The 54,869-nt window shown below is 71.0% G+C and carries 59 protein-coding genes (1 of these 59 running past the window's edge); 39 read left to right on the top strand and 20 right to left on the bottom strand.

Annotated elements, in window-relative coordinates; all coding sequences use genetic code 11:
• A protein-coding gene (locus ACZ7L0_RS40615; protein ID WP_471247615.1) for an ABC transporter ATP-binding protein crosses the window boundary here: on the top strand, positions 1–1,547 show its 3' portion. The gene continues 238 nt to the left of window position 1, outside the view; only the last 1,547 of its 1,785 coding nucleotides appear in the window; its start codon lies off the left edge, out of view; the stop codon is at positions 1,545–1,547.
• 27 nt (positions 1,548–1,574) lie between these two features.
• Here the strand turns inward: ACZ7L0_RS40615 and ACZ7L0_RS40610 are convergent, their stop codons facing one another.
• The 7 genes from ACZ7L0_RS40610 to ACZ7L0_RS40580 all read right to left on the bottom strand — a co-directional run bounded on the left by ACZ7L0_RS40610 (position 1,575) and on the right by ACZ7L0_RS40580 (position 9,450).
• Entirely contained in the window at positions 1,575–3,638 is a 2,064-nt protein-coding gene (locus ACZ7L0_RS40610) for a pectinesterase family protein (RefSeq protein WP_471247614.1), read from the bottom strand.
• Positions 3,639–3,713: 75 nt separating this feature from the next.
• Entirely contained in the window at positions 3,714–5,180 is a 1,467-nt protein-coding gene (locus tag ACZ7L0_RS40605) for a sensor histidine kinase (protein WP_471247613.1), read from the bottom strand.
• On the bottom strand, positions 5,177–5,914 hold the full coding sequence (locus ACZ7L0_RS40600; RefSeq protein ID WP_471247612.1) for a response regulator transcription factor: 738 nt from the start codon (positions 5,912–5,914) through the stop codon (positions 5,177–5,179). Before ACZ7L0_RS40600 ends, ACZ7L0_RS40605 begins: the two co-directional genes overlap by 4 nt.
• Before the next feature lie 83 nt (positions 5,915–5,997).
• Complete coding sequence (locus ACZ7L0_RS40595) at positions 5,998–6,216, bottom strand: hypothetical protein (protein WP_471247611.1); 219 nt, start codon at positions 6,214–6,216, stop codon at positions 5,998–6,000.
• A gap of 31 nt (positions 6,217–6,247) precedes the next feature.
• On the bottom strand, positions 6,248–7,420 hold the full coding sequence (locus tag ACZ7L0_RS40590) for a S1C family serine protease (protein WP_471247610.1): 1,173 nt from the start codon (positions 7,418–7,420) through the stop codon (positions 6,248–6,250).
• A 141-nt stretch (positions 7,421–7,561) separates the two neighbouring features.
• Entirely contained in the window at positions 7,562–8,584 is a 1,023-nt protein-coding gene (locus ACZ7L0_RS40585; protein WP_471247609.1) for a LacI family DNA-binding transcriptional regulator, read from the bottom strand.
• Between the two features lie 86 nt (positions 8,585–8,670).
• On the bottom strand, positions 8,671–9,450 hold the full coding sequence (locus ACZ7L0_RS40580; RefSeq protein ID WP_471247608.1) for a response regulator transcription factor: 780 nt from the start codon (positions 9,448–9,450) through the stop codon (positions 8,671–8,673).
• 171 nt (positions 9,451–9,621) lie between these two features.
• Between ACZ7L0_RS40580 and ACZ7L0_RS40575 the strand changes: the two genes are divergently transcribed.
• The 8 genes from ACZ7L0_RS40575 (at position 9,622) to ACZ7L0_RS40540 (ending at position 14,780) form a co-directional block, all read left to right on the top strand.
• A complete protein-coding gene (locus tag ACZ7L0_RS40575) occupies positions 9,622–10,458 on the top strand; it encodes an alpha/beta hydrolase (RefSeq protein WP_471247607.1) in 837 nt (278 codons plus the stop codon).
• A 49-nt stretch (positions 10,459–10,507) separates the two neighbouring features.
• Complete coding sequence (locus ACZ7L0_RS40570; RefSeq protein ID WP_471247606.1) at positions 10,508–10,762, top strand: MoaD/ThiS family protein; 255 nt, start codon at positions 10,508–10,510, stop codon at positions 10,760–10,762.
• Positions 10,763–10,765: 3 nt separating this feature from the next.
• Positions 10,766–11,938, top strand: coding sequence for a hypothetical protein (locus ACZ7L0_RS40565; protein WP_471247605.1), 1,173 nt, complete (start codon positions 10,766–10,768; stop codon positions 11,936–11,938).
• A gap of 145 nt (positions 11,939–12,083) precedes the next feature.
• The gene (locus ACZ7L0_RS40560) at positions 12,084–12,821 is read left to right on the top strand and encodes an LmeA family phospholipid-binding protein (RefSeq protein WP_471247604.1); all 738 of its coding nucleotides are present in this window, start codon (positions 12,084–12,086) and stop codon (positions 12,819–12,821) included.
• 197 nt (positions 12,822–13,018) lie between these two features.
• On the top strand, positions 13,019–13,126 hold the full coding sequence (locus ACZ7L0_RS40555; protein ID WP_351714517.1) for an Ms5788A family Cys-rich leader peptide: 108 nt from the start codon (positions 13,019–13,021) through the stop codon (positions 13,124–13,126).
• A gap of 124 nt (positions 13,127–13,250) precedes the next feature.
• On the top strand, positions 13,251–14,096 hold the full coding sequence (locus tag ACZ7L0_RS40550; protein ID WP_471247603.1) for a sulfurtransferase: 846 nt from the start codon (positions 13,251–13,253) through the stop codon (positions 14,094–14,096).
• A 51-nt stretch (positions 14,097–14,147) separates the two neighbouring features.
• Entirely contained in the window at positions 14,148–14,435 is a 288-nt protein-coding gene (locus ACZ7L0_RS40545; protein WP_020122955.1) for a DUF1416 domain-containing protein, read from the top strand.
• A gap of 87 nt (positions 14,436–14,522) precedes the next feature.
• Positions 14,523–14,780, top strand: a complete 258-nt coding sequence (locus ACZ7L0_RS40540; RefSeq protein ID WP_471247602.1) for a DUF3099 domain-containing protein — start codon at positions 14,523–14,525, stop codon at positions 14,778–14,780.
• Between the two features lie 10 nt (positions 14,781–14,790).
• Here ACZ7L0_RS40540 and ACZ7L0_RS40535 read toward each other — a convergent pair whose 3' ends face one another.
• Positions 14,791–15,153 carry a DsrE family protein gene (locus ACZ7L0_RS40535; RefSeq protein ID WP_471247601.1) on the bottom strand — a complete coding sequence of 121 codons (363 nt, stop codon included), beginning with the start codon at positions 15,151–15,153 and terminating at the stop codon, positions 14,791–14,793.
• Positions 15,154–15,416: 263 nt separating this feature from the next.
• Here ACZ7L0_RS40535 and ACZ7L0_RS40530 point away from each other — a divergent pair, with 263 nt between their 5' ends.
• From ACZ7L0_RS40530 to ygfZ, 6 genes are all read left to right on the top strand, one after another.
• Positions 15,417–16,034: a hypothetical protein gene (locus ACZ7L0_RS40530; protein ID WP_471247600.1), complete on the top strand. Its 618-nt coding sequence runs from the start codon at positions 15,417–15,419 to the stop codon at positions 16,032–16,034.
• Positions 16,031–16,789, top strand: a complete 759-nt coding sequence (locus tag ACZ7L0_RS40525) for a hypothetical protein (RefSeq protein ID WP_471247599.1) — start codon at positions 16,031–16,033, stop codon at positions 16,787–16,789. The genes ACZ7L0_RS40530 and ACZ7L0_RS40525 overlap by 4 nt, the downstream gene beginning before the upstream one ends.
• Entirely contained in the window at positions 16,786–17,661 is an 876-nt protein-coding gene (locus tag ACZ7L0_RS40520; protein WP_471247598.1) for a hypothetical protein, read from the top strand. Before ACZ7L0_RS40525 ends, ACZ7L0_RS40520 begins: the two co-directional genes overlap by 4 nt.
• 220 nt (positions 17,662–17,881) lie before the next feature.
• Positions 17,882–18,457, top strand: coding sequence for a heme-binding beta-barrel domain-containing protein (locus ACZ7L0_RS40515; RefSeq protein ID WP_471247597.1), 576 nt, complete (start codon positions 17,882–17,884; stop codon positions 18,455–18,457).
• 16 nt (positions 18,458–18,473) lie between these two features.
• Complete coding sequence (locus ACZ7L0_RS40510; RefSeq protein ID WP_471247596.1) at positions 18,474–18,911, top strand: Fur family transcriptional regulator; 438 nt, start codon at positions 18,474–18,476, stop codon at positions 18,909–18,911.
• Positions 18,912–18,921: 10 nt separating this feature from the next.
• Complete coding sequence (ygfZ, locus tag ACZ7L0_RS40505) at positions 18,922–19,887, top strand: CAF17-like 4Fe-4S cluster assembly/insertion protein YgfZ (RefSeq protein ID WP_471247595.1); 966 nt, start codon at positions 18,922–18,924, stop codon at positions 19,885–19,887.
• Positions 19,888–19,905: 18 nt separating this feature from the next.
• Here ygfZ and dtd read toward each other — a convergent pair whose 3' ends face one another.
• Positions 19,906–20,331: a D-aminoacyl-tRNA deacylase gene (dtd, locus tag ACZ7L0_RS40500; protein ID WP_471247594.1), complete on the bottom strand. Its 426-nt coding sequence runs from the start codon at positions 20,329–20,331 to the stop codon at positions 19,906–19,908.
• A gap of 159 nt (positions 20,332–20,490) precedes the next feature.
• On the opposite strand from dtd, the gene ACZ7L0_RS40495 reads away from it, so the two are divergent.
• The 3 genes from ACZ7L0_RS40495 to ACZ7L0_RS40485 all read left to right on the top strand — a co-directional run bounded on the left by ACZ7L0_RS40495 (position 20,491) and on the right by ACZ7L0_RS40485 (position 23,645).
• Complete coding sequence (locus ACZ7L0_RS40495; protein WP_471247593.1) at positions 20,491–21,102, top strand: RsiG family protein; 612 nt, start codon at positions 20,491–20,493, stop codon at positions 21,100–21,102.
• A gap of 112 nt (positions 21,103–21,214) precedes the next feature.
• A complete protein-coding gene (locus ACZ7L0_RS40490) occupies positions 21,215–22,453 on the top strand; it encodes a GNAT family N-acetyltransferase (protein WP_471247592.1) in 1,239 nt (412 codons plus the stop codon).
• A gap of 283 nt (positions 22,454–22,736) precedes the next feature.
• Positions 22,737–23,645, top strand: coding sequence for a winged helix-turn-helix domain-containing protein (locus tag ACZ7L0_RS40485; RefSeq protein WP_471247591.1), 909 nt, complete (start codon positions 22,737–22,739; stop codon positions 23,643–23,645).
• 16 nt (positions 23,646–23,661) lie between these two features.
• Here the strand turns inward: ACZ7L0_RS40485 and ACZ7L0_RS40480 are convergent, their stop codons facing one another.
• Positions 23,662–23,853, bottom strand: coding sequence for a hypothetical protein (locus tag ACZ7L0_RS40480; protein ID WP_471247590.1), 192 nt, complete (start codon positions 23,851–23,853; stop codon positions 23,662–23,664).
• A gap of 131 nt (positions 23,854–23,984) precedes the next feature.
• Here ACZ7L0_RS40480 and ACZ7L0_RS40475 point away from each other — a divergent pair, with 131 nt between their 5' ends.
• Positions 23,985–24,836: a winged helix-turn-helix domain-containing protein gene (locus ACZ7L0_RS40475; protein WP_471247589.1), complete on the top strand. Its 852-nt coding sequence runs from the start codon at positions 23,985–23,987 to the stop codon at positions 24,834–24,836.
• Positions 24,836–25,579, top strand: a complete 744-nt coding sequence (locus ACZ7L0_RS40470) for an HAD family hydrolase (protein WP_471247588.1) — start codon at positions 24,836–24,838, stop codon at positions 25,577–25,579. Before ACZ7L0_RS40475 ends, ACZ7L0_RS40470 begins: the two co-directional genes overlap by 1 nt.
• Positions 25,580–25,647: 68 nt before the next feature.
• On the opposite strand, the gene ACZ7L0_RS40465 is transcribed toward ACZ7L0_RS40470, so the two are convergent.
• Positions 25,648–25,830, bottom strand: a complete 183-nt coding sequence (locus tag ACZ7L0_RS40465) for a hypothetical protein (protein WP_471247587.1) — start codon at positions 25,828–25,830, stop codon at positions 25,648–25,650.
• Between the two features lie 244 nt (positions 25,831–26,074).
• On the opposite strand from ACZ7L0_RS40465, the gene ACZ7L0_RS40460 reads away from it, so the two are divergent.
• The 8 genes from ACZ7L0_RS40460 to ACZ7L0_RS40425 all read left to right on the top strand — a co-directional run bounded on the left by ACZ7L0_RS40460 (position 26,075) and on the right by ACZ7L0_RS40425 (position 34,191).
• On the top strand, positions 26,075–26,953 hold the full coding sequence (locus tag ACZ7L0_RS40460; protein WP_471247586.1) for a winged helix-turn-helix domain-containing protein: 879 nt from the start codon (positions 26,075–26,077) through the stop codon (positions 26,951–26,953).
• Positions 26,902–27,687 carry an HAD family hydrolase gene (locus tag ACZ7L0_RS40455; protein WP_471247585.1) on the top strand — a complete coding sequence of 262 codons (786 nt, stop codon included), beginning with the start codon at positions 26,902–26,904 and terminating at the stop codon, positions 27,685–27,687. Before ACZ7L0_RS40460 ends, ACZ7L0_RS40455 begins: the two co-directional genes overlap by 52 nt.
• A gap of 159 nt (positions 27,688–27,846) precedes the next feature.
• Complete coding sequence (locus ACZ7L0_RS40450; RefSeq protein WP_471247584.1) at positions 27,847–28,677, top strand: winged helix-turn-helix domain-containing protein; 831 nt, start codon at positions 27,847–27,849, stop codon at positions 28,675–28,677.
• A 60-nt stretch (positions 28,678–28,737) separates the two neighbouring features.
• A complete protein-coding gene (locus ACZ7L0_RS40445; RefSeq protein WP_471247583.1) occupies positions 28,738–29,847 on the top strand; it encodes a phosphotransferase family protein in 1,110 nt (369 codons plus the stop codon).
• Positions 29,848–29,867: 20 nt separating this feature from the next.
• The gene (locus tag ACZ7L0_RS40440; RefSeq protein ID WP_471247582.1) at positions 29,868–30,953 is read left to right on the top strand and encodes a phosphotransferase family protein; all 1,086 of its coding nucleotides are present in this window, start codon (positions 29,868–29,870) and stop codon (positions 30,951–30,953) included.
• Positions 30,946–31,569: a TetR/AcrR family transcriptional regulator gene (locus ACZ7L0_RS40435; protein ID WP_471247581.1), complete on the top strand. Its 624-nt coding sequence runs from the start codon at positions 30,946–30,948 to the stop codon at positions 31,567–31,569. Before ACZ7L0_RS40440 ends, ACZ7L0_RS40435 begins: the two co-directional genes overlap by 8 nt.
• A 51-nt stretch (positions 31,570–31,620) precedes the next feature.
• Complete coding sequence (locus ACZ7L0_RS40430; protein ID WP_471247580.1) at positions 31,621–33,651, top strand: HelD family protein; 2,031 nt, start codon at positions 31,621–31,623, stop codon at positions 33,649–33,651.
• Positions 33,652–33,693: 42 nt separating this feature from the next.
• Entirely contained in the window at positions 33,694–34,191 is a 498-nt protein-coding gene (locus tag ACZ7L0_RS40425; RefSeq protein WP_471247579.1) for an HAD domain-containing protein, read from the top strand.
• Here the strand turns inward: ACZ7L0_RS40425 and ACZ7L0_RS40420 are convergent.
• Complete coding sequence (locus ACZ7L0_RS40420; RefSeq protein WP_471247578.1) at positions 34,142–35,488, bottom strand: MFS transporter; 1,347 nt, start codon at positions 35,486–35,488, stop codon at positions 34,142–34,144. The two genes, ACZ7L0_RS40425 and ACZ7L0_RS40420, sit on opposite strands and share 50 nt — an antisense overlap.
• 111 nt (positions 35,489–35,599) lie before the next feature.
• Between ACZ7L0_RS40420 and ACZ7L0_RS40415 the strand changes: the two genes are divergently transcribed.
• The 4 genes from ACZ7L0_RS40415 to ACZ7L0_RS40400 all read left to right on the top strand — a co-directional run bounded on the left by ACZ7L0_RS40415 (position 35,600) and on the right by ACZ7L0_RS40400 (position 38,155).
• Positions 35,600–36,469 carry a LysR family transcriptional regulator gene (locus tag ACZ7L0_RS40415; protein ID WP_471247577.1) on the top strand — a complete coding sequence of 290 codons (870 nt, stop codon included), beginning with the start codon at positions 35,600–35,602 and terminating at the stop codon, positions 36,467–36,469.
• 72 nt (positions 36,470–36,541) lie between these two features.
• Positions 36,542–37,009: a helix-turn-helix domain-containing protein gene (locus ACZ7L0_RS40410; RefSeq protein ID WP_471247576.1), complete on the top strand. Its 468-nt coding sequence runs from the start codon at positions 36,542–36,544 to the stop codon at positions 37,007–37,009.
• Between the two features lie 77 nt (positions 37,010–37,086).
• Positions 37,087–37,710, top strand: coding sequence for a hypothetical protein (locus ACZ7L0_RS40405; protein WP_471247575.1), 624 nt, complete (start codon positions 37,087–37,089; stop codon positions 37,708–37,710).
• A gap of 100 nt (positions 37,711–37,810) precedes the next feature.
• A complete protein-coding gene (locus ACZ7L0_RS40400; protein ID WP_471247645.1) occupies positions 37,811–38,155 on the top strand; it encodes a DUF2516 family protein in 345 nt (114 codons plus the stop codon).
• A gap of 21 nt (positions 38,156–38,176) precedes the next feature.
• On the opposite strand, the gene ACZ7L0_RS40395 is transcribed toward ACZ7L0_RS40400, so the two are convergent.
• The 3 genes from ACZ7L0_RS40395 to ACZ7L0_RS40385 form a co-directional block, all read right to left on the bottom strand.
• The gene (locus ACZ7L0_RS40395; RefSeq protein ID WP_471247574.1) at positions 38,177–39,484 is read right to left on the bottom strand and encodes a PP2C family protein-serine/threonine phosphatase; all 1,308 of its coding nucleotides are present in this window, start codon (positions 39,482–39,484) and stop codon (positions 38,177–38,179) included.
• A 296-nt stretch (positions 39,485–39,780) separates the two neighbouring features.
• Complete coding sequence (locus tag ACZ7L0_RS40390) at positions 39,781–40,860, bottom strand: C40 family peptidase (protein WP_471247573.1); 1,080 nt, start codon at positions 40,858–40,860, stop codon at positions 39,781–39,783.
• A 276-nt stretch (positions 40,861–41,136) separates the two neighbouring features.
• Positions 41,137–41,949: a class I SAM-dependent methyltransferase gene (locus tag ACZ7L0_RS40385; RefSeq protein ID WP_471247572.1), complete on the bottom strand. Its 813-nt coding sequence runs from the start codon at positions 41,947–41,949 to the stop codon at positions 41,137–41,139.
• Between the two features lie 214 nt (positions 41,950–42,163).
• Here ACZ7L0_RS40385 and mshA point away from each other — a divergent pair, with 214 nt between their 5' ends.
• The 3 genes from mshA (at position 42,164) to ACZ7L0_RS40370 (ending at position 45,772) form a co-directional block, all read left to right on the top strand.
• A complete protein-coding gene (mshA, locus tag ACZ7L0_RS40380; RefSeq protein ID WP_471247571.1) occupies positions 42,164–43,501 on the top strand; it encodes a D-inositol-3-phosphate glycosyltransferase in 1,338 nt (445 codons plus the stop codon).
• Positions 43,494–44,003 (top strand): type III secretion system chaperone family protein, encoded by a 510-nt coding sequence (locus ACZ7L0_RS40375; protein ID WP_471247570.1) that lies wholly within the window; start codon positions 43,494–43,496, stop codon positions 44,001–44,003. The genes mshA and ACZ7L0_RS40375 overlap by 8 nt, the downstream gene beginning before the upstream one ends.
• Before the next feature lie 92 nt (positions 44,004–44,095).
• On the top strand, positions 44,096–45,772 hold the full coding sequence (locus ACZ7L0_RS40370; RefSeq protein WP_471247569.1) for a glycosyl hydrolase family 28-related protein: 1,677 nt from the start codon (positions 44,096–44,098) through the stop codon (positions 45,770–45,772).
• On the opposite strand, the gene ACZ7L0_RS40365 is transcribed toward ACZ7L0_RS40370, so the two are convergent.
• A complete protein-coding gene (locus ACZ7L0_RS40365; protein WP_471247568.1) occupies positions 45,751–46,575 on the bottom strand; it encodes a helix-turn-helix transcriptional regulator in 825 nt (274 codons plus the stop codon). The genes ACZ7L0_RS40370 and ACZ7L0_RS40365 overlap by 22 nt on opposite strands.
• Before the next feature lie 49 nt (positions 46,576–46,624).
• On the opposite strand from ACZ7L0_RS40365, the gene ACZ7L0_RS40360 reads away from it, so the two are divergent.
• The gene (locus tag ACZ7L0_RS40360; RefSeq protein WP_471247567.1) at positions 46,625–47,050 is read left to right on the top strand and encodes a DUF2000 family protein; all 426 of its coding nucleotides are present in this window, start codon (positions 46,625–46,627) and stop codon (positions 47,048–47,050) included.
• Positions 47,051–47,068: 18 nt separating this feature from the next.
• Here the strand turns inward: ACZ7L0_RS40360 and ACZ7L0_RS40355 are convergent, their stop codons facing one another.
• Positions 47,069–47,593, bottom strand: a complete 525-nt coding sequence (locus ACZ7L0_RS40355; RefSeq protein ID WP_471247566.1) for a hypothetical protein — start codon at positions 47,591–47,593, stop codon at positions 47,069–47,071.
• A gap of 19 nt (positions 47,594–47,612) precedes the next feature.
• A complete protein-coding gene (locus ACZ7L0_RS40350; protein ID WP_471247565.1) occupies positions 47,613–48,875 on the bottom strand; it encodes an MDR family MFS transporter in 1,263 nt (420 codons plus the stop codon).
• Positions 48,876–49,048: 173 nt separating this feature from the next.
• Between ACZ7L0_RS40350 and ACZ7L0_RS40345 the strand changes: the two genes are divergently transcribed.
• On the top strand, positions 49,049–49,810 hold the full coding sequence (locus ACZ7L0_RS40345) for a phosphoglyceromutase (protein ID WP_471247564.1): 762 nt from the start codon (positions 49,049–49,051) through the stop codon (positions 49,808–49,810).
• Between the two features lie 139 nt (positions 49,811–49,949).
• On the opposite strand, the gene ACZ7L0_RS40340 is transcribed toward ACZ7L0_RS40345, so the two are convergent.
• A complete protein-coding gene (locus tag ACZ7L0_RS40340; RefSeq protein ID WP_471247563.1) occupies positions 49,950–50,156 on the bottom strand; it encodes a hypothetical protein in 207 nt (68 codons plus the stop codon).
• Between the two features lie 192 nt (positions 50,157–50,348).
• Here ACZ7L0_RS40340 and ACZ7L0_RS40335 point away from each other — a divergent pair, with 192 nt between their 5' ends.
• Complete coding sequence (locus tag ACZ7L0_RS40335) at positions 50,349–51,707, top strand: variant leucine-rich repeat-containing protein (protein ID WP_471247562.1); 1,359 nt, start codon at positions 50,349–50,351, stop codon at positions 51,705–51,707.
• Positions 51,708–51,848: 141 nt separating this feature from the next.
• Here ACZ7L0_RS40335 and ACZ7L0_RS40330 read toward each other — a convergent pair whose 3' ends face one another.
• Positions 51,849–52,397, bottom strand: a complete 549-nt coding sequence (locus tag ACZ7L0_RS40330) for a DUF1062 domain-containing protein (protein WP_471247561.1) — start codon at positions 52,395–52,397, stop codon at positions 51,849–51,851.
• 344 nt (positions 52,398–52,741) lie between these two features.
• Here ACZ7L0_RS40330 and ACZ7L0_RS40325 point away from each other — a divergent pair.
• Positions 52,742–54,869, top strand: a 2,128-nt coding sequence (locus tag ACZ7L0_RS40325; protein ID WP_471247560.1) for a TIR domain-containing protein, incomplete at its 3' end; no start/stop codon positions are given.

Genomic DNA, 54,869 nt, shown 5'->3' with positions numbered 1-54,869 from the left:
GCAACTCGCTGGCCACCTGGACCGCCGAGAGATTCGTCCTTAGCCTGCGCGCCGGAGTCTTCCGGCACATCCAGCAGCTGCCCCCGCACTTCTTCCAGAAGCACCGCCGGGGCGACCTGGTCGAACGCCTCACCGGTGACGTGGAGGCCATCGAGCAGATGGTGGTCTCCGGTGTCGTCGGCACGGTCTCCGCCGCCTTCTCCGCCGTCTTCTACGCCTGCGCCGCCTGCTGGCTGCGCTGGGACCTGGCCCTGGCCACCTTCGTCCTCGCCCCCCTGTTCCTGCTGGCCGCCCGCCGCTTCTCCGGCCGTATCAAGCAGACCTCCCAGGACGAGCGGACCGCCGACGGCGCGATCACCTCGGTGGTGGAGGAGTCGCTGGGCAACGTCGTCCTCACCCAGGCCTACAACCGCCACCGCGAGGAGGAGAAGCGGCTCGACACCGAGGCCCGCGCCTGGCTGCGGGCCAGTGTGCGCGGGGCCCGGCTGAGCGAGATGTACGAGCAGTTCGTCGAGGTCGTCGAGACGCTGTGCGTGCTCGCGGTGATCGGCCTCGGCGTATGGGAGATATCGGCCGGCCGCATGACCCTCGGCCAGCTCCTGGCCTTCGCCGCCTTCCTCGGCTACCTCTACCCGCCGATCCGCGACCTCGGCCGGCTCGGCCTCACCGTGACCGCGGCCACCGCGGGCGCCGAGCGCATCGCCGAGATCCTGGACGCCGAGCCGGCCGTCACCGACCCCGCCGAACCGGTCGCCGCCTGGCCGGTACGCGGCTGGGTCAGCTTCCACGGCGTGTCCTTCCGCTACCCCCGCTCCCGCCATGCGCCCCTGCGCGACGTCACCTTCACGGCCGGACCAGGGGAACTGGTGGTGGTGACGGGCGCGAGCGGCGCGGGCAAGTCGACGATGGCCAAGCTCCTGACCCGCTTCTACGACCCCTCCACCGGCGCCCTCTGCCTGGACGGCGTCCCGCTGACGGACGTACCCCTGGAGTTCCTGCGCGAGAACGTCGCCCTGCTCCCCCAGGAGACGCTTCTCCTCAACGGCACCATCCGCGAGAACATCGGCTGCGGTCGCCCCGGCGCCACCGACACCGAGATCGAGCAGGCGGCCCGGGACGCCGCGGCGCACGACTTCATCGCCGCGCTGCCCGAGGGCTACGGCACCCCGCTCGCCCCCGGCACGTCCGCCCTCTCCGGCGGCCAGCTCAAGCGCGTCGCCATCGCCCGCGCGATGCTGCGCGCCGCGCCGGTCCTGGTACTGGACGAGCCCACGGCCGGCCTGGACGCGGTGGCCGCCCGCCAGGTGGTCCAGCCCCTGCGCCGCCTCATGGCCGGCCGTACGACGATCATGATCACCCACGATCTGAGCCTCGCCCCGGACGCGGACCGCGTGCTGGTCATGGACCGGGGACGGCTGGTGGAGGCGGGCACCCACGCCGAACTGGCCGCACACGGCGGCGTCTACGCACGGCTGGCGTCGCCGCTGCCGGAGGCGGTCGGACAGCCGGCGCCCCCGGCGGACGAGACGATGATCCTGAGGTGGTAGCCAGGGGGCGCGACCCCCGACGGCGGGTCAGGCGGTCGGCGTCCAGTCGCCCAGCCAGTCGATGACCTCCTGGCCCGTCGCCTGGGCGTCGGTCAGCTGGGGGCGGTCGCCGCTCGCGGCGCCCGCGCCGGCTCCGGTGTTCTTGTACTCGGCGAAGCGGTCGTCCTTCCAGGAGTAGCCGCCCATGTCGGACCAGGGGGTGGTCTTGACGGCCGCGCTGAGGGTGGTGTTGCGGACCGTGGTCTGGGGGTCGAGCGTGGCGTCGCCTCCGGCGTGCCAGTTCCGGCCCAGGTAGAAGCTGCGGTCGGACACGTCCCCGTTCACCGTGGAGTTGGCGATCAGGATGCCCCTGCGGTCGGCGGCCGTGCTCGGGGCTGTGACATAGCCGGCCGAGGTGCCGTTCCAGCGCTTCTTCAGCGTGATGACGGACTTGTCGATCACGGTGGTCGCGCGGCCGAAGATGAAGTCGACGTTGCCGATCACATAGGAGTTGGTCATGTAGACGCGGCCGAGCTTCTCCTTGGCCGCGGTGTCCACCAACAGGGTGTCCTGGTCGCCGCTGACGATCACACCGTCGAGGAACACCTTGTCGGCGGCGGTGCGCAGGGCGACGGCCTGCTGGGCGATGTCCTGGTGCGCGGCCTCGTCGAAGTCGTTGGAGATGGTCAGGTTACGGGCCTGGAAGTCGTCGGCGTCCACGGCGACCGTGGCGCTGCCCCCGGTGCCGTACGTCCCCGAACCGTCGGGCTTCCGCGTTCCCGACGCGTTGTTGTAGACGATCACCGTGTCCTTCCGGCTGCCGCCGGTGCCCTGGATGGTGACGTGCGGCTTGTTGGACGGCACCTTGACCAGCTCGCGGTACGTGCCCGGCTTCACCGCGATCACCACGCGGGAGGGGTTGTTCACCGGTACGGCGTTCACCGCGGCCTGCACGGTCGAGTACTGGCCGCTGCCGTCCTTGGCGACGATGAGCGTGGTGGCGGACGCCGACTTGGTGGAGGCGGTGGCCGTCGTCGTACCGATCGAACCGCGGGGGCCCGCACCCGACTTGAGGAGTGACGGGACGTCGGCCGCCTTGTCGAGGGTGTAGCCGTAGTAGCTCTCGGGGTCCCAGGCCGCGCCGCTGCCGCCGCTCTCGTTCTTGCCGCTGGTGCCCGAGAAGTGGTTGCCGCTCTGCACGAGGGTGGCGGTGCTGTCCCGGACGACGGGGTTGGTCATGCCCTGGAAGTAGGAGTTCTGCAGGACCATGTTCGTCCTGCCGCGCGCGTAGTTGCCGTACGACGACTTGATGGTGGTGCCCGCCTCGTCCTCCAGGTAGTTGTTGTACAGGTGCGCGTGGGCCACGTTGTCCGTGGAAGGGTTGCGCTGCTCCGTCTCGCGGATCCAGTTGTGGTGGATCGTGAGGTCCGCCGTGACGTTGTCGGTCCAGCCGATGCCGAAGGCCTTGTTCTCCTGGCTGAGTTTGTTCCAGGAGACGGTGAGGTAGGTCGTGTCCTTGCGGCTGTCGATCAGGCCGTCGGCCATGTGGCGGATGTCGTTGTGGTCGATCCAGACGTGGTGGGCGCCGTCCATCTGGATGCCGTCGTAGTCGTGTTCCTTGTCGTTCCAGACGCCCTGGTACGCGTCCCGGATGGTGAGGTTCCGGATGATCACGTTGTGGACGCCCTGGCCGAGGAAGAAACCGCCGCCGACGATCTGGCCGGAGGTGCCGGAGCCGACGATCGTCTTGTTCGACTGGACCTTGATCTCCTTGCCGACCGGGTCCATGGTGATCGTCGCCGCGACGACGATGACATAGGGGTCGGTGGCGGTCGCGTACTTCTCCAGGTCCGCCAGGGACTTGACGGTGACGATCTTGCCGTCCCGGCCGCCGTACGTCCCGTTCTGGCCCAGCGCGTCGACGGAGGCGAAGCCGTCCGCGGTGGCGGTGGCCCAGGCGGGGACGGCGGTCGCGGCCGACGCCTGGTGCTGGGCGCCCGCGCCGAAGAGACCGAGGTCCGTGCCGTAGGCGAGAGTCCCGGCGGCGGTCAGGGCGAGGGGGACACCGACGGTGAGCGCGGTGCGGCGCCTGCGGTGGCGGGGGGTGGCCATGGGGCGGCTCCATTTCGGGACGTTCCGTGTGGGTGTCCTGGAGTCGCCGCGGGGAGGGGAATGGTTGCCCTCCTTCTACTCGCCCTCGTCCGGGCCATGATCCGGCGGCGGCGTCGGTGCCCCCGGCAGCCGTACCGTCGCCACCGTGCCGCCCCCTTCCGCCGGTGCCAGGCGGACGTCACCGCCCGCCTGCTGGACCGTGCGGGCCACTATCGACAGGCCGAGGCCGGAGCCGGGCAGGGCGCGGGCCGACGGGGAGCGCCAGAAGCGGTCGAAGACATGGGGGAGTTCGTCGCCGGGGATGCCGGGGCCGTGGTCGCGGACCGTCAGCACACCCTTGCTCAGCTGCACGTCGATCGAGCCGCCCTCGGGGCTGAACTTCACCGCGTTGTCGAGGATGTTGACCACCGCCCGCTCCAGCGCGGCCGGCTCCGCCCGGGTGTACCAGGGCTCCAGTTCCGCCGTGATGGTCAGTTCCGGCCCGCGCAGACGGGCGCGGCGCAGGGCGGTCTCCACGGTGTCCTCCAGGGCGACCACCCGCACGCGTTCGCCGCGCTGGGCCTCCGAGCGGGACAGCTCTTGCAGGTCCCCGATGAGGGAGGCCAGCTCCGTCATCTGCGCCTTGACGGAGGCCAGTAGGGCTTTGCGGTCCGCGGCGGGGATGGGGCGGCCCGTTTCCTCGCTGCGGGTGAGGAGTTCGATGTTCGTACGGAGGGAGGTGAGAGGCGTGCGGAGTTCGTGGCCCGCGTCCGCGATGAGCTGCTGCTGGAGCTCGCGGGAGTTGGCCAGGGACGACGTCATCGAGTTGAAGGAGCGGGAGAGGCGGGCCACCTCGTCGTCGCTGTCCTCCTCGACCGGGATGCGGATGCTCAGGTCCTCCGTGCGGGCCACGTGCTCCACGGCCTCGGTGAGTTTGTCCACGGGGCGCAGGCCCGCGCGGGCCACGGCGAGGCCGGCTGCTCCGGCGCCGACGACTCCGATGCCGGAGACGACGAGAAGCACCAGGGCCAGGTCGTTGAGGGTGTTCTGGGTGCCCTTCAGGGGGACGGCGACGACGAGTCCGACGTTGGGCCCGGTCGCCCCGGTGACGCGGTTGTGGGTGGCGCCCAGCGGTTTGGTCATCACACGCACCGCGTTGCCGTCCGCGTCGGTGCCGTTGCGGAAGTAGATCCGGTTGTCCGCCTTCTTGATCTCGTCCTTGTCGTCCTGGGTGACCTTGACCCGGTCGGTGGCGCCCGGGAAGAGGCAGACCGTTCCGTCCTCCTTGACCACCTGGGAGTAGGAGGTCCGGTAGTAGTTGTCCGACTGCGGAGTGTCCGAGCAGCTGGCGAGGGCGAGGTTGACCGGCGAGTCGCTCTGGTCGACGGGCCCCCTCATCTGTTTCATCAGATCGTCGTTGAGCTGCCCGTACAGCTTTCCCTGCACGAGGAACCAGCACGTCACCGAAACCGCGGCCACCGCGAACGCCACCGCCGCCGCCACCAGCAGCGCCAGCCGGGAGCGGATGGGGAGGGAACGGTAGCGGCGAACGACCCTTCTCACTCCGCGCCGCCCTGTCGCAGGACGTACCCCACACCCCGGACCGTGTGCACGAGGCGCGGTTCGCCGCCCGCCTCGGTCTTGCGGCGGAGGTACATGACGTAGACGTCGAGGGAATTGGAGCTGGGCTCGAAGTCGAAGCCCCACACCGCCTTCAGGATCTGCTCACGCGTGAGGACCTGGCGCGGGTGGGCCATGAACATCTCCAGCAGCGTGAACTCCGTGCGGGTCAGTTCGACCTGGCGGCCGCCGCGCGTGACCTCGCGGGTGGCGAGGTCCATGCGCAGGTCGGCGAAGGTGAGGGCCTCGTCCTCGTCGGCGGGGCCGGTGCCGGCCGCCGTCGCGTAGGAACTGCGGCGCAGCAGGGCGCGGACGCGGGCGAAGAGCTCGTCCAGTTCGAAGGGCTTGACCAGGTAGTCGTCGGCCCCGGCGTCCAGGCCGGTCACCCGGTCGCCGACCGTGTCGCGGGCGGTGAGCATGAGGATCGGGGTCGTGTCGCCCGCGCCCCGGATGCGGCGGGCGGCGGTCAGGCCGTCCATGCGGGGCATCTGGATGTCGAGGACGACCAGGTCGGGCCGGTAGGCGGTGGCCTTCTCCAGGGCATCGGCGCCGTCGACCGCGACCTCGGTGTCGTATCCCTCGAAGGCGAGGCTGCGCTGGAGTGCTTCGCGCACGGCCGGCTCGTCGTCGACGATCAGGATGCGCTGGGGTTCACGGTCACCTTCGGCGGGGCTCATCGCTCGCGATTCCTCGGGGTGCGGTGGGTCGTGGACGGATCGCTCTCAGCCTATTCCGGGCTGGGCGCTGTGGCCGGGTGGCGTCAGCCGCGGAACGCGGCCAGTCGCTTCAGCGGCACCTTGTGGCGGTGCGGGTGGCCCGCGGGTACCCGCAGGCCCATCAGCTCGGGGGCCACCTCGGGCGCCCGCAGGGCCGGCGCCGGGGCCGGCGCGTGGAGTTCGTACGCCACCTCGAGGGCCAGGGTGAACCCGGCCGGGTCGCGGTCGGCCACGATGTGCGAAACCTGCTTGATGCCGGTCATGACGTACTCCTTACTTCCCCCGTGCCGGGGTTCAGCTGGTGGAGCCCGCCCGCAGCTTGGCGAGGTCGGACTTGACGGTGTTGACGGGGATGGCGAAGCCGAGGCCGATGCTGCCCGCGTCGGAGGACGAGGAGGCCTGCTGACTCGACGAGTACATCGCGGAGTTGATGCCGACTATGTTGCCGCCGGCGTCGATCAGGGCGCCGCCGGAGTTGCCGGGGTTCAGGGAGGCGTCGGTCTGGATCGCCTTGTAGGTGGTGGTCGAGGAGCCGGTGTCGCCGTTGAACTGCCGGCCGCCGAACTGGAACGGCCACTGCCCTTCGCCGCTCTGGTCCTGGCCCTGGCTCTCGTCGGTGGAGACGGTCACGTCACGGTTGAGCGCGGAGACGATGCCGCTGGTGACGGTGCCGGTCAGACCCTCGGGCGAGCCGATCGCCACGACCGTGTCGCCGACCTGGACCCCCGAGGAGTCGCCGAGCGTCGCGGCCGTCAGGCCGGAGGCGTTCTTCAGCTTGATGAGGGCGAGGTCCTTGGAGCTGTCGGTGCCGACGACCTCGGCCGTGTAGGACTTGCCGTCGCTGGTCGTCACCTTGATCGACGAGGCGCCGGAGACGACGTGGTTGTTGGTGACGATCTCGCCGCCGGAGGTGATGATCACGCCGGAGCCGGTGGAGGAGCCGTTGCTCAGGGTCGCGCTGATCTCGACCACGCTCGGGCTGACCGCGGCGGCGATCGCGGCGACGTCGCCCTTCTTGCTGGAGGGCACCACGTTGGTGGTGGTGCTGGAGGTGGCGGCGGTGTCCTTGCCGGTCAGCTCCTGGAAGGCGTACGCCGTGCCGCCGCCCACGGCCGCGGCGACCATCGCCACGGCGGCCAGCAGGGCGATCGGGCCCCGGGTGCGCTTCTTCCTGGGCGCCGGGTCGGGGTCGGCGGAGACCGAGGGCAGGACGGCGGTTCCGCCGCCGTGGCCGCCGTAGCCGCCGTGACCGTGGCCGCCGTCCGCGCCGTCGGTGGCGGGCTGCGGGCCCGGCCACACGGTGGTGCCCGGCTCGACCGTGACGGGCTGCGCGGGCTGGTACGCCGGCGGGGCGGGCCACTGCGGGTCGACGGGGGAGGAGGCGTGCTGCTGCTGGGGGTACGCGCCCTGGTAGGCGTCGCCCTGGGGGTTCTCGTACGCGCCGCTGCGGCGGAAGCTCTCGGTCATGACAAGAAGCTTCGCCCGTGACCATGAGAGTCGGCTGAGTGCTCGCTGAGAAGCCCGGCAGAACCTCGTATGCCCGATATAAATGCCGTCTTCGCAGCTGAGGGCGGGTTCTCAGACGGCCCTCATCCTCGCTGGTACAGGTCACTCACAGCCGCAGGAGCCGCGCACCACCAGCCGCGACGGGAACGTCTTCAGCCGCTCCCGGCGGGAGCCCGCCACCCGCAGACCGTCGTCCAGTACGAGGTCCACGGCGGCCCGGGCCATCGCCGGACGGTCCGATGCGATCGTTGTCAGCGGAGGATCGGCCAGCGCCGCCTCCTTGATGTCGTCGAAGCCGGCCACCGCCAGCTCACCGGGCACGTCGATGCGCAGTTCGCGCGCGGCGCGCAGCAGGCCGATCGCCTGGTCGTCGGTGGAGCAGAAGATCGCGGGCGGCCGGTTCGGGCCGGAGAGCACCTCCAGGCCGACCCGGTAGGCGTCGTAGCGGTTGTACGGCGCCTCGAACAGGCGGTTCTCGGTGGAGAGGCCGGCCTCGGCCATCGCGCGCCGCCAGCCCTCGACGTGGTCGGAGACCGGGTCGCCGACGGCGGGCGTCTCGGCGGTGCCGCCCATACAGGCCACGTACTCGTAGCCGTGCTCCAGCAGATGGCGTACGGCGAGCTGGGCGCCCCCCAGGTCGTCGGTGACCACGGCGACGTCGTCGATGGCCTCGGGCCGCTCGTGCAGCAGCACCACCCGGGCGTCCCAGGCCTCGATCTCGGCGGCGGCCAGGTCGTTCAGCGCGTGGGAGACGAGGATCAGGCCGGAGACGCGCATGCCGAGGAAGGCACGCAGGTAGTGGACCTCGCGTTCGGCGATGTAGTCGGTGTTGCCGACGAGGACCATCTTTCCGCGCTCGGAGGCGGCCTGCTCGACCGCGTGCGCCATCTCCCCGAAGAAGGGCTGGCGGGCGTCCGGGATGATCAGGCCTATGAGGTCGGTGCGCCGCGAGGCCATCGCCTGGGCGACGCGGTCCGGCCGGTACCCCAGCTCTTTGATCGCGGCGAGGACACGCTCGCGCGTGGCCGGGGCGACCGGCCGGGGTCCGTTGTTGATGACATAGCTGACCACGGCGGTGGAAGTCCCCGCCAGCCGCGCCACATCATCCCGAGTCACCTTGGCCACGCGCGGAGTCTACGCGGAGAGACCCGCTCTGGGCAGGGCGTATCGAAGCTTCCCTGTGCGGAAGCAATGCCCTGTCCGAGCGTCCGCTAGGCCTCTGCCACGACCTCGGTGGTGTCCAGGGCGGCCGAGGTGTCCGCATCCTCCGGCTTTGGCTGGCCCGCCTTGGCCTTCGCCTCGTCCGAGGAGCGGTCGCCCTTCTCAGGAGTAACGAATCGATAACCGACGTTCCGGACGGTTCCGATCAGCGACTCGTGCTCCGGGCCGAGCTTGGCCCGCAGCCGTCGTACGTGCACATCGACCGTGCGCGTGCCGCCGAAGTAGTCGTAGCCCCACACCTCCTGCAGCAGCTGGGCGCGCGTGAACACGCGGCCCGGGTGCTGGGCGAGGTACTTCAGCAGCTCGAACTCCTTGAAGGTGAGGTCGAGCACCCGGCCCTTGAGTTTGGCGGAGTACGTCGCCTCGTCCACGGACAGGTCGCCGTTGCGGATCTCCATCGGGGAGTCGTCGTTGACGATCTGCTGCCGGCCCATGGCCAGCCGCAGGCGTGCCTCGACCTCGGCGGGGCCGGCGGTGTCCAGGAGCACGTCGTCGATGCCCCAGTCGGCGGTGACGGCGGCCAGGCCGCCCTCGGTCACGACGAGGATGAGCGGGCAGCCGGGGCCCGTGGAGCGCAGCAGCTGGCACAGGCTGCGCACCTGCGGAAGGTCGCGGCGGCCGTCGATCAGGATGACGTCGGCACCGGGGGTGTCGACGAGCGCGGGTCCCTCGGCCGGAGCCACGCGCACGTTGTGCAGCAGCAGGCCGAGAGCGGGGAGCACCTCCGTCGACGGCTGGAGGGCGTTGGTCAGGAGCAGCAGAGAACTCATACGTCTGGTTCCTCCTCGGTCCCTGCGAGGACGTGTGCGGTGCGGCACTGCTCTGCGATCCCGAAGGCCCCGTACACCTGCGGTTTCCCGCTTCGTATACAACGCTTCCGAAAGCACAAAAGGACCCGGGGGCTTCACTGCCCGAGTCCTCTGCCCAGCAGAATAGCCCACATGAGCAACGGTCCGGCAGGTCATGTGGCAGGTTCCACCGTTCGTCCGAACTGCGAGACGAGCAGACGCACGCCTTTGCGGACGTTTCTGCACACGGCCGACGGAATTTCCCTCGATTCCGTATACAACCCGGGGCCGGTCGTATACGACGCCTCCCCGCCATCCTCCCGTGATCTGGTGTTCGTCGTCGCGCACGGCTTCACGGGCGCGGTGGACCGGCCGCACGTGCGCCGCGTCGCGGCGGTCCTCGCCCGGTACGGGGCCGTGGTGACCTTCTCCTTCCGGGGGCACGGCGCGTCGGGCGGCCGGTCCACGGTCGGTGACAGGGAGGTCCTCGACCTCGCCGCCGCGGTCGACTGGGCCCGCGGTCTGGGGCACACGCGCGTGGTCACCGTCGGCTTCTCCATGGGCGGCTCGGTGGTGCTCCGGCACGCGGCACTGCACCGGGGCACGGACGCCGTCGTCTCCGTGAGCGCGCCCGCCCGCTGGTACTACCGGGGCACCGCCCCCATGCGGCGCCTGCACTGGCTGGTCACCCGCCCCGAGGGCCGCCTGGTCGGCCGCTACGGCCTGCGCACCCGCATCCACCACCGCGACTGGGACCCGGTGCCGCTCTCCCCGGTCGAGGCGGTGCCGAAGATCGCCCCCACGCCCCTGCTCGTCGTGCACGGCGACAGCGACGGCTACTTCCCCCTCGACCACCCCCGGATGCTGGCCGAGGCGGCCGGTGACCACGGAGAACTCTGGCTGGAGCCCGGCATGGGCCACGCCGAGAACGCGGCGGACGATCGACTCCTGGCCCGGATCGGGGACTGGGCGGCGGCGCGGGCGGGCTAGCCTGGCCCTCATCTTTGATTGAGTCTCGTCTTTTTGATTGAGGAACCAGATGCCCAAGGTCACGGTGCGCTACTGGGCCGCCGCCAAGGCCGCGGCCGGGGTCGCCGAGGAGCCGTACGACGCGGCGACCCTCGCCGACGCGCTCGCCGAGGTGCGTGAGCGACACCCCGGTGAACTCGTGCGCGTGCTGCAGCGATGCTCGTTCCTCATCGACGGTGATCCCGTGGGGACGCGCGAGCATGAGACGGTACGGCTGGCCGAGGGCGGCACGGTCGAGGTGCTCCCGCCGTTCGCAGGAGGGTGAGCGATGACCAACCAGCCGTATGAGGGCGGTTCCCCTTACCAGGGATACGAGGGTTACCAGGGGTACGAAGGCCACGAGGGTCACGAGGGTCACGAGGGCTACAACCCGTACCAGCAGCAGGCGCCGCAGGCCTGGCCCGGCCAGGCGGGGCACGACGAGACCGGGTACGACCAGGCCGGGTACGGCCAGGCCGGATACGGCCAGGCCGGGTACGACCAGCAGCACACCCAGCAGTGGCAGGGCCAGACCTGGGAGACGCAGATGCAGGCGCCGGTGCAGCCCCCGGTGACGGCCGCCGAGACCGCGTATCTGCCGCAGCAGGGGTACGAGCCCGCCACCCCCGCGCAGGCACAGCCCCCCGCCCCGGAGTCCGAGTCCGAGCCCTCGTACGGCCCGGCCACCCTCGCCGGCAACTCCCGCATCACCGACGCCCAGCGCGCCCGCCTCGAAGGCCGCTCCCCGATCATCGACCCGGGCATGCAGCCCGCCGCGCTGACGGCCCTGCTGGGCCTGCTGCTCTCCGGTGCGGCGGCCGTCGGGTCGTACGCCCTGCTCGTACCGCTGGTGCTGCTCCAGGCGCTCACCGCCGCCGGCTGGTTCCGGCTGAACGGCATGTGGCCCGCCCGGCAGGGCATCGCCCTCGCCTTCGCGGGGGCGCTCACCGCGGACGCGGCGGTGCTGGTGGCGGGCCGGGACGACGCGCCGGCCGCGATCCTCGGCCCGCTCGGGGTGTGGGTCCTGCTCTCCCTGGTCCTCCAGCTGCGCTCGCACGCCTCGCCGGACGAGCGCATGTACGGCCTGATGGCGACGGTCGCCTCCACGGCGCTGTCGGTCATCGCCACCGGCTACCTCGGCGCCGTCCCCGACGCCGTGACCGTGGGCGCGGCGGCGGTCGCCGTGGCCCTCCTGGCCCGGGCCCTCCCCCTGCCGACCCCGGCCTCCGTCGTCGTCGCCGTGCTCGCCGCGGCGGGCGCCGGTATCGCGCTGGGCGGCGTGACGGACCTGGGCAGCAAGGGTGCCGTCCTCGGCGCCGCCGCCGCGGTCTGCGCCCTGATCGGCCACCGTGTCGCCGCCTACGACTACCCCTCCCGCTTCGTCCACTTCACCGCGGGCGTGGCCCTGCCGCTGTCGGCGGCGGCGCCGGTGGTGTGGGTGCTCGGGCGGGCGCTGGGGTAAGCGCGTGACAGGGGGCACCGGCGCCCCCTGTCACAGGTGATCGACAATTCCCCTGTGGTCCGGCTCGTCGGGGTTACCGTCGTTCGTCGCACCACAGTCGCACCGCACGACTGCCACAGACTGCCTAGCCGGGGGAAACACACCGATGCGCGCCCTGCGAATACTCCTGATCGTCGTCGTGATCCTGGGCGGCCTGTTCGTGCTCGTCGACCGCGTCGCCGTGTACTTCGCGGAGGGTGAGGCGGCGGACAAGCTGAAGACGTCGGAGAACCTCGCCGCCACCCCCGATGTGTCGATCAAGGGCTTCCCCTTCCTCACCCAGGTCGCGGGCGGCTCCCTGGACGACGTCGAGGTCGGCATCAAGGACTACGAGGCGGCCACCGGCAACGGCGCCGAGAAGATCCGCATCGACGACCTGAAGGCCCACATGAAGGGCGTCGACTTCTCCGGCGACTACAGCTCGGCCACCGCGTCCACCGCCACCGGCACGGCGACCATCGCCTACGACGAACTGCTGAAGACCGCGAAGTCCGAGCCCACCCAGGTCGCCCCCGGTGTCACCGCCCGTGTCGTCGGCCTCTCCGACGGGGGCAACGGCAAGATCAAGGTCGCGGTGGCGGTCAAGGTCCCGGCCCTCAACCTGGACAAGACGGTCCCCGTCCTCAGCACCGTCACCGTCGAGGACGACAAGGTGCGGGTGCACGCCGACAGCCTTCCCCAGCTCGGCGGCGCCGTCATCGCCGAGAACCGCATCCGTGAGATCACCGACTTCCAGCAGGCGATCGACCAGCTGCCCGGCGGCATCAAGCTGGACGCGGTGCAGGCAGCGAAGGACGGCGTCGACATCAAGGTGAAGGGTTCGAACGTCAGGCTGGCCGGGTAGTAACCACCGCGGTGGACACGGGTGTCCGCCAGGCGAGACGCGCCCGTCCGTAACACAAGGGCCTGGACCGACTCCGGCGCCCGGGAGCCGTACTCCGGCCGCTCGGGCGCCTTTCTCATCCCGCATCGTGGACGATCGCATCTCACCATACGACACGCCGGTGACATGCACCCGTGTCCGTCCCTACGATCGAGCCCATGCAGTGCCAGACAAGCGTCCTCCGGTCGCGGGGACAGGCGGATCTCACGAAGCGGCGGGCAGTGGACCTGTGCCGCGTTGCCGCCATGCTCTGTCGCCCCTTCTGAGCGGAAGCACCGACTTCCGCGTTCACCCCCCCGCCCTGCTCAGGGCACCCGTGCGCCGACCCTGACGGGCCGCGCACCCTCGCACTCGCACGCCCCGCCGCAACTGCCCCGGAGGAGAAAGAGCATGAGCCGCAGCGACGTCCTGGTCGACGCCGACTGGCTCCAGGAGCACCTGGACGACCCGACCATCGCCATCGTCGAGGTGGACGAGGACACGTCCGCCTACGAGAAGAACCACATCAAGAACGCGATCCGCATCGACTGGACCAAGGACCTCCAGGACCCGGTCCGCCGCGACTTCATCGACCAGGAGGGCTTCGAGAAGCTCCTGTCGAAGAAGGGCATCGCCAACGACACGCTGGTGGTCCTGTACGGCGGCAACAACAACTGGTTCGCCTCGTACGCCTACTGGTACTTCAAGCTCTACGGCCACGAGAACGTCAAGCTCCTCGACGGCGGCCGCAAGAAGTGGGAGCTGGACGCCCGCGAGCTGGTCGACGGCACGGAGATCCCCGAGCGCGCGGCCACGGACTACAAGGCCAAGCCGCAGGACACCTCGATCCGCGCCTTCCGTGACGACGTGGTCGCCGCGATCGGCTCGCAGAACCTGGTGGACGTCCGCTCGCCCGACGAGTTCTCCGGCAAGCTGCTCGCCCCGGCCCACCTGCCGCAGGAGCAGTCGCAGCGTCCGGGTCACGTCCCGTCCGCGCGCAACATCCCGTGGTCGAAGAACGCCAACGACGACGGCACCTTCAAGTCGGACGACGAGCTCAAGGAGCTCTACGCCGAGGAGAGCGTCGACCTGGCCAAGGACACGATCGCCTACTGCCGCATCGGCGAGCGCTCGGCCCTGACCTGGTTCGTCCTGCACGAGCTGCTGGGCGTGGAGAACGTCAAGAACTACGACGGCTCCTGGACCGAGTACGGCTCCCTCGTCGGCGTGCCGATCGAGCTCGGCGCCAACAAGTAATCCCAACCGACCGACCTTCTGGTCAGACCTAGACCCCCTCTGGAGAAAGACATGTGTGGAGCGAAGGCCGGCGGCCCGGACGCCTCGACGATCAAGCCCGGTGAGACCACGATCCAGGGTCAGGTGACCCGCGACGGCGAGCCGGTGGTCGGATACGTCCGCCTGCTGGACTCGACCGGCGAGTTCACCGCGGAGGTCCCCACCTCCGCCACCGGACAGTTCCGCTTCTACGCGGCCGAGGGCACTTGGACCGTTCGCGCCCTCGTCCCCGGCGCCACCGCCGACCGCACGGTCGTCGCCCAGCAGGGCGGCCTCGCCGAGGTCGCGATCGCGGTCTGAGCACCCTCAGTACCGGCTGAAGGGCCGCACCCCCGGGTTGGACGCCTGGGTGCGGCCCTTTGGCGTGCCCGGGCCTACGCTGGAGCTATGTACGCACGGCGACGGCACGTGTACTTCGCCATGATGGGGACGTGCATCGCACTCTTCGTCCTGGCGTGGGGAGTGGTACGCCTCTGGTCGGTGCCCGCCGCGGTCGGCATGTGTGTGGTGGCCATGGTCATCCCGCCCGTCGCCGCGATGATCGCCAACCGGCGGGGCCCCGAGGACCGCTGGTGGGACGACCCCTCCGGCGACCAGCAGTCCGACGAGTGGTGGGACGAGCTGGACGGCAAGAAACGCCGGTGACGCGGCGGTCTCAGTAGACGAGAGCCTGCGTCTCGTCCCCCAGCGCCTCCTGGACGAAGACCTGCGCGCCCGCGATCCGAACGCCCTCGAGGACGTCCTTCTCCGTGATGTCCCGGCGGGCCGCGCACTGGGTGCACAGGGTGACGCGGCCGGCCGCCAGGACGGAGTCCAGCAGGTCGGGCAGCGGGGCGGCGTGCGGCAGTTCGAACTCGGCGGCCCGGCCCGGCAGGGCGAACCACGCGGACTCGCCGGTCAGCCACAGGGAGACCTCGACGCCGCTGGCCACGGCCACCGCCGCGACCGTGAACGCCTGCGAGCAGCGTTCGGGGGCATCGGCCCCCGCCGTCACCTTGATCACGAGCTTCTTCGCCATGCCCGAATCGTAATCCGTCCCCCTACAACTCCATGCACATGCCATGGGTCTCCTGTGCGGCGCGGATGACGGAATCCACGCTTCCCGTTCTGTAGGGGTATGCCTTGGAAATACCAGAAACTGAAGAAAAATCAGAAACATCAGAAATACCAGAAATACCAGAAAGACCTGAACCTCCGGTACGACGCCCCAGCCGCCCGGCCGCGCTGATCGCCGCCGGCGCCGTCCTCGGCGTCGTCGCGGGCGCCTGCGCCGGTTACCTCGTGCAGGCCGACCGCTCGCCCACGAAGCTGCCCCCGCTGTCCCAGCCCGTCGTCCGCCAGGCCAAGGGCGACTTCGAGCCCCTGACGGCCGCGCAGGACCGCCGCGTGAAGACCGACGGCGACCTGCGCAAGCTGCTGCTGCAGCGGCCGCGAGGCGCACGGGACACCGGATTCTCGGACTCCGACGGCTGGATGGACCTGGCCGACTACGCGGGCACGTACGGCAAGCCGGCCGTGGCCTTCGGCAACGAGCTCGAGAACGAGTTCCGGCGCGCCGCCGTCACCAGCTGGCGGATCGGCGGCACGTACACCGTCGAGATCCGGCTCGTGCAGTACCGGCAGGAGACGAAGCTGACCGCCGCGGAGCACGTGGAGGACCAGCAGTACTGGTCGGAGCGGAAGCCGGACACCGACAGCCGGCCCGTACCCGGCACCGGTGACGGCATGGCATACGTGCACCACCGGCCAAAGACCAAGGCCGGATACCTGCCGCAGTACCAGGCCGAGGCCCAGGCCTCGCGCGGCGACATCGTCATGGAGGTCTGGATCTCCAGCACCAGGCCGGTCCCCGAGGAGAAGATCATGGATCTGGCGGAGCGGCAGGCGGCCCGCCTGTGAACGAGTCGTCCAACGAGCGTCGCGTGGGCCGGATCGTCGGGGCCGGTCTGCTGGCCGTCGCGGTCGTCGCGGGTGTGGGATTCACCGCGGTGACCGTGTCCGACGCCGACCGGGATCCCGGGAAGCCGGTCTGGAAGTTCCCCAAGGCGGACCGCAAGGACCAGCAGCCCGAGGAGGCGACGGGGCTGCGCGGGCTGCTGCTGCCCTACGACGAGAGCGCCGTCGGTTACAAACGAGGGCCGGACATCGGCAGTTTCGGCTCCGATGCCGAGCTCAGCGGGCGCCAGGCCACCGCTCTGCGCAAGGAGTCGATCCGCGACCTGCCGCCGCAGACCCGGCGGAAGCTGGAGCAAGTGATCGACAAGCAGCACATCGAGGGCATGGCGATGCGCAGCTACGCGCGCGCCGACGGCTGGTCGGTCTCCGAGAAGCACGCCTTCACCCTCAGCTTCGAGCTGGTGCGGATGGCGAACCGGGACTCCGTCCGCGACCTCTCCACCGCCCAGAACCAGCTGTTCACCGCCCTCCACGTCTTCCGCAAGGGCCCGGCCGTCGAGGGCCACAAGAACGCCGCCTGCTTCCTCACACCGAAGGACGACGGCGAGAAGTTCGACCGTATGTTCTGCTCCGCCTACGAGGGCAATGTGCTGGTCGGCGTCAACGTGTCCGGAAACCGCCCGCTCGACACCAACGCCGTCGCCCTCTTCATCGGGCGCCAGCTCGACCGCATCAAGGACCCCGGGAAGGCCGTATGACCGAGCAGCAGACGCCCGCGACGCCCGCGCCGGTGCCCGCCGCCGACGTACCACCGGCGCCCGGGACGCCGCCCGCCGCACCCGCCCCCGCCCCCGCACCCGCGAAGAAGGACCGCCGGGTCCTGCGCGCCGTCCTGCGCTGGACCGCGGCCGTCGTGGTCTTCGCGGCGGCCGGCTCCGCGACGGCGTACGGCATCACGCGGATGGACCGCACCGACGTCCCCGGCCTCGCCACCGGGCAGGACGGCCGCTGGGACTACCCGGAGATCGTCCGGCCGCCGCTGCCCGCCGGCAGCCCGGCCCCGTTCGCCGACTCCAACAAGGCCCTCGCCCACTACGCCGACCTGCGCGGGCTGGTGCTGCCGGCGCCGGAGGGCGCCAAGGCCGACAAGGCGCTCGCCGGTGACCACGGATGGGTGAAGCCGAAGGTGTTCCTCGCGGAGTACGCCTCCGAGGACGACCGGGACACCCTCCGGGGCGTCCTCACCGACCAGGGCCTGAGGCACATCGCCGCCCGCGGCTGGACCATGCCCGACGGCACCCGGACCCGGATCTACCTGCTCCAGTTCGACACCGCGCTGGTCGCCGGAGCCGTCCAGCAGGACGAGTTCTCCGGTTACGACGAGCCTCCCCACGTCCTGCGCGGGGCACCCCGGGCGCAGCTGGACGAGGCGTTCCCCGAGGCCGCGACGGACGGACACGCGACGCACTACGCCTACGTCGAGCCGAAGCCGTACGGCGCCGAGCAGGTGCGCCAGGCCTACGTCGCCGCCGGTGACGTCCTCGGGCTCGTCGTGCAGTCGCGCGAGGGCGGTGCGAAGGCCGTCCCGTTCCAGCAGACGGTGGTCCTGCAGAGCCAGCTGCTCGGCTGACCCGCGCGAGGCCGTACCTCGCAGGGAGAGCCGGACCCCGGCCGCGTAAGCTGGGGCCCGGCTCTGTGTACGCCCACCCTCGCTCAAGGAGCACCCGTGGAGATCTTCTTCGAAACCCTGCTGGTCCTGGTCTGCGTCGGCGTTCTCGCCTTCGCCGGGCTGACCGTGAAGAAGCTGTACCAGGGCCAGCGCTGACCCCCATCAAGGAACTGCCGACGTCATGATCGAGATCCCGTCCGACCTCCACAAGGACCTGGTCCCCCTCGCTTTCCTGCTCGGTAACTGGGCGGGCGCGGGCGTGCACGACTTCCCCGGCTCGCAGAAGTGCAACTTCGGGCAGGAGGTCAGCTTCACCCACGACGGCCGGGACTTCCTGGAGTACCGCTCCCACACCTGGGTGCTGGACAACGACGGCAACAAGGTCCGCCCGCTGGAGTCGGAGTCCGGCTTCTGGCGGATCGACGCCGACCGCAAGGTCGAGGTCACGATGACCCGCGACGACGGCGTGATCGAGATCTGGTACGGCGAGATGGCCGTCAAGAAGCCGCAGATCGACCTGGTCACGGACGCGGTGGCCCGCACGGCCGCCTCCCGCCCCTACAGCGGCGGCAAGCGCCTGTACGGCTACGTCAAGAGCGACCTGATGTGGGTCGGCGAGAAGCAGACGCCCGAGGTCGAGCTGCGCCCCTACATGTCGGCCCACCTGAAGAAGGTCGTCACCCCGGAGGACGTCGAGCGCTGGGCCAAGGCCCTCCCGGACGACCTGCCGGACGACGGGATCGCCTTCTTCAAGTAGCCCTAGACTTCTTGGTGTGGTGAGCACCGACTGGAAGAGCGACCTAAGGCAGCGCGGCTACCGGCTGACGCCGCAGCGGCAACTCGTGCTCGAAGCCGTGGACACCCTTGAGCACGCGACCCCCGACGACATCCTCGTGGAAGTGAGGAAGACGGCGTCGGGGGTCAACATTTCCACGGTCTACCGGACGCTGGAGCTCCTGGAGGAGCTCGGCCTGGTCAGCCACGCCCATCTGGGGCACGGCGCTCCCACCTATCACCTGGCGGACCGGCACCACCACATCCACCTGGTCTGCCGGGACTGCCAGAACGTGATCGAGGCGGATGTCGCGGTGGCGGCCGAGTTCACGGCCAAGCTGCGCGAGACGTTCGGCTTCGACACGGACATGAAGCACTTCGCGATCTTCGGCCGCTGCAAGGACTGCTCGCTCAAGGGTTCAAGTACCAAGTCGTAGGCTTACCGGTATGAAGAGTCCTCTGCTGTCCCTGCCCGGCGCCGTTCCCGCCGAGGGTGTGGACGAAGGCGTCGCCGCCCACTACGGCGACCTGTTCCGCGAGCAGCGTGCCCTCGCCGACGGCACCGGATTCGTCGACCTGTCCCACCGCGGCGTCGTCGCCGTGACCGGCGAGGACCGGCTGAGCTGGCTGCACCTGCTGCTCACCCAGCACGTCAGCGAACTCCCCTCGGGCCAGGCCACCGAGGCGCTGATCCTGTCCGCGCACGGCCACATCGAGCACGCGCTGTACCTGGTGGACGACGGTGAGACGGTCTGGGCGCATGTGGAGCCCGGCACCCAGGAGGCGCTGCTGGCGTACCTGGAGTCGATGAAGTTCTTCTACCGGGTCGAGGTCGCCGACCGCACGGCGGACACCGCGGTGGTGCACCTGCCGGCCGGTTCGATCGCCGAGGTGCCCGAGGGTGTCGTCGTACGCGAGACGCCGTACGGCCGCGACCTGTTCCTGCCCCGCGAGGACCTGGAGTCGTATGCCGGGTCCGCCGGTCCGCCGGCCGGGATCCTCGCCCACGAGGCGCTGCGCGTCGAGCACCACCGCCCCCGCCTCGGCTTCGAGACCGACCACCGCACCATCCCGCACGAGCTGGGCTGGATCGGCACGGCGGTCCACCTCCAGAAGGGCTGCTACCGGGGTCAGGAGACGGTCGCCCGTGTCCAGAACCTCGGCAAGCCCCCGCGCCGCCTGGTCTTCCTGCACCTCGACGGCAGCGAGGTCCGGCTGCCGCCGCACGGCACGGAGATCCGCCTCGCCGACGAGGACCCGGACGGCCGGAAGATCGGCGTCATCACCACGTCCGTACGGCACCACGAGCTCGGCCCGGTCGCCCTCGCCCTGGTGAAGCGGAACGTGCCGGTGGACGCGCGGCTGATGGCCGGCGACACGGCGGCGGCGCAGGAGGTCGTCGTCGAGCCCTAGGCCGGGCTCCCAGCGGCTCTAGACCTCGACCAGGACGGTGAACGGGCCGTCGTTCGTCAGTGAGACGCGCATGTGCGCGCCGAAGCGGCCCGTCGCCACCGTGGCGCCCAGTGCGCGCAGCTGGGCGACCACCTCGTCGACGAGCGGCTCGGCCACGTCGCCGGGCGCGGCGGCGTTCCAGGTGGGCCGACGGCCCTTGCGGGCGTCCCCGTAGAGGGTGAACTGGCTGATGACGAGCAGCGGGGCGTCGATGTCGCTGCACGACTTCTCGTCGTGCAGCATCCGGACGGACCACAGCTTGCGGGCGAGCTGGGCCGCCTTCTCCTTGGTGTCCTCGTGCGTCACCCCGACCAGGACGCACAGCCCCTCGCCCACGATCTCGCCCACGGTCTCGCCGTCCACGACGACGCTCGCGCCGTCCACCCTCTGCACCACTGCACGCATGCGGACCATGATGCCGGGTGCCGGCGACGGGCCGTTCGGGGGGCTCCTTTTGATCATTAACCCGCCCATCTGGGGCCGTTCGGGGGTCTTCGGTTACATAGCGGCCACTTGGGGTGGCACGATGCTCCCGTACGCCGGGCGAGGGGACGGTAGAGGCACATGAGTACACCGAGTACCGGGGGGCTGGAGTTGCAGGGGATCCAACGGGCGCCGGTGCAGCGCAGCGACAGCCCGGAGCTCCCCGCACAGCCGCCCGAGAAGGACCTGACCCTGCTGAGCCTTCCGGAACTGCGCACCCTGCGCCGGGACGCGCAGCGCGACGAGGCGGACCTCAGTTACGTACGGCGGCTGCTGCAGGGCCGCATCGACATCCTGCGCGCCGAACTGGCCCGCCGGGGCCCGGCGTCCGTCGTCGCCTCGGACGCCCCGGGAGGCGCGACCGTGATGACCTCCGTGGTGTCCCGGCTCCCGGAGATCCTCACCGACACCCCCGCCCGCCACCGTTCCTCGGCGCGCCACGTCACGCTGGGCACGCCGCACAACGAGGAGTTCCGCCGCCTGGCCGCCGACATGCTCGCCGAGGTCGAGCTCTCCGACCTCCAGGCCCGTACCGACCTGGAACTGAACACCGCCATGGGCCGCCTGGTCCGCTACGAACGGCAGGTCTCCCGCCGCCGCCAGCACCTCCAGCGCACGGCGGACGACTGCAGCGCGGAGATCACGCGGCGGTACCGGGTGGGCGAGGCGCAGGTGGACGACCTGCTGACGTGAGGTGAGTCCTCCCCGCAGGGGGAGGGCCGGCCGGCTCCTGGTCAAGCGGGGCGGTGGTGGGCGGGGTGAAATACCCGCGACTTTCAACCGCCCGCCCCCTACCGTGGCGCACATGACCGACGTACGCCCCGTCCGGGAGTCCGAGCTCACCGACTGGCTGCGCGCCATGAACACCGGCTTCCTCCGCGAGCCGACCGTCGGCGCGGAGCAGCTGGAGGCCCGCCGCCGGCAGTTCGTCCCCGGCCGTCTCCTGGGCGCCTTCGACGGCTCCAGGTGCGTGGCGACCTTCCGCTCCTTCGCCCAGGAGCTCACCGCGGTGGGCGGCGCGGCGGTCCCCGCCGACGCGATATCCAATGTCACGGTCACCGCCACCCACCGCCGCCGCGGCCTGCTCACCCGCATGATGAGCCAGAACCTGGCCGCGGCGAAGGAGCGTGGAGACGTCGTCGCCACCCTGATCGCCGCCGAGTACCCGATCTACGGCCGCTACGGTTTCGGCCCCGCCACCTGGATGACCGAGTGGACCGTCGACGTCCCGCGCGCCGGCCTCGACCCTCGCCGCCCGGTCCCGGGGGACGGCGGCCGGATCGACCTGGTCGACGCCGACGACGTACGCAAGCTCGGCCCCGACCTGCACGACCGCCTCCGCCGTGGCCAGCCCGGCGCGGTCAGCCGCGACGAGCTGTGGTGGCAGGTGAACACCGGCGTCCTACGCCTCGGCGGCGAGTGGACCGAGCCCTTCTACGCCGTCTACCGAGCGCCGTCCGGTGAGGTCGAGGGCCTGGTGTCGTACGAGTGCGACGACAACTGGCGGGGCAAGCAGCCGCACGACACGGCTGAGGTGAACTGGCTGATCGCCTCGACGCCGGCCGCCGAGCGCGCCCTGTGGCACTACCTCTGCTCGATCGACTGGGTGACGAAGGTCAAGAGCGGCTGGCGTTCCCCCGACGATCTGCTGCCCTGCTTCCTCCCCGACCCGCGGGCCGCCAGGATCACCACGCAGGCCGACTGGCTGTGGGTGCGGATCCTGGACGTCGTACGGGCCCTGGAGGCGCGGACCTACGACGGGGAGGGCTCGCTGGTGCTGGAGATCGCCGACCGGCAGGGGCCGGCCGGCGGCCGGTTCCGGCTGGAGGCGTCGCCCGAGGGCGCGTCCTGCACGCCGGCGGCCACCGCGAGCGCCGAACTCACCCTGGAGGCCGGTGACCTGGCCGCCGTATGGCTGGGCGACGAGTCGGTGGCACGGCTCGTGGCGCTCGGCCGGGCCCAGGAAGACCGAGCGGGCGCCGCCCGAGTGGCCGACGCCCTGCTGCGTACGTCCAGGCGCCCGTGGTGCCCGGACATGTTCTGAGGGCTCCCTCCTGCCGAGGACAGTGCTGATGCATCCGTAGCTTTGACTGTTGAGTTGTGGCTGTGCGCATCCATCCGTATTGAGTTGTCGGTGTTCAGTTGTGGCTGTGCTCCGGTCCGGGCTCCCGGCTCCCCTCCGGAAGGGAACCCGGTCGGCCAACCAACAGGAACCTTGACCATGTTCCTTGAGTTGGCTGCCAACTCCACTGTGCTTATCTCCGCTTGGAAGCGTCTCATAACCACCTTTCACTGAACTGCCGCAAGATGGCGGGAAGTTGTACTGTTTGACCGTGGACCCGGAACACGCCTCCGCCAATGGACGGAAGAGGTCACCACGGCCACAGAAGTCACATCGCGAGGTGGCCGACGAACTGCGCGCCCGGATCAGGTCCGGCGCGCTGCGGCCGGGCCAGCGCATGCCCACCCAGGCCGAACTGGCGGACGAGTTCGGTGTCGAGCGCGGAGCCGTGCGCCAGGCGCTGCGCATCCTGCAGTCGGAGCATCTGCTCATCAACGTCTCCAAGGGCAGCCCCGCCACCGTGGCCCCGGACCTGGGCCAGGGCCCGGCCGGACCGCCCGCCCCGCCCGAACCCACCATGGTGGGCCTCGCCCCGCGCACGGCCGCCGCCTTCGCGGCCCCGCACGTCGAGATCGACGCCCTGTGCCTGACCTCCGTCTCGCTCACCCTCGCGATCGGCGAGCCGCTGCGCCAGATCCACGCAGGGCGTATGAAACCGGCCAAGATCGACGTCCGCGTCCTGCTGCCGAGCCGCGACATCGACCTCGCCTTCCCGGCCCCCGTGGACGCCTCCGCCGCCGGCCTGCTGCACCGGCGCTGGCTGGCCCAGCGCAACGCCCAGGGCCAGGTCCTCCAGCACAACCTGCTGGCGCTGCGCGCGACCCACGGCATCGACGTGCACGTCTCCTTCCGCGCGCTGCCGTTCACCCCGCCGGTCAAGCTCTACCTGCTCAACGGCACGGAGGCGCTGTTCGCGTACTACACGCTGGCGCGGCGCGAGCGGGAGATCGGGCACGAACACCTGGAGATGTACGACGCCGAGGGCACCCGGTCGATGCTGTTCGCTTTCGAGCAGGGCGCCGGACTGCGGGACGCGGCCTTCGTGGAGCAGTCGCGCCTGTGGTTCGACGCCCTGTGGGAGACGATCAGTTCGGAGCTGCTGCTCACCTCGTAGGCACGCCCCGGGCGGGTCAGAGGGGCGCGGGCCCCGCGAGCAGGACGGCGAGCAGGACGGCCCCGGCCGAGCTGACGGCCGGGCTCTTGGCCTTGAGGCCCACGGTGAGCAGCAGTACGCCGACGATTCCGGTGGCGCCGTACTTCCACTCGACGAGCCGTTCGAAGCCGACGACGAAGACGGCGGCGAGGAGGGCGAGGGCAGGCACGATAGGTTCCCCCTTCAGGTTGCCGGGAAGCAAAACTTCCGCCAACTAGACCAAGTTGGCAACCAACTCTGCTTAAGTTGTCCCCACTTGGTACCCATCCATAAACAACCTGGACCCAGGAGCGCGTGGCAGTGAACGGCAGCAGAAGGCTCACGGCCCAGGAGATCGCCGACAGCCTCCGGGGACGGATCAGGGCCGGAGACCTCAGGGCCGGGGAGCGCCTGCCCACCCAGGCGGAGCTCGCCGAGGAGTTCGGCGTCGAGCGCGGCACGGTACGCCAGGCCCTGCGGGCACTCCAGGAGGACGGCCTGCTCACCCACGTGAGCAAGGGCAGCCCTCCGCGCATCGCCGAACCGGCCCCCGCCGACGGCAGGCCCCAGCCGACAATGGCCGGTCTGGCTCCTCGCCTGGCCGAGGCCTTCTTCGCGCGGCACGTGCGCATCGACGCGGCCTGCCTGACCGCCGAGTCCCTCATGCTGGCCCTGAGCGAACCGGTCCGCATGATCCACGAGGGCAGCGTCCGCCCCGAGCGCATCGACGTGCGCATCCTGCTGCCGTCCCGGGACATCAACCTCGCCTTCCCGGTCTCCGTCGACGGGCGCGGCGACGACGACCCGGTCCACGGGCGCTGGCTGGCCCAGCGCAACGCCCAGGGCCAGGTCCTCAGGCACAACCTGCACGCCCTGCGCGGCACGCACGGCATCGACGTCCGCGTCACCTTCCGCGCGCTCCCCTTCACCCCGCCGGTGAAGCTCTACCTCCTCAACGACACGGAGGCGCTGATCGGCTACTACACGGTGACCCGCCGCGAGGAGGCCACCGACAGCGGCACGGTGGAGATGTACGACGCCCTCGGCTCGCAGTCCCTGCTCTTCTCCTTCGGGGAGCGGCGGGGCCGGCGGGACGAGGCGTTCGTGCAGCAGTCGCGGAAGTGGTTCGACGCCCTCTGGGAAACCATCACCACGGACCTGACACTTTCCTGATGACTTCTGATGCGATGGGGAACGAACCGATGGCCATGGGGACCGAGGACACGACGGAAGCGCTCCGGCATGTGGTCACCCGGGCCCGGGTGGTGCTGTGGGATTTCGACGGCCCCGTCTGCCGCCTGTTCGCGGGGCACCGAGCGGACCGGGTGGCCGACGGGCTGGTGGAGTGGCTGGAGGGCCACGGGTTGCGCGGGGTGCTGACCGAGGCGGAGCGGGAATCGCTGGACCCGCAGGTCCTGTTGCGCGCCGTGGACCGCCGCTACCCCGGCTCCGACCTGGTGGCGGAACTGGAGGAACGTCTCACCCAGGAGGAGTCGCAGGCCGTCGCGTCCGCGATGCCCACCGCGTACGCCGATCCCCTGATCCGCACCTGGTCCGCCGTCGGAGTCCGGCCGGCCGTCACGACGAACAACTCCCCGCGGGCGGTCCGCGCCTATCTGGAAGGCCGCGGCCTGCTCGGCTGCTTCTCCTCCCACATCTACGGCCGCACCCGGGACGTGCGCCGTCTGAAGCCCGACCCGGACTGCCTCACCCGCGCCCTGCACGCGACGGGGGCGGCACCCCAGGACGCCCTGATGATCGGCGACTCACCCACGGACTGGCAGGCCGCGTCAGAGATCGGCGTTCCCTTCCTCGGCTACGCGCGCAACGACCGCAAGGACAAGCTCCTGCGGGCGGCCGGCGCCGGGCACGTCGTCCGCACGCTGGAGACCGTGCTGCGCATCGTCCGTCGGTGACGGACCAGTCAAATCCACTTCTTCATGAGCGATTGGACTGCTGGTGAGAGAGGCGCCGGCCATGCACCTCAGGCCTGGGTCATCAGCAGCACGAGCAGTACGGCGCCGATGGAGGAGCAGGTCGCGTTCTGACCCTTGATCCCGACACCGATGAGGAGGAGGGAAAGGACGCCGACTCCTCCGTAGCGCGTCTGGATCACGTGGTCGAAGCCCATGGTGAGGGCAGCGGACACCAGTTGGGTGACGATCATGACTCCCCCTGTCGTCGCATACGCGATGCGATCAACTTGTCGTCCAATTGGGCTGATCTGGCCCATCATGTTTGTGCCCTTATCCCGTGATCGCTTAACCAGCAGGGGAGTTGGACCGACGATTTGACTGGAATAGGGTTGGCGACCACCTTGGCGCCCAACTCTCACCAAGTTGCCGAGGCTTGGTTGGTCTCAATAAACAACCCTGCGACAACTCCCCGTAGATGGATCAAAGTTGTAGCGTTTGGTCGTGACCAAGGAGTACGTGGCAGTGGACCGCAGCAAGAGGTTCTCGCCCCGGGAGATCGCCGACGCCCTGCGGGAACGGATCCGTGTCGGCGACCTGAGGGTGGGTGACCGTCTGCCCACGCAGGCGGAGCTGGCCGAGGAGTTCGGCGTGGAACGCGGCGCCGTGCGCCAGGCGTTGCGACTGCTGCACGAGTCCGGGCTGCTGAGCGATGTGAGCAAGGGCAGTCCGCCGCGCATCGCCGAACTGGTCGCGCCCCGGAGCGGGCCCCAGCCGACGATGGTGGGGCTGTCACCCAGGCTGACGGAGGCGCTCGCGGTCCCGCACGTCCGGATCGACGTCGTCTGTCATACGGCCGAGACGCTGATGGTGGCCCTCGGCGAGCCACTTCGCCTGATCCACGAGGGCCGTATCCGCCCTGACGCGATCGACGTCCGGATTCTCGTGCCCTCCCGGGACATCACGCTCGCCTTTCCGGTGCCCGTCGAGGGGCCGAGCGGCGACGACTCCGTCCATCGGCGCTGGCTCGCGATGCGCAACGCCCAGGGCCAGGTCCTCCAGCACAACCTGAAGGCCCTGCGGTCCACGCACGGCATCGACGTGCGGGTGGCCTTCCGCGCCCTGCCCTTCACCCCTCCCATCAAGATGTACCTGCTCAACGGCGAGGAGGTGCTGCTCGGGTACTACATGCTGACCCGGCGCGAGGAGGAGTGGGACAGCCAGACGCTCGACATGTACGACGCCCTCGGCTCCAGGTCTCTGCTCTTCTCCTTCGAGAAGAGAGCCGGCGAGCGGGACGCGGCGTTCGTGGAGGAATCGCAGAAGTGGTTCGACGCCCTCTGGGAAACCATCACCACGAACCTGACACTCTCCTAGTGACTTCTGATACGGCACAGACTCACCCGGTGACGGAACAGAGAGCCGCTCTGCGCGAGCTGGTCAGGGGCGCGCGGGTCGTGCTCTGGGACTTCGACGGACCGATCTGCGGTCTCTTCGCCGGTCATTCGGCACAACGGGTGGCCGGGGAGCTGAGGCAGTGGCTCGGGGAGCGGGGCCTGCGCGAACTGCTGACGGATGCCGCGCAGGACTCGCCCGACCCGCACGAGCTGCTGCGTGCCGTGGACCGCCTGTGCCCCGGCAGCGACCTGGTGGCGGAACTGGAGGAACGTCTCACCAGAGAGGAACTCCTCGCCGCCGCCACGGCGATGCCGACCGCGTACGCGGACCCGCTGATCCGCACCTGGACGGCCGTCGGCTCGCGACTGGCCGTCACCAGCAACAACTCCGCCCGGGCCGTGCGGGCGTATCTGGACAGCCGCGGTCTGCTGGCCTGCTTCGCCCCGCACGTCTACGGTCGGACCCGGGACCTCCGCCGGCTCAAGCCGGACCCCTACTGCCTCGAACGCGCCCTGACGGCGATGGGGGCGGAGCCCGCCACCGCGGTGATGATCGGCGACGCTCCCACCGACTTCACCGCCGCCTCGCTCACGGGTGTGCCCTTCATCGGCTACGCGACCAGCGAGGAGAGGCTGGAGGGGTTGCGGGAGGCCGGGGCCGAGACGGTCGTGGACTCGCTCGAACCACTGCTGCGGGCCCTTCGGGACGATTGACGCCGAGTTGACGGATCTCGATCAAGATTCACCTTCAACCATCAGTCCAATAGGATGGATTGCGCGGCCGAAAGTAGTGCGCTCCGGGTGAGAGGGCGTTAGGTTCGACCTGTGGCTACCTCAGGACATGCGGAGAGCGGAGCAAGGGCGTCCACGTTGGTGGAGTCCACGCTTCGGGAGCAGCTGGCGAACGGGACCTACCGTGCCGGCCAGCCACTGCCGACCCAGCGGCTGCTGGCCCAGGAGTTCGGGGTCAGCCGGGACACCATTCAGCGGGTCCTGCGCAAGCTGACGGACGAGGGATGGATCGAGTCCCGGCAGGGCAGCGGTATGCGCGTACTGAAGGTGCCGCAGGTGGAGCCGAGGGACCGGCGCCACGAGCGGCGGGAGATCACCTCGCTGGGCCCGTTGCTCCACCACGCCTTCGAGCAGCCCGAGGTCGTCCTCGACACCTTCGCGCTGACCTCCGAGACGCTGTGGAACCACCTGAAGGTCCAGGCCGAGCGGGTGGCCGCCGGCGAGGTCGCTCCGGCGCGGGTGCGGCTGCGCATGCTCCTGCCCTCGGAGCGGGTGAAGCTGGCCTATCCCGCCGCCAAGGACCCTGAGGACGACCGGGTCTGGCAGCGCTGGCGGGCCATGGCCCGGCGGTACGCCATCGAGATCACGAGCCTGATGGGGCACCTGCGGGAACGGGGGGTGGACGCCCAGGCGGAGATCCGCCGGGTGGCGATGACCCCGCAGCACAAGCTGTACGTGATCAACGAGGACGACCTGCTGTTCGGTCTGTACGAGGTGTTCGAGCGCACGATCCCCCTGGACGACGGAACCTCTGTCGAGGCGTTGGACGTGCTCGGTCTCGGCTCGGTGCTCACCCACTACCGCAGGGAGCCGGCGGACAGCGAGTCGCATGACGGCCGGATCTTTGCGACGATGCGCGCCAGTTTCGACTCGTATTGGGAGCGTTTGAGCGAGGTCGACACCGACCTCTGAAGGACCGCCCACATAGTGAGATGACGTGAGAACGGGCACCTGGCCCACTATCCTCCGCGCATGTCGCACCATCTGCCCCGCAGGGCGCACCTGTCTCTCGTGCGCGTCTTCGCGGAGGCGCGGCGCCGCAGCCCCGATGGGGAGGTGGTTTCCGGCCATCACAACATCAACCGCATCGCGGCCCTGCGGCAACCGCTGGCGTTCCTCCTCGGGAGGCCGTCCGGGCGGATTCTCGCCAAGTTCCGCACACCCTTTCCCACCGTCGAGGTGGTACCCCGTATCTGGCCCAGCGAGGCGCGGGTGCTGCGCGCGCTGGAAAGCCGTCTGAGTGGCATTCCCCGCTGTCTGGCCGACTTCGGAGAATGGTCACTGCACGAGTACATCGACGGACGGGCCTTGTCCGACGCCGTTCCCGAAGGGCCCGTCGGCAGCGAACGGATCATGGTGCTGGCCGAATTCTTCGCGTCCCTCGCCGATGTCACGGCGGACGAACTGCCGCCGCTTCCCGCGGACTGGCCGTGCGACGCCGACAGCCGTGGTTTCCTGGAGTGGATCGCGCGGTTCGCGAAAGAGAGGGTGCACCAGGCCAATCAGCCGCGTTTCGGAGCGCTCTTCGAGGCGGTCGGCATTCCGGCGGACGCCATCGACCGCTTCATGAGCTCGGTGCCCACCCTCACGTCGCGTCCGTTCGTGCTGCTCCATACGGACGTCCATCGCGCCAATGTGGTGGTGGTGCCGACGCCGGACGGCGAGCGCCTGTCGGTGATCGACTGGGAACTCGCGCTGTTCGGTGACCCTTTGCATGACCTGGCGACGCATGTGGTGCGGATGGGCTACGACAAGACGGAGCAGGAGCTGATGGTCCGTATGTGGACAGACGCCATGCGCCGTGCGGGTCATGAGGCGTTGTCCGCGGGCATGGAGGTCGATCTGCCCGTCTACCTCGGTTTCGAGTACGCCCAGTCGGTGTTCCCGGATGTGATGCGGGCCGCGCTGCTTCTTCCGGACCACCCCGGCGAACGCGACCTGCGCCTCGCGGCCGAGCGCGTCCGCCGTGCTCTCCAGCGGGCGCGTGAGCCGCTGGGGCTCGTGGACGAAGTACTCGACGAACAGGCGGTCGTCGACGCCTTGTGTGAGTGGAAAGCGGCCGACGTGAGCTGCCGTCTGTGAGTGAGGGGGGAGTCCGGCACGTGGTCGCTCTCAGAGCGTCGGAGGCGCGTACCTGGGCGGATGAGCTGAGCGGCGATCCGGGCAGTGTCGTCGGGCCGCTCCAGGGTTATCACCACGAAACGTATGTGTTCCCTCTGCCGGACGGCCCGCGCGTCAAGTGCCGGGAGCCGCGGGCGGAAATCCTCTGGTACGACCGGAGGTGCTTCAACTCGGAAGAACGACTGCTCAGCGAGCTGCAGGGGCGCGTCAACGGGGTCCCCGAGGTCCTCCAGCTCGCGGGGATCGGCCTCCAGCGGTTCATCGAGGGCCAGACCCTCGGTGAGCTGTACGGGGAAAGCCGCCGCATACCCGACGCGGTCGCCCGCCAGATCGTGGACCTGTTCAGGCAGATGACGCGGATCACCCCGGACACGCTCACCGTGGAACGACGGTGCGGGTTCGACGACCGCCCGTCCGACGGCGACAGCGACGGCTTCCTGGAACGGCTGATCGCTTTCGCCGAGGAACGGGTCTACTACTGGAACCTCACGCGGTTCGGAAGTCTGTTCGCTGAGCTGGGGGTCGGCGACGAATCCTTCCGTTACCTGCGGAAGCACGTCGCGGGCCTCGGGGAACGCCCCTTCTGTCTCCTCCACGCGGACCTGCACCGCGAGAACCTGATCATCGACCACGACGGATGTTTATGGGTGATCGACTGGGAACTGGCGATGCTGGGGGATCCGCTGTACGACCTGGCCACCCATCTGCACCTCATGCGCTATCCGATGAGCCAGCAGCACCGTATCGCCGGGGAGTGGTCCCGGGTCGTGGAGGAAATCCGCCCCCGCAGCTCATACGGATGGGAGCATGATCTGCCGCTCCTCCTCGACTTCAAAAGGGCGCAGTCGGTCTTCACCGACGTCATCCGTGTGTCCCTGTCGCTGTGCGACGGAACGGAGTTCCGCTGGGCGGCCCTTCCGCGGGCGGCCCGCAGGCTGGAGGGCATACTCTCCGCCGCCGCCGTGCCTCTCGGCCTCGACCCTGTTCCGAGCACGGGCCGTATAACGGCCGCGCTCACGCGCTGGCACCGCCACGACGCCGGCGTCGTAGGCTCGCCCCATGGTTGAGATGGGCCTGCGCGAGCGCAAGAAGCGCCGGATGTACAGGGACGTCTCGGACGTCGCCGTCCGGCTGTTCCTGGAGAAGGGCTTCGACGCCGTGTCCGTCGCGGAGGTGGCCGCCGCGGCGGAGATCTCCAAGCCGACGCTGTTCAGGTACTTCCCGGCCAAGGAGGACCTCGTCCTGCACCGGATCGCCGACCACGAGGAGGAGGCCGCGCGGGTGGTCGCCGGGGCGGACTCGCCGCTTGAGGCGCTGCGCCGGCACTTCCTGGACGGGCTCGACCGGTGCGATCCGATCACCGGGCTGAACGACGACCCGGGCGTGCTCGCCTTCCACGCGCTGCTGTACGGGACCCCGGCGCTGGTGGCGCGGCTGCACGAGTACCTGGAGAGGTCCGAGGCCGCGCTCGCCCGGGCGCTCGGCGGTGACCTGGACGCGCGGCTCGCCGCCGGGCAGATCGTCGCCGTGCGGCGGATCCTCGCGCAGGAGAACTGGCGGCGGATCGCGGCGGGGGAGCGGGTCGCCGACGTACGGGTGGACGCGGTGGCGGCGGCGGAGCGGGCGTTCGGGTGGCTGGGGGCGGGGCTGCCGTGGCTCGTGGCGGTCCCACGGAACGATTGAGACTCGGTAAAAAATGTAACTCGGTTACGTTATCTGGGTAGGCTGGCCCCCATGACGTCGACCGAGCTCGCCCTCCAGGACTCCCTCCGCAGCGAACGCTCCTTCCACGACACCTGCCGCGCCGCCCTCGCGCGCATGGCCGCAGGCGCCGACGAACAGGTCGTCACCGGCGAGGACGTCTCCGCCTCCGGTGCCGACGCCGAAGTCCTCGGCCACCGGCTGCGCAGCCAGGCCAAGGCCCTGCGCGAACTCCCCGAAGGGCCGCTGTTCTTCGGGCGGCTGGACTTCGGCCACGCCGACCCCGAGCACGCCGGGCAGAACTACCACATCGGCCGCCTGCGGATCACCGAGGACCCGGCCGCCCCGCCCCTCGTCGTCGACTGGCGCGCCCCGGTCGCCCGCGCCTTCTACCAGGCGAGCGCCCTCGATCCGCAGGGAGTGGCGGTCCGGCGCCGCTTCGGCTGGTCCCCCGGCAGCCGCGGCGACCGCGCCGACCTGACCGGGCTGGAGGACGAGCACCTGGGCCGGGGCGAGACGGGCGGCGGTCAGCTCGTCGCCCGCGAGATCGAGCGGCCCCGCGTCGGCCCCATGCGGGACATCGCCGCCACCATCCAGCCCGAGCAGGACGACCTGGTCCGCGCCGGCCTCACCGAGTCGGTCTGCGTGCAGGGCGCCCCCGGCACCGGCAAGACCGCCGTCGGCCTGCACCGCGCCGCCTACCTGCTCTACACCCACCCGCAGCGCGTCCAGCGCGCCGGACTGCTGATCCTCGGCCCCAACCGCACCTTCCTCTCCTACATCTCCGAGGTGCTGCCCTCCCTCGGCGAGACCGGCGTGCGGCAGTCCACCCTCCACGACGAGATCGCGCTGCACCCGGTCACCGGCACCGACAACCAGCGGGCCGCCGTCGTCAAGCACGACGCCCGGATGGCGGAGGTGCTGCGCCGGGCGCTGTACGCGCGCGTGTCGGCCGATGGGGTCGAGTCGCTGGCCGTGGCGGACGGGTCGTACCGGTGGCGGGTACCGGCCGACGAACTGGTGGAGATCGTCGAAGGGGTGCGGGCCGAGCAGCCGCCGTACGCCGTCGGACGCGAGCGGGTGCGGACCCGGGTGGTGCGCTGCCTCCAGGCACAGGCCGAGCGGCGGGCCGGGCCCCGCCCGCATGCCTGGGCGCGGAAGATCGAGCGGGCGCGGGCGCTGAGCGCGTACGTCGACGCCGTCTGGCCGAAGGCGCGGCCGGAGGAGGTCCTCGCCGAACTCCTCACCCACCCGGCGGCGCTGGCGCGGGCCGCCGCGGGCCTCCTCGACGCCGACGAGCAGGAGGCGCTGCTGTGGGCCCGGCCGCCGCGCTCGTACAGGTCCGCCCGCTGGTCGGCCGCCGACCTGGTCCTCCTCGACGAGGTCGCCGGGCTGATCGAGCACCCCGACGGGTACGGCCACATCGTGGTCGACGAGGCGCAGGACCTCTCCCCGATGGAGTGCCGGGCCATCGCCCGCCGGGCCGCCTTCGGCTCGCTGACCGTGCTCGGCGACCTGGCCCAGGGGACCACTGCGTGGGCGGCGCGCGACTGGACCGTACTGCTGCGGCACCTGGGCAAGCCGGACGCGGCCGTGGTGCCGCTGACCACCGGGTTCCGGGTGCCCGCCGCGGTCCTCGAACTCGCCAACCGGCTGCTGGCCCGCCTGGACGTCGCCGTCCCGCCGGCCCGCTCCCTGCGGACGGAGGGGGAACTGCGGATCCGGCGGGCCGACGACGTGCTCGCGGCGACCGTGGCGGCCGTACGGGACGCGCTCACCCGGGAGGGCTCCGTCGGGGTCGTCACGGCGGACGCCGACCTGGACCGGGTGCGCGACGCCCTCGCGGCGGCCGGGATCGAGACGGCGGGCCCGGACGAACTCGGCGCCCGCGTCACGCTGGTGCCCGCGACCGTCGTCAAGGGCCTGGAGTACGACCACGTCGTCGCCGTCGAACCGGCCGCCGTCGCGGAGGCCGAGGAACGCGGACTGCACCGGCTGTACGTGGTGCTCACCCGGGCGGTGTCCCGGCTGGACGTGGTGCACGGCCGCCCACTGCCGTTCTGACCCTGTGGCACAAAGGCGCGGAAAGGCCGATCCTGGCCGGTGATGCTGCTCTTCCTGGATGTCGACGGGACACTGCTGCCGTTCGGCGCGGACGACCCGTACCCCGTGTACGAGACGGGCGGTGTGCCGGCGGCGGCCGTCGCCGACCACCCCATGCTGACCCGGATCGACCCCGGCCTCGGCCCCCGGCTGGCCGCCCTGGGCTGCGAGCTGGTGTGGGCGACCACCTGGCTGGACGACGCCAACGCCTGCGTCGCCCCCTGGCTCGGACTGCCCCGGCTCCCGGTCGTGGACTGGCCGGACGAGGACGAGCCGCCGGGCCTCCTGCACTGGAAGACCCGCCCCCTCGTCGCCTGGGCGGCCGGCCGCCCCTTCGTCTGGCTCGACGACGAGGTCACCGAGGCCGACCGCGCCTGGGTGGCCGCCCACCACCCGGGCCGGGCCCTGCTGCACCGCGTGGAACACCGCCGCGGGCTGACGGACGCGGACTTCACGGCACTGGGAGAGTGGCTGCGGGGTCCCGCGCTACATCGGCCGTAGTACGCCCGAACCACAGGCCCGCGAGCGCACACGCGAGCGCGGCGAGCAGGAAGGCCCAGGGTGTCCCCGTCGTGGTGCCCGCCGCGAGGGGTGCCCCCAGAGTGGCCACGCCGAGGCTCGCGCCGGCCTGTCGTACGGCGTTGAGCAGTCCGCCCGCCGCACCGCCTGTGCCCGGGGGAGCGGCGGTCACCACGGTGGTGACCAGGGCGGGGAGGGCGAAGGAGACGCCGAGGCCGGTGAGCAGCAGGCCGGGGGCGAGCCAGGCGTAGGGGGCGTCGAGTGCGGCGGCCACCGCGAGGGCCGCGGTGCCGGTGGCCAGGAGGGCGAGTCCGGCGAGCACCGGCGGGCGCGGGCCCGCCTTGGCGACGAGTCGCCCGGTCAGCGGCGGGTTGACGGCGAAGGGGACCGTCAGCGGCAGGAAGGCGAGCCCCGTGGCCACCGGGCCCAGGCCCCGCTCCCGGAGGAACAGCGGCAGGACGAACAGACAGCCGGTGAGGGTCAGGTTCACCGCCGCGCCCGCCCCGAGCCCGGCCCGTACGACCGGGGCGCGCAGCAGGGCCCGGTTCAGGACGGGGGAGGTGCTGCGGTGCTCCAGGCGGGCGAAGACCAGGGCGGCGAGGCCGGCTCCGGCCAGCGACAGGGCCGTACGGCCCCACAGCCGGCCGCCCGCCGCGATGCAGCCGTCCGTGGCCAGCGCCAGGAAGAGACAGGCGGCGAGCTGGGCGGGCCAGTCCAGCCGCCGGTCGCCGCGCGGGCAGTGCAGACGGCGGGACGCGGTCAGTGCCAGCGTCAGCGCGCCGAGGGGCAGGTTGACGAGGAAGACCGCGCGCCAGCCGGCCGCGCCGACCAGCGCCCCGCCGACGAGCGGGCCCGCCGCCACGGCCGCCCCGCTGATCGCCGCCCAGGCCGCGACCGCCCGGGCATGCGCGGCCCGGTCGGGGTAGAGCCGGCCGAGCAGTGCCAGCGACGACGGCACGCAGGCCGCCGCGGCGGCGCCGAGCACCGCCCGCACCGCCACCAGCACGCCCACGTCCGGCGCCGCCGCGCACAGCGCCGACCCGGCCGCGAACAGCGCGACACCGCCCCGGAAGACGCGGTGCGCCCCGAGCCGGTCGGCCAGCGCGCCCGCCGACAGCAGCAGGGCGGCGAAGACGACGGTGTATCCGGTGGTCGCCCACTGCAACCCGGTCACGGAGGTGTGCAGGGAGGCGGCGAGGTCGGGTTCGGCGACGGACAGGACGGTGGTGTCGAGCAGCACCATGAAGTAGCCGAGGGAGATGCCGAGGAGAAGGGACATGCGGGGAACTGTGCGGCGGGGCACGGCAGTTGCTCCACCGGCGAATCCGTACACTCCGTTCGGGAAAACCGAACGCCACCACCGGACGCCGAGGGGGAGTGGACGGACGCGATGGAGCTGCGCCAGTTGCGGACGTTCCAGGCGGTGTTGCGGCACGGCACGGTCACGGAGGCCGCCCACGCCCTCGGTCTCGCGCCGTCGTCGGTGTCGGCGCAGATCCGGGCGCTGGAGCGGTCGGTCGGTGTGGCGTTGTTCGACCGTACGGCGTCGGGGATGCGGGCGACGGCGGCGGGTGACCGCATGGCGCTGTGGGCGCGGCGGCTGCTGGAGCAGGCGGAACGCGCGGCCCGTGAGGTGAGCGGCGGCCCGCCGCTGCTCCGTCTGGGCGCGCTGGAGACGATCGCCGCGACCTGCGTCCCCGCGGTTCTGCAGCGGCTGGCCCGGCGCGATCCCACCCTGGAGGTCGAGGTCCGGGTGACGGCCGACCGGGACCGGCTCCTGGCCGAACTCCTCTCCGGCGAGCTGACCGCGGCCCTCCTCCTGGACCACGGCAAGGCCCTCGGCGACCTCGGTTTCCCGGTCCCCCCGGCGCCGCTGTCGACCCTCGACGTCGACACGGTCCCCCTCGACCTGGTGGCCGCCCCGGACCATCCCCTGGTCGGCCGCCCCCTCACCCCGGCCGACCTCGCCGGCGAACGCCTCCTCGTCAACGCCGAGCAGTGCTCCTTCCGCCTCGCCGCCGACCACCTCCTCGGCCCCGAGGTACGCCGCGTCCGGGCCGGCGGTGTCGCGGTGATGCGCGCCTGGGCGGAACAGGGGCTGGGCATCGCCCTCCTCCCGCACTTCGCGGTGGCCGGTTCCCTGGCCTCCGGGCGCCTGGTCCGGCTCGCCCTCCCCACGCCGGACCTGAGCCTGCGGCTGGTGTGGGACAGCGGGGCGGAAGGGGTGGGGCGGGAGCTGTTGTACGCGGCGAGTGGGTGAGAAGACGTGGCGCGGCACACTATTGCAAGCGGGTGCTTGCAATTGTTAGCGCGGGTGGGGCAAGGTGGAGGCATGGCATCGCTCAACGTCGGCAATCTCGGTGAGTACCTGCGCGAGCAGCGGCGCAACGCGCAGCTGTCGCTCAGGCAGCTCGCCGACGCCGCCGGGGTGTCCAATCCGTATCTGAGCCAGATCGAGCGCGGGCTGCGCAAGCCGAGCGCGGAGGTGCTGCAGCAGGTCGCGAAGGCGCTGCGGATCTCCGCCGAGACGCTGTATGTGCGGGCCGGGATCCTCGACGCGGAGCGGGACCGGGACGAGGTGGAGACGCGTGCCGTCATCCTCGCCGATCCCACGCTCAACGAGCGGCAGAAGCAGGTGCTTCTGCAGATCTACGAGTCCTTTCGCAAGGAGAACGGATTCGGGGGCGACGCGGTGGACGCGGTCGACGGACAGCCCCTCGACGCCGCCGTGCGCGGCACCCGCACGGTCGGCGGCAGTGATGCCGATGCCGACACAGATCCGCAGCAGACGGCCAGTTGAACCGGACCAGGGCGCCGGCCGCCCTGCCGCGGACCACAAAACCCTCAGCCGAACGTGAATCCGGGAGGACCATCACCATGGCCATCACCGACGACCTGCGCAAGACCCTCAGCGACCCGACCCCGCTCTACTTCGCCGCCGGTACCGCCGACCTGGCCCTCCAGCAGGCCAAGAAGGTGCCCGCCCTGGTCGAGCAGCTGCGCGCCGAGGCCCCGGCCCGCATCGAGGCCGTGCGCAACACCGACCCCAAGGCCGTGCAGGAGAAGGCCGCCACCCGGGCCAAGGAGGCTGGCGCCAAGGCCAAGGAGGCGCAGGAGAACCTCCAGACCAAGGTCACCGAGTTCTTCGGCACCATCGACGGCGACCTGAAGAAGCTCGGCGAGTCCGCCCAGGACCTCGCCCTGCGCGGTGTCGGCGTCGCCGCCGAGTACGCCGTGAAGGCCCGCGAGACCTACGAGAAGGTCGCCGAGCACGGCGAGCAGACCGTGCGCACCTGGCGCGGCGAGGCCGCCGAGGAGATCGAGGAGCTCGCCATCGCCGTCGAGCCCAAGGGCGAGCCGGCCAAGCCCGCCGAGGCGGCGGCCGTCAAGCCCGCCGAGGTCAAGGCCGAGCCCGCCGACGCGAAGAAGCCCGTCGCCAAGAAGGCGCCGGCGGCCCGCAAGCCCGCCCCCGCCAAGAAGACGACGCCTCCGGCCAAGTGACCGAAGGCGCGCACACGGGCCGGGCACCCCTGGGGTGCCCGGCCCGTTCTACGGGTACGGTGGCCGCGTAGGGATCGGGAGACAACGGGCGGTGGGCAGCATGCTGATGTTGGGCTTCGCGGGGTTCTTGGGACTGCTGAAGATCGTTTTGATGGGCCTGGCCGCGTTCGGGCTGTTCGACGCCGCGTTCCGGCGTGAGGACGCCTTCCGCGCGGCCGACAAGCAGAACAAGGTGTTCTGGCTGATCATCCTGGGCATCGCGCTCGTGGTGAGCTACCTGTTCTCGATCCTGTCCATGCTGCCGATCGCCGGCCTGGTGGCGAGCATCGTCTACATCGTGGACGTGCGCCCCGCGCTGCGCCAGATCTCGGGCGGCAGCGGCTGGGGCCGCCGCCGCGGCAGCAGCAGCGACGGTCCGTACGGTCCCTACAACGGCGGCCGGTGAGCCCCGCGCCGATCACGGCGCCTACGGCACCCGGTCCAGCAGGACCACCGCCACGTCGTCCGTCAGCTCACCGCCGTTGAGGTCGCGGACCTCGCTGACCGCGGCCCGCAGCAGGTCCTCGCCGTTCAGGCCGCGGGCGAGCTGGCGGCGCACCATCTCCACCATGCCGTCCTGGCCGAGGCGTTCCCCGCCCACGCCGACCCGGCCCTCGATCAAACCGTCGGTGTAGAGCATCAGGCTCCACTCGGCGCCCAGCTCCACCTGCATCCGCGGCCAGCGAGCGCCGGGGAGCAGACCGAGGGCGGGGCCGTTGTTGTCGTACGGCAGGAGTTCCGCGGGCCGGCCGGGGCGGGCGATCAGCGGCGACGGGTGGCCGGCCAGGCACAGGCCCGCGCGGCGGCCGTCCGGGGAGATGTCCACCGTGCAGAGCGTCGCGAAGATCTCGTCGTCCGCGCGCTCGTGCTCCAGCACCTCCTGAAGGGTCCCCAGCAGCTCGTCCCCGCACAGGCCGGCCAGCGTCAGCGCCCGCCAGGCGATGCGCAGCTCCACGCCGAGCGCCGCCTCGTCCGGTCCATGGCCGCAGACGTCGCCGATCATGGCGTGCACGGTGCCGTCGGGCGTGCGCACGCAGTCGTAGAAGTCGCCGCCGAGCAGGGCGCGCTGGCGGCCGGGGCGGTAGCGGGCGGCGAACCGCAGCGAGGAGCCCTCCAGCAGAGGCGTGGGCAGCAGGCCCCGCTCCAATCGGCGGTTCTCCTGGGCCCGCACCCGGCCCTCGGCCAGGCGCCGCTCGGCCGAGTCGGACCGCTTGCGCTCCACCGCGTACCGGATGGCGCGGCTCAGCAGCCGTCCGTCGAGTTCGTCCCGGAAGAGGTAGTCCTGGGCGCCCACGCGCACGGCCTCGGTGCCGCGCTCGGCGTCGCCGGACGCGGTGAGCGCGAGCACGGCGTGCCGGGGCGCGAGCTCGAGGACGTGCCGGAGCACGGCGAGCTCGTCGTCACCGGCGCCGCCGGGGGAGGGCAGCGCGAGGTCCAGCAGGATGCAGTGGACGTCGTCGGTGAGCAGCCGTCCGGCCTCGGTGAGGTTGCGCGCGGTGCGCACCCGGATCGGCTTGCCGGCCGAGTCCAGCAGTTCGGGCACGATCGGCGAGCCGCCGGGGTCGTCCTCGATCAGCAGCAGGGTGAGAGTGGTGCCGGCCGCGTTGGTGTGCGCGGCGGCCTCGTCGCGGTTGGCCTCTTCCTTGAGGGGACCGCCTGCCGGGCGCGCGGCGGCCTGCGCCTGACCACTCTCCGCGGCCGGGATCGCTCTCTGCCGCGGTACGGGTACGGGCATCGTCCTGGGTTCCTTCCCTCCCCCCGAGGGCATGGCGGGGCGAGGGACCTCGACCCACCCGACTGGGGACCATAGCGGTACTCGCCACCGCAACGGAATGGTGTGAGCTGGACCGCTCGGCCTGCCGCCACTGTCATATGCCGCGTTTTGTACCGCAGTTGGACAGGCTGACCCGGGTTGGGGGATGACGAAGGTCACGTCCTGCCGGAGTTTGGGCGGCTGTTGGGGCGTGCACTGGGTCACATGGCGTACATCACGTCAGTCTTCGGGCATTCCGGGCCTTACGGACTTCGGCTTCACGCGTCCGGCCGGACCACCCCGAGGATCGGCATCGACCCCGCCCCGGCGAGCGTCACCGTCCGTCCCGGGCGCGGGGCGTGGATGACGGCGCCGTCGCCCACGTACATCCCCACGTGACTGGCGTCGTCGAAGTAGATGATCAGGTCCCCGGGCCGCATGTCCTGCACGTCCACGTGCCGCAGCTGCTTCCACTGCTCCTGCGAGGTGCGCGGGATGGGGTGGCCGGCGTTCGCCCAGGCCTGCGAGGTCAGGCCGGAGCAGTCGTAGCTGTCCGGGCCCTCGGCACCCCATTCGTACGGCTTGCCCATCTGGTCGGTCGCGAACGCGACCGCCTTCTTGCCCTGCTCGGACGCCTTGCCGTTGATCTCGTCGAGGATGCCGGTGTCCAGCCAGGCGGTCTGCGCCTTGTGGGCGGCCTGCTGCTCCAGCTTGGCCAGGCGCTCTTTCTCCTTCTGCTCCAGCTGCTCCTCGAGCTTCTCGGCGGCGTCGATCTGCTGCTTGATCTTCTTCTTGGCGGCGGCCTTCGCCTTGCGGTGCGCCTCCAGCCTGTCCCACTGGGCGGAGGCGTCCTTGGCGTACTGCTTCAAGTCGGCCTGGGTGCGGGTCAGCTCCGCGATGAGGCCCTTGGTGGCGCGCTGGCCCTGGAGCACCCGTCCGGCCCCGTCGAGGAACTGCCCCGGGTCGTCGCTGAGCACCAGCTTGGCCCCGTCCGGCAGCCCGCCGCCGCGGTACTGGGCGCGGGCGGCGGCGCCGGCCCGGTCCTTCAGCTTGTCCAGCTTCTTCTGGCCTTTGACGATCTTCTTCGCCAGCTTGACGATCTCGGCCGACTGCTTCTCGGACTTCTCCTCGGCCGCGTTGTAGGCGTCGGTGGCGACCGCCGCGTCGTGGTAGAGCTTGTCGAGCTTCTCGCGGACCTTCTCAAGGTCCTTGTCGGCCGCGGGAGTCGCCGACGCGCTGGGGGACGCCGTCGGTGTGGGATCGGGACTCGCGAACGCCGTGCCCGGCGCCGCCAGCACGGTGACCGCGCAGACCACGGTCACGGCCGCCGTGAGCAGACCGCGCTTGCCCGTCCCCATACCCCTGCCCCCAACCTGATTTACCGTCAGTAACTTACGGACGCCTGGGGATCGTGCCACGGCGCGGCGCAAAGCGACAGAGGTCGTACCCGGTGGGGTCCCTCCCCCCACTCCCTCCCCGGCATGACGATCTCCCCGCCTTTGTGACGAACGACTCACGGAGATCGTTCCATCGGGGCGGTCGAGGGGGCGGTCGAGGGGGCGGTCGAGGGGGCGGTCGAGGGGGCGGTCGAGGGGGCGGTCGAGGGGGCACGCGGGGGGTCGGCGAAGGGGGGCTCAGCGCCGGGGCGCCAACGCTCCCCACGCCACGGTCACTTCGCCCTGCCGCCACCGCGCCGGCGAGTCCGTCACCGGCCAGTCGGCCGTCAGGTCCCGCACGGTACGGATCCAGCGCTGGCGGGCGCCGTAGGAGGCGTAGGGCGCGGCAGCCGCCCAGGCGCGGTCGAAGTCACGCAGGAAGGCGTGCACCGGCTCGCCGGGCACATTGCGGTGGATGAGCGCCTTCGGCAGCCGTTCGGCCAGGTCCGACGGGCGCTGCAGCGAACCCAGCCGGGCCGCGAAGGTCACCGTCCGCGGCCCCTCCGGGCCGAGCGCCACCCACACGTGCCGCCGCCCGATCTCGTCGCAGGTCCCCTCGACCAGCAGCCCGCCCCGCGCGTTCCCGGCCGCCGGGGCGAGCCGTGCGCACAGCCGCTCCCAGACGGCGGCCACTTGGTCCTCGTCGTACTGCCTGAGGACGTTGGCGGCCCGGATGAGCTGGGGCCGCCCCGGGACGGGGATCTCGAACCCGCCGTGCCGGAAGGCCAGTCCCGCCCGCTCGTACGGCTTCGCCGCCGCCACCCGGGCCGGTTCGATCTCCACGCCGACGACACGCGCGCGGGGCGCCGCCGTGCGGAGGCGGGTGAGCAGTTCGACCGCCGTCCAGGGGGCGGCGCCGTACCCGAGGTCGACCGCGACCGGGTCGGCGGCCCGGCGGAGTTCCGCGCCGTGGGCCGCGGCTATCCAGCGGTCCATGCGGCGCAGCCGGTTGGGGTTGGTCGTCCCGCGCGTCACCGTGCCCACGGGGCGGGTCGTCGCGCGGGTTGTCATGGGTACGAGGGTATGCGGCGCCGGAATCCCCCGGCCGGCTCCCGGGTATCCGGGCCGGGGCGGCGGTCCGACCTCGAACGGTTGAGCGAGTCGCGGTAATGATTCGGCAAAAGCGCCCGCAGGGGAATGGCGACCGCCCTCACCGCTGTTTCACCCCCTTGGAGGGTGCCGTGCGTCCTCCGACCGCCATGCCCGCAGCAAGGAGGAACGCCACGTGAGCCAGTACGTCAGCAGGCTCGGGCGTCGCTCTGCGGCGGCTCCCTCGCGGCTCAGGCTGCACCGCAGGCCCCGCCGCGTCGCCATGCTCTCCGTGCACACCTCACCGCTCCACCAGCCCGGCACCGGCGACGCCGGCGGCATGAACGTCTACATCGTGGAACTGGCCCAGCGCCTGGCCGCCCTCAACATCGAGGTCGAGATCTTCACCCGGGCCACCTCCGGAGGCCTCCCGCCCACCGTCGAACTGGCCCCCGGCGTCCTCGTCCGGCACGTGGACGCCGGCCCCTACGAGGGCCTCGCCAAGGAGGACCTCCCGGCCCAGCTGTGCGCCTTCACCCACGGCGTGATGCAGGCCTGGGCCGGCCACCGCCCCGGCCACTACGACCTCGTGCACTCCCACTACTGGCTCTCCGGCCACGTAGGCTGGCTCGCCGCCCAGCGCTGGGGCGTCCCCCTGGTGCACGCCATGCACACCATGGCCAAGGTCAAGAACGCCAACCTGGCCGACGGCGACACCCCCGAGCCCGCCGCCCGCGTCATCGGCGAGACCCAGATCGTCGCCGCCGCCGACCGGCTGATCGCCAACACCGCCGAGGAGGCCGACGAACTCGTCCGGCACTACGCGGCCGACGCCGCGAAGGTCGCGGTCGTCCACCCCGGCGTGAACCTCGACCGCTTCCGCCCGGCCGACGGCCGCGCCGCGGCCCGGGCCCGTCTGGACCTCCCGCAGGACGCCCTGATCCCCGTCTTCGCGGGCCGCATCCAGCCCCTCAAGGCCCCCGACATACTCCTGCGCGCCGTCGCCGTCCTCCTCGACGAGCGCCCCGAGCTGCGCTCCCGCATCCTCGTGCCCGTCGTCGGCGGCCCCAGCGGCAGCGGCCTGGCCAAGCCCGAGGGCCTGCAGAAGCTCGCCGCGCGGCTCGGCATAGCCGATGTCGTACGGTTCCGCCCGCCGGTCGGCCAGGAGCAGCTCGCCGACTGGTTCCGGGCCGCGTCCGTGCTGGTCATGCCGTCCTACAGCGAGTCCTTCGGCCTGGTCGCCATAGAGGCCCAGGCGGCCGGGACCCCGGTGCTCGCGGCGGCGGTCGGCGGGCTCCCGGTGGCGGTCCGGGACGGCGAGACCGGATTCCTGGTCCAGGGGCACGATCCGGCCGACTACGCGCGCGTGCTCGGCCGTTTCGCGGACGCGCCGGAGCTGGCGTCCCGTATGGGCGCGGCGGCGGCCGGGCACGCGCGATGTTTCGGCTGGGACGCCTCCGCCGCCGCCACCGCCGACGTGTACACGGCCGCGACCCAGTCCCATCGCCGTCGCGTACGCTCCCACCATGCGTGAGGTTCCGGAGCAGCGGCGTGCGACGCAGGTCATCGAGGGCGTCCTCAAGGACGCCGAACTGGAGTGGGAGAGCCCCGAGCCCGGCAACTACGTCGTCAAGCTCCCCGGCACCCGCAAGCTGTCCACGACGGTCTCCCTCCTCGTCGGCCGCCACTCCCTCTCCCTGAACGCCTTCGTCATCCGCCACCCCGACGAGAACGAGGCCGCCGTCCACCGCTGGCTCCTGGAGCGCAACCTCAAGCTCTACGGCGTGAGTTACGCCGTCGACCCGCTCGGCGACGTCTACGTCACCGCCCGGCTCCCCCTCGCCGCCGTCACCGCCGACGAGGTCGACCGCCTGCTCGGCCAGGTCCTGGAGGCGGCGGACGGCAGCTTCAACACCCTTCTGGAGCTGGGCTTCGCCTCCGCGATCCGCAAGGAGTACGCGTGGCGGGTGTCCCGCGGCGAGTCCACGCGGAACCTGGACGCGTTCAGTCATCTGACCAAGCGCCCGACCGACTGACTCCTTACCGCCCCCTTCCCCGCATTGGGGCTCCGTGGCATGCTCACCGCCATCGTGATTCTGAACGTCGTTCACATCCATGAAAAAGCCGCATGGAAGGACGTACGGACATGGGCAACGCGCACCTCACCAGACGGACCCTGCTGGGCAGTGCGATGGCGGTGATGCTCCCCGCCCGCGCGGGCGAAGTCCCCCACGCTTCCCACGGGGAAGTCCCGTCCCTGTGGCGGGAGTTCACCCGCACCCCCTTCACCCACCCCCAGATCCCCTACGTCGGCCGGGCCGGCTGCCGAGGCGGCGCGACCCGCCTCCCGCGCCACCGGGTCGTCGCCGACGTGACCGACTTCGGCGCCGTGCCGGACGGCGGCACCGACTGCGCCCCCGCCATCAACCGCGCCCTCGCCGCCGCCGCCCGGGCCGGCGGTGGCACGGTCACCCTCCCGCCCGGCACCTTCCGCATCGACGACGTGATCCGCCTCGGCGACTCCCACGTCGTCCTGCGCGGCGCCGGCAGCGGCCGTACGAGGCTGTACGCGACGAAGAACCTCACCGAGCTGATCGGCGTCTACGGTTCCCGCTACGGCGGCGACAAGTCGTCCTGGTCCTGGGCGGGCGGCCTCATCTGGCTCGCTCCCAGGGCCCGTTGGGACTCCCTCGTCACCGCCGTCCGCGCCAAGGCCTGGCCCTTCGAGGGCTGGACCGGCAACAAGCGCGACGAGTGGACGACCCTCACCACGGCCGAGCCCGCCCGCCGCGGCTCCTGGACCCTGACCGTCGCCGACGCCCGCCACCTGCGCCCCGGCGCCCTCGTCCTCCTCCGCGTCGCCGACGACACCGACCACACCCTCCTGCAGCACATGGCGGGCGGCGGCCCGGGCCCGCAGGCTTACTCCTGGGCCGACAAGACCAAGCTGACCTCCTACGTCCCCTACGAATGGCCCGTCCGCGTCACCGGCGTCCACGGCCGCCGCGTCACCCTCGAACGCCCGCTCCCCCTCGACCTGCGCCCCGAATGGGACCCCCGGCTGACCACCCACGTACCGGAGCTGACCGGCTCGGGCGTCGAGGGCCTGACCCTGGAGGCGGTCGAGACCCCGCAGTCCCCGCACCTCCTCGACAAGGGGTACAACGGCGTCGTCCTCCAATGCGCCTACGACTGCTGGCTGGACGACGTCACCGTCCGCCACGTCGACAACGGCTTCGGCCTGGTGGCCGCCTCCGCCTGCACCCTGCGCCGCACACGCGTGTCCGGACGCGGCTCCCACCACCCGTACTTCTGCCGTGAGGGCTCGCACGACAACCTGATCGAGGACTTCACCATCGAACAGCGCACGGTTCCCGCCCCGCCGGGCACCCAGCTGCACGGCATCAACGTCGAGGGCCTGTCCTCCTACAACGTCTGGTCGCGCGGCGAGATGGAAATGGGCACCTTCGACAGCCACCGCGGGCTGCCCTTCGCCGACGTCCGCACCGACATCACGGTGAACAACAACGGCCGCCACGGCGGCGACGCCAGCGCCGGCCCGCTCTTCGGCGCCCGCTTCACCCACTGGAACATCCGCGTCACCAACGGCCGCGCGGGCCTGATGAAGATCGACGGCCTGGCCCCGTACTCCGCCACCGTCGGCCTCAACGAGGTCACCGAGTTCGACCAGACCGACGTCCCGGACTTCACCGGCGACCCGCACTCCCGCCTGGAGCTCTACGCCACCACCGACGCCGTACGCCCCCGCAACCTGTACGAGGCTCAGCGCGCCCTGCGCCGGTAGCGCCCCGGCGTCACGCCCACCAGCTTCCTGAAGTGCCGGGTGAGATGGGCCTGGTCGTAGAACCCGGTCTCCGCCGCCACCGCGCCGGGCGCCAGCCCGTCCAGCAGCAGCCGCCGGGCCCGCTCCACCCGGCGGGACATCAGGTACTGGTGCGGCGCGATGCCGTACGCCCCGCTGAACGCCCGTACGAGATGCGCGGGATGGGCGTGCAGCAGCCCCGCCGCCTCCTCCAGCCCGAGCCCCCGCGTGACCCGCTCGTCGAGCAGCTCCCGCAACCGGCGGGCGAGAGCGGGATCCGGGCGGGGCTCGCGCCCACCCGCCCGGGGCCGCAGATGCGCCCGCAGCCGCTCGCCGACCAGGCTCAGCCTGCTCTCCGCCTCCAGCTCCTCACCGGGCAGCGCCAGCGCCCTGTGCAACTGCCCGACCCGCGACCGCAGTACGGGATCGCGCAGGTCGGGCGCGTCGACCGCCGGGCCGATCAGGTCGTCGGCCAGGTGGGTGGCGTCGAGGTAGAGGACGCGCTTGCGGAAGCCGTGCGGGGTGGCGGGGGAGCCGTTGTGCGGCACGTGCGGGGGGAGGAGGGTGACCGTGTCGTGCGGCGTGCCGTGCTCGTGCCGGTCCAGGTCGTACCGTACGGCCCCGTCGTCGACGATCAGCAGCGTCCACGCCTCGTGCACGTGCATGGGATAGGCGTACCCGGTGAAGTGCGCGTGGAAGACCTCCACGACACCCGGGACGCGCGGGCGCCAGGCGGAGGCGACATCCCGCCGGACGCCCGGCCGGACGTCGAGCTGAGCGGTCATGCAAAGAACGTACAAGACGGGGCGGCACGCGGGTCGGCAGTCTCGTCGCATGGACAGTGAACCGATCCGCTTCGACACGAAGATCGCCGTTCTCCTGCGCGAGGACCTGGAGACCTGGCAGCGCCTGAACGTCACCGCCTTCCTGGTCAGCGGCCTCGGTACGACGGTCCCCGAGGTGGTCGGGGAGCCGTACCAGGACGCCGACGAGGTCCCCTACCTGCCGATGTTCCGCCAGCCGGTGCTGGTCTTCGAGGGCGGCAAGGAGACGCTCACGGCGGCGCACGACAGGGCCCTGTCCCGCGCCCTGCCCCGCGCCGTGTTCACCTCCGACCTCTTCGCCACCGGCAACGACCGGGACAACCGCGCGGCGGTACGGGCGGTGGCGACGACCGGGCTGGACCTGGTGGGGCTGGCGGTGTACGGGCCGAGGAACGCGGTGGACAAGGTGCTGAAGGGGGCCAGGATGCATCCGTGAGGAGGCCTCGCGGCGAGGTCAGGCGGAGTCGTACCGCGGGTCGATGGGGTCGTCGGGCACGATGTCGTCCGCGTCCCGCACGCCGAGCTGACGCCGGGCCGCCGCGAGCAGCCTGAGCGTGGCGTCGCGGAGCCGGGTCTCCGGCTCGGCGTCGTCGTAGTACGAGGCCAGCGCGTCCTCCCGCCCCTCGTGCACCTCGCGGACCCACCATGCGTGGTGCTCGACCTCCCGGGCCGCCTGTTGGAGTTCGCGGCTGCCGAGGAGCCGTATCTGCTGGACGATGCCGCGCAGCCGCGCGTGCTGCTCGTCGACCCGCTTGTAGTGCGCGCCCTGGTCCTCGGCGCGGTGGTAGCGGCGTGCCAGGTGCACGAACTGCCGCAGGCAGGAGGCCAGGTCACGGCACAGGTCGTAGAGCGGCAGGTCCCAGCGGACGGCGAGTGCGTGCCGCTCCTTTCTGCGTTCGATGACGTACGTCGGTATGACGCCGACGGCAGCGCCAACCACGAGCAGCAGCACGCTCGTTGTGACCGCTGAGATGTTCATGCTGGCGATTGTGCCGGAGTCAGGCGGACCCGACTCCGGATTGCGCGGTGGAGGCGACCGGGGCCTCGGCGGCGGGTTCCGGTGCCGGGAGGCGCCGCATCAGGCACCCGTACCCGAGCGCCGCCCCCGTACCGACGACCGCGCACGTCCCCCACAGCCACTCCGCCCCGAGACGGTCGATCACCGCGCCGGACATCAGCGGCGCGACCAGGGCGGCGACCGACCAGGACAAGGTGTACATCCCCTGGTAGCGGCCCCGTCCGTGCACCGGCGAGAGGCGGACGACCAGGCCGGTCTGCACAGGGGCGTTGACGATCTCCGCCAGCGTCCACACGCACACCGTGAGGGCGAAGACGCCGACCGACCCGGCGAAGGCGGTGAGCCCGAAGCCGTACCCGGCGAGGAGGGACGAGACGACGAGGAGCGTGCGCGCGTCCCGGTGCTCGATGAGCCGCGTGACGGGGATCTGCAGAGCGACGATCAGCACACCGTTGACCGCGATGGCCATGCCGTAGTCCGCGGGCGAGAACCCGGCCCTGCCCATCGCCACCGGCAGGCCGACCGAGCCCTGCTGGAAGACGAGCGCGACGAGGAAGGAAAGCCCCACGACGGCCATGTACCGTCCGTCCCGCAGCACGGTCCCGATTCCGACGTCGGCGGCCCCGCTCTCCTTGGCCGTGGGCACCGGCCGCGACTCGGGCAGCCTCGCGAAGACGACCAGGGCGCACGCCAGGGTCATCCCGGCCTCGATGAGGAAGCCGGCCCGGTAGCTGACCTCGGCGACGAACCCGGCGGCCATGGAGGAGACGGCGAAGCCGAGGTTGATCGCCCAGTAGTTCAGCGAGAAGGCACGGACGCGGTCCTCCGGCCGCACGATGTCGGCCATCATGGCCTGCACCGCGGGCCGCGACGCGTTCGACGCCATGCCGACGAGAAAGGCGACGGCCGCGATGGCGACGGGATCGCTGACGAACCCGAGCAGCGCGACGGACGCGGCGGTGGACACCTGCGCCACGAGCATGGTCGGCCGCCGCCCGAGCCGGTCGGCCATCACCCCCGCCCCCAGCGAGGACACGACCCCACCGAGCCCGTGCAGCGAGGCGACGAGACCCGCGTACGACGCCGAGTACCCCCGGTCGATCGTCAGGTACAACGCCATGAAGGTGGCGACGAACGCACCGAGCCGGTTGACGAGCGTGCTGGTCCACAGCCACCAGAACGCACGGGGCAGACCGGAGACGGACTCGCGGGCGGCGCGTCCGAGGGCGGTGGCGAGTGGCATGGACTGGTTCCCCCGTGATGCAGGCATGTAAGCGCCGGAAGTGGCATACGCAACTTACAAGGAGCTCTGCCGGGGGACCACCGAATTAACGGATCACCTCGACCGTCCGCCCTGCCGTCCACCCTCCGGGCGGTTCGAGCGAGGGTTTGAATACGTGGATTACGCTCTGAGGCATGGCCGACGCACCGTACAAGCTGATCCTCCTCCGCCACGGCGAGAGCGAGTGGAACGCGAAGAACCTGTTCACCGGCTGGGTGGACGTGAACCTCAACGAGAAGGGCGAGAAGGAGGCGGTCCGCGGCGGTGAGCTGCTGAAGGACGCCGGCCTGCTGCCCGACGTGGTCCACACCTCCCTCCAGAAGCGCGCGATCCGCACCGCGCAGCTCGCACTGGAGGCCGCGGACCGCCACTGGATCCCCGTCCACCGCAGCTGGCGCCTGAACGAGCGCCACTACGGCGCCCTCCAGGGCAAGGACAAGGCCCAGACCCTCGCCGAGTTCGGCGAGGAGCAGTTCATGCTCTGGCGCCGCTCGTACGACACCCCGCCCCCGCCGCTCGCCGACGACTCGGAGTTCTCCCAGGCGAACGACGCGCGCTACGCGACGATCCCGCCGGAGCTGCGCCCGCGCACGGAGTGCCTGAAGGACGTCGTCATCCGCATGCTCCCGTACTGGTACGACGGCATCGTCCCCGACCTCCTCACCGGCCGCACGGTCCTCGTCGCCGCCCACGGCAACAGCCTCCGCGCCCTCGTCAAGCACCTCGACGGCATCTCCGACGCCGACATCGCGGGCCTGAACATCCCGACCGGCATCCCGCTCTACTACGAGCTCGACGCCGACTTCAAGCCGGTCACCCCCGGCGGCAGGTACCTCGACCCGGAGGCGGCTGCGGCGGCCATCGAGGCGGTCAAGAACCAGGGCAAGAAGAAGTAAGTTTTGTGATCATGCCTCCCACCTGCCCATTCAGCGCGGGAGGGAGGCATTTCCGCGGCCTGGGACTGACTGCGACTCTCCCGGCCACGCTCGCGCGGGAGCGCCCCGCGGCGCGTGGCTGCGGGGCGCCTTGTGGGGTTCAGTCGACCTGCTCCCCGTCGTACGTACCGCCCTTGCAGTAGTTGCCCGTCTCATTGATCGCGGGCGTTCCGCCGCCCTGCTTGCACTGAGAAGGGGTGACGTAGGACGGGGCACCCTGTGCGGTGGCGGTGGCGGCGCCTGTGAGGCCGAGTCCGGCAAGGGCTGCCGTGGCGATGACGGCGGCGAGGATTCGTCGAATGCGCATTTGGTTCCCCTTTCACGGATTGCCTCGTTTGGGGCCACTAGTCAGCCTGATCTTCACCCATGTGGGTGGCACGTCATGTTGCGCCATTCGGGTGACAGTGCTGTCGGGTACGGGGTCGGTGACGCGACCCGTCGGACGCCGGTGATGGTCCGATGGAACGCCGGCACGCAGCGGCCCGACTAGGTTGAGGGCATGACAAGCCTCGATCATCCCCGGCTGTCCGGGCTGGGGCGGAACCCAACAGCCCCTCAGGACGTCCTGGTACGCCTGGCCGCACACAAGGCCGGCCGACACGGGATATCGCTGCGTCGCGGGCGGCTGGAGGACGCTGTTGTCGAGGCTCTGCTGACGCACGGCGACGGCAACACCGCGGTGGGCCTTCACGGGGACCGGATTTCCCCGGAGATGCGCCGAAGGATCGCCGAGCATCCCGATCCGGCGATCCGTGACGCGTACCCGGACTTTGTCCGCGACATGGTGGACCGCAAGGTGCCGATCGGCATCGATGACCTGGAGGAAGCCTACGGCCGGCCTCGGACGGCACTCGTCAGCGCGACGAGTCCGAGCCTGCGCGCCGCGGTCGCGCGAGCCTGGTACGACCGGCCTCTCGCCGTGCAAGTGGAACTACTCACCGACCCGGATCCGCAGGTCCGTGCAGCCGCCACCGAGCACAGGCAACCGGGTGTCCCGCCTGAGTGGAGGGAGCGTTGCCTTGCCGACCCTGCCGTGCGCGTCAACGTGGCGCGCTATGTCCCGCTCACGTCGGAGCAGTTTGCGCAGCTCATGCGGAGCGAGGAAAAGGAGGTTCAGCAAGCCGTCGCCGGGAACCCTCATCTATCGGCAGAGATGGTTGCCCGGCTACTGGACATCGACGACCCGCTCGTGCGGGTCGCGGCTGCGCAGAGTCGCCATGTGGACGCCGAAGCCCGGGACCGACTGTATGCGCTCGTAGAAGCCGAACGCGCGGACGGAAGCATCGAGGCCGAGGTGGCGCTCAGTTGGAACTTCGCCGAACCGGACTGGCTGCGCGAAGCGCCCCTCAACGAGCGGATGACCTACCTGGACTGTCGGTACACAACATTCCGGCGCGTACTGGCCTCCTGTCACGATCTACCTGAAGAGGCATGGCGCCGGCTGGACAACGACCCGGAACTCCCGGTCCGTCGTGCTGCCGCCCGTCGGCCGGACACACCACCGGAGGTCCTGGAAGGGCTGGTACGCGCACACGGCGACGTGTTCCACATCCGGCCGCTACTCGTCGACCACCCCAACTTCCCCCGTCACATGCTGCGCACGTTCGTTGACGAACCAAGCCCGAACGTGCGCTACCTCGCCCTGCAAGACCCAGAACTACCTGTGCCAGACCTTCAGCAACTCGCCGCCGCCGAGCCCTTCCTGCGCCGCGGGGTCGCCCGTCACCCCAACATCACGGACGCGCTGCTGGAGCATCTGCTCTCTGACCCAGACCCCCAGGTAGCCGACGATGCCGCTGCCAACTCCGCGCTGCGGCCGACCCGGATGTATCGAATCCTCGCCGCGGCCGGCTTGTGACTCCACGAGAGCCTCACGCGGTCGATGCCGACGAGGGCGACCTGAGGTGGTGGAAGCAGCCTTCATGATCATGCCCCCGACCTGCGCCTATGGCGCGGATCGGGGGCATGATCACGGACGGGCCCTAGCCCCGAGGAGGGCTCAGCGCTTGAGCGTGAAGGTGAAGTCGCCGGAGAGCTTGCCGCTCAGCCGGACTGCTGAGACGAGGTTCCCCTCCGTGATCAGTCTCTCGACCTCGGCCCGTGAAAGGCCGCAACCTTCAGCGATCAGTCGCACCGGCCGAACAGGGATCCGCGCCGCGAAGCGGACCGAGATGTCGAGCACCTCGCGGTCGAGGTGATCCGATCCGCCGGTGTCGAGGCGCCAGGCGTTGTCCCAGTCGAGGGCGATGCGATTACGGCGCCGCACGAACGGATCCTGGAGCAGCTCGGCTGTCAGGCCAGGGTCGTTGTCGTGCAGCCGATCCAGCAGCTCAGGTCGTACGGAGCGCACGTTCATCCGCTCCAGGACCGTGAGCTTCGCCGTTTCCCCGCAAGCGGTACAGAGCACGAGGAGCCAGGCGTCGATGAGCTTGTGGTTGGCGTTGACGCGGAATTTTCCGCTTGCCCGGAAGCGCTCTGACGCGCACGTGTGGCAACGGCGGAGGACGAGCGGCAGGCAGGTGGGCGCGACCACCCAGTTTTCGAGCACAGAAGTACACCGGTTTCAGTGAGAAGTCCGCAGCAAAAAGCAGCGCGGCGCATGTGCGCGACGCGCGACCGATCAGCGCTTGGGAGGTCTCACAGGGTGTACAAGGGCACGTCCTTGCCTGGACGACTTGGGTCGCCAGCACGGTACTGGCGCACAGCGGAGGTGCTCCAATGGTTTTCGGGCGCTTGGCCTTGTGCTGGGTCGGGTCATATCACGAGGTGATGATGGGTATGGGGCAATCAGGCCATTACAGGCACAGGGCCCATCAGGTGCCCTAACGTGTGGCCGGCTCGCTGACCGTTGCCAGGGCAGCGGCTCGGGGTTGCTCTGTTCGGGGGTGCGGTGTGGCTGAGGCGGGGCGGTTCGACGCGTTCGTGTCGTATGCGCATGAGGATGAGCCGTGGGCGAAGACACTGGCGGAGAACCTGGAGCGACTCGGTCTCCATGTCTGGCTGGACCAGTGGGAACTGGTCGGCGGCCAGCTGGTGGCATCGCAGTTGCAGGACGGCCTGGCGAGGACCGGCGCGGTGGTTCCCGTCGTCAGCCGGCACTGGGTCGAGTCCGGATGGTGTGACGAGGAGTTCGCCGCCGCCGTGGCGAAGGCGGTGACGCGACACCAGAGGGTGATCCCGGTCCTGTTGGGCGAGGTGGAGATACCGCCCTTCATAGCCTCGCGACTGTACGTCGACTTCCGCCATGTGGCTTCACCCGCGCGGTACGAGAACCTCGTGCGGCAACTGGACCGGGCGGTACGGGGGTTGCCGTCGGCGGACCGGCCGACGCCGGGCGGGGCGCTGGTGGTGCCCGACGGGATCACCTACCGGCCGGACGGGCCGACGCACGCGGAATTATGGATCGGCACGGACTCGGTCGGGTTCTCCACCACGGGCGGTGAGGTGTCCTGTCCGCCGGGTGGTGTGGATCACGGGCTTGAGCAGCAGATCTGGATGCTGCAGCGCGTTCGCGCCCGCGCTACGAGCGGCTTGACCACACGGCGGCTGCTGCCTCCGGAAGAGGCGGCGGCCACCGGGGTGGCGGGGGCGCTGATCGCCGTCGGCGAGAGCCTGGGCCAACAGTTCGCGAGCGGTGATGTGGCGACCGCGCTGGCGAGAGAGGTGGAGCTGGCCGGGACGCGTCACGCGTCACTGCGTATCGGGCTGGCGGTGGATGACCCGCGGTGGGTGGATCTGCCGTGGGAGACGCTGATTGTTCCCGGCGCGGGGCAGCAGCAGCCGTTGGTGCTGTCGGAGCATGTCGAGCTGTACCGCACGGTGCGGCGGGAGAGCCCTGCCGTCGCGGTGCAGGTGCCGGGGCCGTTGCGGATTCTGGCGGTGGTGGCCAGCCCGGAGTCCGGCGGGGGTGAACTGCTGGACTACGAGCGGGAGCTGGGCCGGATCCTGGACGCGGTGGACTCCGCGCGATCCGGGCACGGCGCCTATGTGCGGGTGCTGAACTGGGGCAGCCTGGCCGAGATCCGCAATGCTCTGGAGCAGGAGCGCTTCCACGTACTGCACCTGTCCTGCCACGCCAAGCCGGGGATACTGCTGCTCGAAGACGCGCAGGGCCAGGCGGACGAGGTCGACGCACAGCGCTTCATGACCGACGGCCTGCCCACCGACCGGGGCGTTCCGCTGGTGGTGCTGGCCGGCTGCTCCACCGCCCGCACTCCCGTGTCCAGCGATACGGAGGGGCTGGTCCGGGCCGGTCTGGCGCGCGAGTTGCTGGCCCGCGGGGTTCCCGCGGTGCTGGCCATGACCGAAGCCGTCACGGACCACTACGCCACCGAGCTGGCCGCGGAGACCTACCAGGCGCTGGCACGGGCCGAGCACCCCAACGCGCTGACCGCGCTTTCGCAGGCCCGCCGCACCCTGGAGACACGGCGCCGACAGCTGCCGGAAAACGACCCGTACGCGGCCTGGCCGGAGTGGGCGACCCCGGCGCTGTTCCTGGCGGGGCCGCCGCTGCCGCTGTTCGACCGCACCCATGCCGCCGATCAGGTGCCGGTCGTTCCGGACGCGGTGCTGGACGAGGGGATGGTGGTCCGCAAGGTGGGGGAGTTCGTCGGGCGCCGCGCCGAACTGCGCCGGTTGCTGTCCGCCCTACGGGATCCGGGGCAGGCGGGGGTGCTGGTGCACGGCATCGGCGGGGTCGGCAAGTCCACGCTGGCCGCTGAGCTGCTGCACCACTACGGCTCCCGGGGCCGGTTGATCGTGCCGGTGTCGGCCACCGCGGCCCGTACCGTCGACGCCCTCCTGCAGACATTGCGGCAGCGCCTGAACACCTACTGCTCGACCGAGGAACTACCGACGAACGACCCGTTGCGGCGCGCCGCGGTGGGTCTGGCGGATGTCAGTTCCCCCTGGCGGGAGCGCTGGGAGCTGGTCCGCCAGATCGTGCTGCCGCGGCTGCCGGTGCTGTTGATCGTGGACAACGCCGAGGACCTGCTGACCCGTACGGCTTCGGGTGACGGCT

The organism is Streptomyces sp. NPDC039424 (assembly GCF_055639495.1).
Note: the sequence above shows the minus strand (reverse complement) of the source record. Positions and strands in the feature narration are given on the sequence as shown.

Coding starts and splice junctions, on each gene's coding strand:
- ACZ7L0_RS40610 (WP_471247614.1), bottom strand. CDS start 3,638: ATGGCCACCCCCCGCCACCGCAGGCGCCGCACCGCGCTCACCGTCGGT.
- ACZ7L0_RS40600 (WP_471247612.1), bottom strand. CDS start 5,914: ATGAGCCCCGCCGAAGGTGACCGTGAACCCCAGCGCATCCTGATCGTC.
- ACZ7L0_RS40595 (WP_471247611.1), bottom strand. CDS start 6,216: ATGACCGGCATCAAGCAGGTTTCGCACATCGTGGCCGACCGCGACCCG.
- ACZ7L0_RS40590 (WP_471247610.1), bottom strand. CDS start 7,420: ATGACCGAGAGCTTCCGCCGCAGCGGCGCGTACGAGAACCCCCAGGGC.
- ACZ7L0_RS40580 (WP_471247608.1), bottom strand. CDS start 9,450: ATGAGTTCTCTGCTGCTCCTGACCAACGCCCTCCAGCCGTCGACGGAG.
- ACZ7L0_RS40575 (WP_471247607.1), top strand. CDS start 9,622: ATGAGCAACGGTCCGGCAGGTCATGTGGCAGGTTCCACCGTTCGTCCG.
- ACZ7L0_RS40570 (WP_471247606.1), top strand. CDS start 10,508: ATGCCCAAGGTCACGGTGCGCTACTGGGCCGCCGCCAAGGCCGCGGCC.
- ACZ7L0_RS40565 (WP_471247605.1), top strand. CDS start 10,766: ATGACCAACCAGCCGTATGAGGGCGGTTCCCCTTACCAGGGATACGAG.
- ACZ7L0_RS40560 (WP_471247604.1), top strand. CDS start 12,084: ATGCGCGCCCTGCGAATACTCCTGATCGTCGTCGTGATCCTGGGCGGC.
- ACZ7L0_RS40555 (WP_351714517.1), top strand. CDS start 13,019: ATGCAGTGCCAGACAAGCGTCCTCCGGTCGCGGGGACAGGCGGATCTC.
- ACZ7L0_RS40550 (WP_471247603.1), top strand. CDS start 13,251: ATGAGCCGCAGCGACGTCCTGGTCGACGCCGACTGGCTCCAGGAGCAC.
- ACZ7L0_RS40545 (WP_020122955.1), top strand. CDS start 14,148: ATGTGTGGAGCGAAGGCCGGCGGCCCGGACGCCTCGACGATCAAGCCC.
- ACZ7L0_RS40540 (WP_471247602.1), top strand. CDS start 14,523: ATGTACGCACGGCGACGGCACGTGTACTTCGCCATGATGGGGACGTGC.
- ACZ7L0_RS40535 (WP_471247601.1), bottom strand. CDS start 15,153: ATGGCGAAGAAGCTCGTGATCAAGGTGACGGCGGGGGCCGATGCCCCC.
- ACZ7L0_RS40520 (WP_471247598.1), top strand. CDS start 16,786: ATGACCGAGCAGCAGACGCCCGCGACGCCCGCGCCGGTGCCCGCCGCC.
- ACZ7L0_RS40515 (WP_471247597.1), top strand. CDS start 17,882: ATGATCGAGATCCCGTCCGACCTCCACAAGGACCTGGTCCCCCTCGCT.
- ygfZ (WP_471247595.1), top strand. CDS start 18,922: ATGAAGAGTCCTCTGCTGTCCCTGCCCGGCGCCGTTCCCGCCGAGGGT.
- dtd (WP_471247594.1), bottom strand. CDS start 20,331: ATGCGTGCAGTGGTGCAGAGGGTGGACGGCGCGAGCGTCGTCGTGGAC.
- ACZ7L0_RS40495 (WP_471247593.1), top strand. CDS start 20,491: ATGAGTACACCGAGTACCGGGGGGCTGGAGTTGCAGGGGATCCAACGG.
- ACZ7L0_RS40490 (WP_471247592.1), top strand. CDS start 21,215: ATGACCGACGTACGCCCCGTCCGGGAGTCCGAGCTCACCGACTGGCTG.
- ACZ7L0_RS40470 (WP_471247588.1), top strand. CDS start 24,836: ATGACTTCTGATGCGATGGGGAACGAACCGATGGCCATGGGGACCGAG.
- ACZ7L0_RS40465 (WP_471247587.1), bottom strand. CDS start 25,830: ATGATCGTCACCCAACTGGTGTCCGCTGCCCTCACCATGGGCTTCGAC.
- ACZ7L0_RS40445 (WP_471247583.1), top strand. CDS start 28,738: ATGTCGCACCATCTGCCCCGCAGGGCGCACCTGTCTCTCGTGCGCGTC.
- ACZ7L0_RS40435 (WP_471247581.1), top strand. CDS start 30,946: ATGGTTGAGATGGGCCTGCGCGAGCGCAAGAAGCGCCGGATGTACAGG.
- ACZ7L0_RS40430 (WP_471247580.1), top strand. CDS start 31,621: ATGACGTCGACCGAGCTCGCCCTCCAGGACTCCCTCCGCAGCGAACGC.
- ACZ7L0_RS40425 (WP_471247579.1), top strand. CDS start 33,694: ATGCTGCTCTTCCTGGATGTCGACGGGACACTGCTGCCGTTCGGCGCG.
- ACZ7L0_RS40420 (WP_471247578.1), bottom strand. CDS start 35,488: ATGTCCCTTCTCCTCGGCATCTCCCTCGGCTACTTCATGGTGCTGCTC.
- ACZ7L0_RS40415 (WP_471247577.1), top strand. CDS start 35,600: ATGGAGCTGCGCCAGTTGCGGACGTTCCAGGCGGTGTTGCGGCACGGC.
- ACZ7L0_RS40410 (WP_471247576.1), top strand. CDS start 36,542: ATGGCATCGCTCAACGTCGGCAATCTCGGTGAGTACCTGCGCGAGCAG.
- ACZ7L0_RS40405 (WP_471247575.1), top strand. CDS start 37,087: ATGGCCATCACCGACGACCTGCGCAAGACCCTCAGCGACCCGACCCCG.
- ACZ7L0_RS40400 (WP_471247645.1), top strand. CDS start 37,811: ATGCTGATGTTGGGCTTCGCGGGGTTCTTGGGACTGCTGAAGATCGTT.
- ACZ7L0_RS40395 (WP_471247574.1), bottom strand. CDS start 39,484: ATGCCCGTACCCGTACCGCGGCAGAGAGCGATCCCGGCCGCGGAGAGT.
- ACZ7L0_RS40390 (WP_471247573.1), bottom strand. CDS start 40,860: ATGGGGACGGGCAAGCGCGGTCTGCTCACGGCGGCCGTGACCGTGGTC.
- ACZ7L0_RS40385 (WP_471247572.1), bottom strand. CDS start 41,949: ATGACAACCCGCGCGACGACCCGCCCCGTGGGCACGGTGACGCGCGGG.
- ACZ7L0_RS40375 (WP_471247570.1), top strand. CDS start 43,494: ATGCGTGAGGTTCCGGAGCAGCGGCGTGCGACGCAGGTCATCGAGGGC.
- ACZ7L0_RS40370 (WP_471247569.1), top strand. CDS start 44,096: ATGGAAGGACGTACGGACATGGGCAACGCGCACCTCACCAGACGGACC.
- ACZ7L0_RS40365 (WP_471247568.1), bottom strand. CDS start 46,575: ATGACCGCTCAGCTCGACGTCCGGCCGGGCGTCCGGCGGGATGTCGCC.
- ACZ7L0_RS40360 (WP_471247567.1), top strand. CDS start 46,625: ATGGACAGTGAACCGATCCGCTTCGACACGAAGATCGCCGTTCTCCTG.
- ACZ7L0_RS40355 (WP_471247566.1), bottom strand. CDS start 47,593: ATGAACATCTCAGCGGTCACAACGAGCGTGCTGCTGCTCGTGGTTGGC.
- ACZ7L0_RS40350 (WP_471247565.1), bottom strand. CDS start 48,875: ATGCCACTCGCCACCGCCCTCGGACGCGCCGCCCGCGAGTCCGTCTCC.
- ACZ7L0_RS40345 (WP_471247564.1), top strand. CDS start 49,049: ATGGCCGACGCACCGTACAAGCTGATCCTCCTCCGCCACGGCGAGAGC.
- ACZ7L0_RS40340 (WP_471247563.1), bottom strand. CDS start 50,156: ATGCGCATTCGACGAATCCTCGCCGCCGTCATCGCCACGGCAGCCCTT.
- ACZ7L0_RS40335 (WP_471247562.1), top strand. CDS start 50,349: ATGACAAGCCTCGATCATCCCCGGCTGTCCGGGCTGGGGCGGAACCCA.